General features: G+C 65.5%; 46 protein-coding genes and 2 riboswitches (2 of these 48 only partly in view). Of the genes, 28 read left to right on the forward strand and 18 right to left on the reverse strand.

Annotated features, from left to right (window positions below; all coding sequences use genetic code 11):
* The 3 genes from O6X71_RS03940 to O6X71_RS03950 all read right to left on the reverse strand — a co-directional run.
* Positions 1-268: the 5' portion of a DedA family protein gene (locus O6X71_RS03940; RefSeq protein WP_353464540.1), read on the reverse strand. Its footprint begins 317 nt before the window's first position; only the first 268 of its 585 coding nucleotides appear in the window; it begins with the start codon at positions 266-268; its stop codon lies off the left edge, out of view.
* Between the two features lie 86 nt (positions 269-354).
* The gene (locus tag O6X71_RS03945) at positions 355-855 is read right to left on the reverse strand and encodes a DUF1993 domain-containing protein (protein WP_353464541.1); all 501 of its coding nucleotides are present in this window, start codon (positions 853-855) and stop codon (positions 355-357) included.
* Between the two features lie 22 nt (positions 856-877).
* Positions 878-1381, reverse strand: coding sequence for a DNA-deoxyinosine glycosylase (locus O6X71_RS03950; RefSeq protein ID WP_353464542.1), 504 nt, complete (start codon positions 1379-1381; stop codon positions 878-880).
* Between the two features lie 111 nt (positions 1382-1492).
* On the opposite strand from O6X71_RS03950, the gene O6X71_RS03955 reads away from it, so the two are divergent.
* Together O6X71_RS03955 and O6X71_RS03960 are read left to right on the forward strand one after the other, a co-directional pair.
* Complete coding sequence (locus tag O6X71_RS03955; RefSeq protein ID WP_353464543.1) at positions 1493-3004, forward strand: ATPase domain-containing protein; 1512 nt, start codon at positions 1493-1495, stop codon at positions 3002-3004.
* Between the two features lies 1 nt (position 3005).
* Positions 3006-4985, forward strand: a complete 1980-nt coding sequence (locus O6X71_RS03960) for a PAS domain-containing hybrid sensor histidine kinase/response regulator (protein WP_353464544.1) — start codon at positions 3006-3008, stop codon at positions 4983-4985.
* 45 nt (positions 4986-5030) lie between these two features.
* Here O6X71_RS03960 and O6X71_RS03965 read toward each other — a convergent pair whose 3' ends face one another.
* The 7 genes from O6X71_RS03965 to O6X71_RS03995 all read right to left on the reverse strand — a co-directional run bounded on the left by O6X71_RS03965 (position 5031) and on the right by O6X71_RS03995 (position 14867).
* On the reverse strand, positions 5031-7439 hold the full coding sequence (locus tag O6X71_RS03965; protein WP_353464545.1) for a TonB-dependent receptor: 2409 nt from the start codon (positions 7437-7439) through the stop codon (positions 5031-5033).
* Between the two features lie 203 nt (positions 7440-7642).
* Positions 7643-9061 carry a coniferyl aldehyde dehydrogenase gene (locus O6X71_RS03970; protein ID WP_353464546.1) on the reverse strand — a complete coding sequence of 473 codons (1419 nt, stop codon included), beginning with the start codon at positions 9059-9061 and terminating at the stop codon, positions 7643-7645.
* Between the two features lie 42 nt (positions 9062-9103).
* Positions 9104-9667, reverse strand: a complete 564-nt coding sequence (locus tag O6X71_RS03975) for an NMCC_0638 family (lipo)protein (protein WP_353464547.1) — start codon at positions 9665-9667, stop codon at positions 9104-9106.
* 83 nt (positions 9668-9750) lie between these two features.
* Entirely contained in the window at positions 9751-10971 is a 1221-nt protein-coding gene (locus O6X71_RS03980; RefSeq protein WP_353464548.1) for an acyl-CoA dehydrogenase family protein, read from the reverse strand.
* Positions 10972-10981: 10 nt separating this feature from the next.
* Positions 10982-12079: an acyl-CoA dehydrogenase family protein gene (locus O6X71_RS03985; RefSeq protein ID WP_353464549.1), complete on the reverse strand. Its 1098-nt coding sequence runs from the start codon at positions 12077-12079 to the stop codon at positions 10982-10984.
* Positions 12076-13614, reverse strand: a complete 1539-nt coding sequence (locus tag O6X71_RS03990) for an acyl-CoA synthetase (RefSeq protein ID WP_353464550.1) — start codon at positions 13612-13614, stop codon at positions 12076-12078. Before O6X71_RS03990 ends, O6X71_RS03985 begins: the two co-directional genes overlap by 4 nt.
* On the reverse strand, positions 13614-14867 hold the full coding sequence (locus tag O6X71_RS03995) for an acetyl-CoA C-acetyltransferase (protein WP_132739425.1): 1254 nt from the start codon (positions 14865-14867) through the stop codon (positions 13614-13616). Before O6X71_RS03995 ends, O6X71_RS03990 begins: the two co-directional genes overlap by 1 nt.
* 96 nt (positions 14868-14963) lie before the next feature.
* Here O6X71_RS03995 and O6X71_RS04000 point away from each other — a divergent pair, with 96 nt between their 5' ends.
* Both O6X71_RS04000 and O6X71_RS04005 read left to right on the forward strand, forming a co-directional pair.
* A complete protein-coding gene (locus tag O6X71_RS04000) occupies positions 14964-15536 on the forward strand; it encodes a TetR/AcrR family transcriptional regulator (RefSeq protein ID WP_353464551.1) in 573 nt (190 codons plus the stop codon).
* A 57-nt stretch (positions 15537-15593) separates the two neighbouring features.
* On the forward strand, positions 15594-17213 hold the full coding sequence (locus tag O6X71_RS04005) for a choline dehydrogenase (protein ID WP_353464552.1): 1620 nt from the start codon (positions 15594-15596) through the stop codon (positions 17211-17213).
* Between the two features lie 259 nt (positions 17214-17472).
* On the opposite strand, the gene O6X71_RS04010 is transcribed toward O6X71_RS04005, so the two are convergent.
* Positions 17473-18252 carry an SDR family NAD(P)-dependent oxidoreductase gene (locus tag O6X71_RS04010; protein ID WP_333960034.1) on the reverse strand — a complete coding sequence of 260 codons (780 nt, stop codon included), beginning with the start codon at positions 18250-18252 and terminating at the stop codon, positions 17473-17475.
* Positions 18253-18356: 104 nt separating this feature from the next.
* On the opposite strand from O6X71_RS04010, the gene O6X71_RS04015 reads away from it, so the two are divergent.
* The 9 genes from O6X71_RS04015 (at position 18357) to cobJ (ending at position 31463) form a co-directional block, all read left to right on the forward strand.
* Positions 18357-19727, forward strand: a complete 1371-nt coding sequence (locus O6X71_RS04015) for a cytochrome P450 (RefSeq protein WP_353464553.1) — start codon at positions 18357-18359, stop codon at positions 19725-19727.
* 43 nt (positions 19728-19770) lie between these two features.
* Positions 19771-21879, forward strand: a complete 2109-nt coding sequence (locus O6X71_RS04020; protein WP_353464554.1) for a S9 family peptidase — start codon at positions 19771-19773, stop codon at positions 21877-21879.
* A gap of 61 nt (positions 21880-21940) precedes the next feature.
* Positions 21941-22157: riboswitch (cobalamin riboswitch) on the forward strand.
* A 181-nt stretch (positions 22158-22338) separates the two neighbouring features.
* Positions 22339-23388, forward strand: coding sequence for a HoxN/HupN/NixA family nickel/cobalt transporter (locus O6X71_RS04025; RefSeq protein WP_435368438.1), 1050 nt, complete (start codon positions 22339-22341; stop codon positions 23386-23388).
* A 208-nt stretch (positions 23389-23596) separates the two neighbouring features.
* A riboswitch (cobalamin riboswitch) is annotated at positions 23597-23807 on the forward strand.
* A 100-nt stretch (positions 23808-23907) separates the two neighbouring features.
* Positions 23908-24945: a cobalamin biosynthesis protein CobW gene (cobW, locus tag O6X71_RS04030; protein WP_353464555.1), complete on the forward strand. Its 1038-nt coding sequence runs from the start codon at positions 23908-23910 to the stop codon at positions 24943-24945.
* Between the two features lie 8 nt (positions 24946-24953).
* Positions 24954-28199 carry a cobaltochelatase subunit CobN gene (cobN, locus tag O6X71_RS04035; protein ID WP_353464556.1) on the forward strand — a complete coding sequence of 1082 codons (3246 nt, stop codon included), beginning with the start codon at positions 24954-24956 and terminating at the stop codon, positions 28197-28199.
* A complete protein-coding gene (locus O6X71_RS04040) occupies positions 28196-29353 on the forward strand; it encodes a cobalamin biosynthesis protein CobG (protein WP_353464557.1) in 1158 nt (385 codons plus the stop codon). Before cobN ends, O6X71_RS04040 begins: the two co-directional genes overlap by 4 nt.
* Positions 29354-29983 carry a precorrin-8X methylmutase gene (locus O6X71_RS04045; RefSeq protein WP_353464558.1) on the forward strand — a complete coding sequence of 210 codons (630 nt, stop codon included), beginning with the start codon at positions 29354-29356 and terminating at the stop codon, positions 29981-29983.
* Positions 29980-30717, forward strand: a complete 738-nt coding sequence (cobI, locus tag O6X71_RS04050; protein WP_353464560.1) for a precorrin-2 C(20)-methyltransferase — start codon at positions 29980-29982, stop codon at positions 30715-30717. Before O6X71_RS04045 ends, cobI begins: the two co-directional genes overlap by 4 nt.
* Positions 30714-31463 carry a precorrin-3B C(17)-methyltransferase gene (cobJ, locus tag O6X71_RS04055; RefSeq protein ID WP_353464561.1) on the forward strand — a complete coding sequence of 250 codons (750 nt, stop codon included), beginning with the start codon at positions 30714-30716 and terminating at the stop codon, positions 31461-31463. The genes cobI and cobJ overlap by 4 nt, the downstream gene beginning before the upstream one ends.
* Here cobJ and O6X71_RS04060 read toward each other — a convergent pair.
* Complete coding sequence (locus tag O6X71_RS04060) at positions 31439-32188, reverse strand: cobalt-precorrin-6A reductase (RefSeq protein ID WP_353464562.1); 750 nt, start codon at positions 32186-32188, stop codon at positions 31439-31441. The genes cobJ and O6X71_RS04060 overlap by 25 nt on opposite strands.
* On the opposite strand from O6X71_RS04060, the gene cbiE reads away from it, so the two are divergent.
* The 6 genes from cbiE to cobF are packed head-to-tail and all read left to right on the forward strand — an operon-like array spanning position 32187 to position 37314.
* Positions 32187-33386, forward strand: a complete 1200-nt coding sequence (gene cbiE, locus O6X71_RS04065; RefSeq protein WP_353464563.1) for a precorrin-6y C5,15-methyltransferase (decarboxylating) subunit CbiE — start codon at positions 32187-32189, stop codon at positions 33384-33386. The two genes, O6X71_RS04060 and cbiE, sit on opposite strands and share 2 nt — an antisense overlap.
* Positions 33368-33745, forward strand: coding sequence for a cobalamin biosynthesis protein (locus O6X71_RS04070; protein WP_353464564.1), 378 nt, complete (start codon positions 33368-33370; stop codon positions 33743-33745). The genes cbiE and O6X71_RS04070 overlap by 19 nt, the downstream gene beginning before the upstream one ends.
* Entirely contained in the window at positions 33742-34527 is a 786-nt protein-coding gene (cobM, locus tag O6X71_RS04075) for a precorrin-4 C(11)-methyltransferase (protein ID WP_353464565.1), read from the forward strand. The genes O6X71_RS04070 and cobM overlap by 4 nt, the downstream gene beginning before the upstream one ends.
* Positions 34524-35831, forward strand: a complete 1308-nt coding sequence (locus tag O6X71_RS04080) for a cobyrinate a,c-diamide synthase (protein WP_353464566.1) — start codon at positions 34524-34526, stop codon at positions 35829-35831. Before cobM ends, O6X71_RS04080 begins: the two co-directional genes overlap by 4 nt.
* A complete protein-coding gene (gene cobA / locus O6X71_RS04085; protein ID WP_353464567.1) occupies positions 35828-36556 on the forward strand; it encodes a uroporphyrinogen-III C-methyltransferase in 729 nt (242 codons plus the stop codon). The genes O6X71_RS04080 and cobA overlap by 4 nt, the downstream gene beginning before the upstream one ends.
* Entirely contained in the window at positions 36553-37314 is a 762-nt protein-coding gene (cobF, locus tag O6X71_RS04090) for a precorrin-6A synthase (deacetylating) (protein WP_353464568.1), read from the forward strand. Before cobA ends, cobF begins: the two co-directional genes overlap by 4 nt.
* Before the next feature lie 282 nt (positions 37315-37596).
* Here the strand turns inward: cobF and O6X71_RS04095 are convergent, their stop codons facing one another.
* Positions 37597-37866: a DUF1488 family protein gene (locus tag O6X71_RS04095; RefSeq protein ID WP_056058830.1), complete on the reverse strand. Its 270-nt coding sequence runs from the start codon at positions 37864-37866 to the stop codon at positions 37597-37599.
* Between the two features lie 144 nt (positions 37867-38010).
* Here O6X71_RS04095 and O6X71_RS04100 point away from each other — a divergent pair, with 144 nt between their 5' ends.
* Positions 38011-40146, forward strand: a complete 2136-nt coding sequence (locus tag O6X71_RS04100) for a M3 family metallopeptidase (protein WP_353464569.1) — start codon at positions 38011-38013, stop codon at positions 40144-40146.
* A gap of 145 nt (positions 40147-40291) precedes the next feature.
* Positions 40292-42721 carry a TonB-dependent receptor gene (locus O6X71_RS04105; protein ID WP_353464570.1) on the forward strand — a complete coding sequence of 810 codons (2430 nt, stop codon included), beginning with the start codon at positions 40292-40294 and terminating at the stop codon, positions 42719-42721.
* Between the two features lie 34 nt (positions 42722-42755).
* On the opposite strand, the gene O6X71_RS04110 is transcribed toward O6X71_RS04105, so the two are convergent.
* Together O6X71_RS04110 and O6X71_RS04115 are read right to left on the reverse strand one after the other, a co-directional pair.
* Positions 42756-43391, reverse strand: a complete 636-nt coding sequence (locus tag O6X71_RS04110) for a glutathione S-transferase (protein WP_353464571.1) — start codon at positions 43389-43391, stop codon at positions 42756-42758.
* A gap of 108 nt (positions 43392-43499) precedes the next feature.
* Positions 43500-45650: a TonB-dependent siderophore receptor gene (locus O6X71_RS04115; protein WP_353464572.1), complete on the reverse strand. Its 2151-nt coding sequence runs from the start codon at positions 45648-45650 to the stop codon at positions 43500-43502.
* Between the two features lie 147 nt (positions 45651-45797).
* Here O6X71_RS04115 and O6X71_RS04120 point away from each other — a divergent pair, with 147 nt between their 5' ends.
* Positions 45798-46139 (forward strand): hypothetical protein, encoded by a 342-nt coding sequence (locus O6X71_RS04120; protein WP_353464573.1) that lies wholly within the window; start codon positions 45798-45800, stop codon positions 46137-46139.
* A 314-nt stretch (positions 46140-46453) separates the two neighbouring features.
* Here O6X71_RS04120 and O6X71_RS04125 read toward each other — a convergent pair whose 3' ends face one another.
* The gene (locus tag O6X71_RS04125) at positions 46454-48106 is read right to left on the reverse strand and encodes a Na+/H+ antiporter (protein WP_353464574.1); all 1653 of its coding nucleotides are present in this window, start codon (positions 48104-48106) and stop codon (positions 46454-46456) included.
* A 339-nt stretch (positions 48107-48445) separates the two neighbouring features.
* Here O6X71_RS04125 and O6X71_RS04130 point away from each other — a divergent pair, with 339 nt between their 5' ends.
* Positions 48446-49453 carry a sugar kinase gene (locus O6X71_RS04130; RefSeq protein WP_353464575.1) on the forward strand — a complete coding sequence of 336 codons (1008 nt, stop codon included), beginning with the start codon at positions 48446-48448 and terminating at the stop codon, positions 49451-49453.
* 21 nt (positions 49454-49474) lie between these two features.
* Here the strand turns inward: O6X71_RS04130 and O6X71_RS04135 are convergent, their stop codons facing one another.
* Complete coding sequence (locus O6X71_RS04135) at positions 49475-50785, reverse strand: N-succinylarginine dihydrolase (RefSeq protein ID WP_353465059.1); 1311 nt, start codon at positions 50783-50785, stop codon at positions 49475-49477.
* Between the two features lie 147 nt (positions 50786-50932).
* On the opposite strand from O6X71_RS04135, the gene O6X71_RS04140 reads away from it, so the two are divergent.
* Positions 50933-53620 carry a M1 family metallopeptidase gene (locus O6X71_RS04140; protein ID WP_353464576.1) on the forward strand — a complete coding sequence of 896 codons (2688 nt, stop codon included), beginning with the start codon at positions 50933-50935 and terminating at the stop codon, positions 53618-53620.
* A 71-nt stretch (positions 53621-53691) separates the two neighbouring features.
* On the opposite strand, the gene O6X71_RS04145 is transcribed toward O6X71_RS04140, so the two are convergent.
* Positions 53692-54030, reverse strand: coding sequence for a hypothetical protein (locus O6X71_RS04145; RefSeq protein WP_353465060.1), 339 nt, complete (start codon positions 54028-54030; stop codon positions 53692-53694).
* A gap of 205 nt (positions 54031-54235) precedes the next feature.
* Between O6X71_RS04145 and O6X71_RS04150 the strand changes: the two genes are divergently transcribed.
* The 4 genes in view from O6X71_RS04150 to O6X71_RS04165 are tightly spaced (at most 28 nt apart) and all read left to right on the forward strand, a layout consistent with a single transcriptional unit that may run on beyond the window.
* Positions 54236-55300 (forward strand): lytic murein transglycosylase, encoded by a 1065-nt coding sequence (locus O6X71_RS04150; RefSeq protein ID WP_435368439.1) that lies wholly within the window; start codon positions 54236-54238, stop codon positions 55298-55300.
* A complete protein-coding gene (locus O6X71_RS04155) occupies positions 55284-56018 on the forward strand; it encodes a septal ring lytic transglycosylase RlpA family protein (protein WP_353464578.1) in 735 nt (244 codons plus the stop codon). Before O6X71_RS04150 ends, O6X71_RS04155 begins: the two co-directional genes overlap by 17 nt.
* Before the next feature lie 26 nt (positions 56019-56044).
* Positions 56045-57208, forward strand: a complete 1164-nt coding sequence (locus O6X71_RS04160; protein WP_353464579.1) for a D-alanyl-D-alanine carboxypeptidase family protein — start codon at positions 56045-56047, stop codon at positions 57206-57208.
* 28 nt (positions 57209-57236) lie between these two features.
* Positions 57237-57671 carry the beginning of an AAA family ATPase gene (locus tag O6X71_RS04165; protein ID WP_353464580.1) on the forward strand. It continues 543 nt past the right edge of the window, so 435 of the gene's 978 nt are visible here — the first part of the coding sequence; its start codon is at positions 57237-57239; its stop codon lies beyond the right edge, outside the window.

Consider the following 57671-nt stretch of genomic DNA (forward strand, 5'->3'; position numbering starts at 1 on the left):
GTTCCAGCGTGTCGAGTGCCTTGGCGAAGGCCGGCTTGGCGGCGATCTTGCGAACGCGAGCGGTGTCGCGGTAGCGGCGACCGGCGAGGAAGAAGAGCTGGTCCGCGGCGAACGATCCCGCGACTGCCGCAACTGCGCTGCCCCAGAGCGGTAGCAAATGCTGGTGCGCCAGCACGCCGCCCGTGACGACCGCGGTTTCGCCTTCGAGCCCCGCACCCAGGAATATCGCGGCGAGGCCGTATTGGGCGATGAGCGTTTCGATCGACATCGCCCGCCCTTGCCGCAGCACGGAGTTCTCCGCCAGTATCATTTACCCGCCTCGCTACAGGCGGTTATCGACGTCGATGCAGGCTTCTACCGGCCAAGATAGTCCATCTTGCCGATCGGTACGCCGCGCATCCGCAACAGCGCGTAGGCGGTCGTGACGTGGAAATAGAAATTAGGCAGCACGAACCCGAGCACGTAGCTCTGCCCCGTGAAGTCCAACGTCCGGCTGGGCGTGACGACCGTGACGACAGCGTCTTCCTTGCCGTCGATCGCCTCGCGCGGGACGCCATCCAGGAACGCGAGCGTTGCGGCGATGCGCTGCTGGAGCGCTGCGAAACTCGTCTCGTCGTCGGCCATCGCGACCGTCGGAACGCCACCAAGCCGGACCATTGCGCCCTTGGCCGTGTCACTGGCCCGCTGGACCTGTGCGGTCAGCGGCGCCATGTCGGCGATCAGTCGCGTGCCGAGCATGTCCGCCTCGGCGATGCCGTTCTCCTGCGCATAGGCTTCGCCCGTCTTGAGGATCGCCGAAAGACTGGCGAAACCGCGGCGAAACGCGGGGACGGTGAGGTCATTAAGCTGGGTCATGGACGCAGGCGTAGGCGCGCGATCACGTCCGGTCGAGGAGGAACACGGCAAGCTGATTCCAGGCGGGTTGCTTTGCCGTGACGCCGATCGTGTGCAGCGGACTGCTGGAGGGAAGCGCGACGATGGTCGGTCCAGCATAGTTTGGTCCGAGCAGCTTCAAACCCTGCTTGAGCGCGGTACCGCCGTTGAAGGCGACTGCACGAAGCTTCGGTAATTGGCCGATGAGTGCCACGATGTCGTTACCTTCGACGTCGACGATTGCCGCATCGCTGCTCCCCGCCCGCCGAGCCGAGCCTATTACGTCCCACAGTGCCACGCCGCATGCACGCAACGCCGCCAGCCGATCCTCATAGTCGAGCGTCGCGAGATCGCGTCCGACGACCGGTGACATCAGTTGCCAGAACTGGTTCTGCGGGTGCGCGTAATAGCGCTGGGCAGCCAGTGACCGGTCGCCCGGCAGGCTTCCCAGAACCAGAACCCGCGCTCCAGGATCGAAAATCGGCGGAAACGAGTGCTTGAGCGACATTAAGATCCCCGGACTGTCACGACCGCAAGACTATGCGATACGCCGGTTATAACCTAGGGTCGGCACATATGGTCGCACCACGCGCGGTACGATCACAGGAAGGACTGCCACTTGGCACTGAACGGACAACTACCGGCGCTCGCACGGACCGGTATCGACGGGCTCGACGACATTCTCAATGGGGGGCTGACACCGGACCGGATGTATCTGGTCGAGGGTACGCCTGGCACGGGCAAGACCACGCTCGGGCTTGGCTTCCTGCTCGCCGGCGCTTCGGTCGGCGAGGCGGGGCTGTACATCACGCTGGCCGAGACCGAAGTCGAGCTGCGCGCGGTGGCGCAGACGCACGGCTGGTCGCTGGACCCGCTGACCCTGTTCGAGATGGTGCCGGCCGACGGCCTCGGCGAAGATCACGAACAGACGTTGCTGCATCCAAGCGAGGTCGAGCTCGGCGAGACGATCCGCGACGTGATGGCGAAGGTCGACGAGCTTCGGCCGAAGCGCGTAGTGATCGACAGCCTGTCCGAACTGCGCCTGCTCGCGCAGAGCCCGATCCGCTATCGCCGCCAGATTCTCGCGCTCAAGCACTTCTTCTCGACACGCGCCTGCACCGTGCTGTTCCTCGACGACAAGAGCGGGTCGGGCAGCGATCTCCAGTTGCACAGCATCGCGCACGGCGTCGTCTCGCTCGAACAGACCTTGTCCGGGTTCGGCGCGCAACGTCGACGCCTGCACGTCGTCAAGATGCGCGGCGTTCGGTATCGCGGCGGCTATCACGATTTCGAGATCGAGCGCGGTGGGCTGTGCGTCTACCCACGCCTCGTCGCATCCGAACACGTCATGAAATATTCGGACGAGGCCGTTTCGACCGGCTCGACCGAACTCGATACGTTGCTGGGTGGTGGCTTGATTCCAGGCACCGCGACGTTGCTGACGGGGCCTGCCGGCGTCGGCAAGACGACCGCGTCGGTCCAGTCGGTGATCGCGGCGCTGGAGCGGGGCGAGCGCGCGGCGTACTTTCTGTTCGACGAGCGCTTGCCGACATTGCTGAAGCGCAGTGCATCGCTGGGCATGGACCTGATGCCGTTCGTCGAGAACGGGCAGCTCGAGCTGCGGGCGATCGATCCGGCCGAGATGTCACCGGGCGAGTTCTCCGGCGCGGTGCGGGCTGCGGTCGAACAACACGGCGCTAAGATCGTCGTGATCGACAGCCTCAACGCCTACCTCCAGGCGATGCCGAACGAGCAGTTCCTGATCCTGCAAATGCACGAGATGCTGACGTATCTCGGCCAGAAGGGGATCGTCAGCCTGCTGATCCTCGGCCTGCACGGGATCACCGGCGATGTTCGTTCGGACGTCGACCTGAGTTATCTGTCCGATACGATCGTCCAGCTCCGCTATTTCGAGGCACACGGCGAGGTGAGGCAGGCGATTTCGGTCATCAAGACGCGCACCGCACGGCACGAACGGACGATCCGGGAGTTTCAGATCGGTAGCAACGGATTGCTGGTCGGCGAGCCCCTTCGCGAATTCCAGGGCGTGCTGACGGGTGTTCCGACATTCTCGGGCGAAGGAAAGACGTTGATGGCCAGCCGGATGGGGATCCAGGATATTCGCAGCTGACATGGACGATCGCGTCCTGATCCTGGCGCCGCGTGGGCGTGATGCGGCGATCGCGTCCGACCTGCTTGGCCGCAACGACATCGTCGCCTTCGTCTGTCGCGACCAGGCTGAGTTGCTCGTCGAACTGGCAAAGGGGGCCGGGGCGGTCATGCTGACCGAGGAAGCCCTGATCACGGAGGAAGTCGCATCGCTCGCGGGATGGGTGGCGGCACAACCCAATTGGGCGGATATACAGTTCGTCGTACTTGCGAACGGCACCCGCACACCGCGCAGCGCGCGCGCCACGCAGCGGCTAGCCGATCTCGGCAACGTCCTCCTGCTCGAACGACCACTGCACGCCGAGGCGATGTTGGGCGCGATCCGGTCGGCACTGACGGCGCGACGGCGGCAATATGAATTGCGCGACGTCGCTGTGACGCTCGAACGCGCGGTGCTGGACCGGACCAGTGAGTTGCGATCGGCACGCGAAAGCCTGGAGATCGCGCTTGAGGCTGCGGGTATGGGCAGCTGGGACATCGATCTGACGACCGGGGAGTCGCGACGGACGCTTCGCCACGATGCGATCTACGGGTATCCGGAGGGGCGTGCGGACTGGAACCTGGAGACGTTCCTTAGCCACATCGACGTGAAGCAGCGCGGTATGGTGACGCGCGCGATGACCGACGCCACGCGGACTGGCGTGATCGATGTCGAATATCGCATCGATGCGGCGGACGGAGAGTCGCGCTGGCTCGTCGCCAAAGGGCGAGTCCAGTATGACGATGCCGGCAAGGCGGCGCGGATGACCGGCGTGGTCTCCGACGTCACCGACCGCAAGGAGGCTGACGCGCAACTCGCGCAGGCGCAAAAGATGGACGCGATCGGCCAGCTGACCGGTGGCGTCGCGCATGACTTCAACAACCTGCTGACGCCGATCGTCGGCAGTCTCGACCTGCTCCGCCGGCGGCACAAGGATGACGAGCGTACGCAGCGGATGATCGGCGGCGCGTTGCAGGCGGCGGAGCGGGCCGCGACGTTGACGCAGCGGTTGCTGGCGTTCGCGCGGCGGCAGGCGTTGCAACCGCGCGCCGTCGATATCGGCGCGCTGATCGACGGGTTGGTCGACCTGATGCGGCGCTCGCTCGGGCCGTCGATCGCAGTGACGCTTGAGATTCCGCGACATTTGTCATCGGCGCGCGTCGATCCCAATCAACTCGAACTCGCACTGCTCAACCTCGCGATCAATGCGCGCGATGCTATGCCCGGTGGCGGCAAGCTAACCCTGACGGTAAGCGAAGTCGTCGTCGACGATCGCAACATGGTCGGTCTTGCGCCGGACCGCTACGTACGGATCGCGGCGATCGATACCGGTGTCGGCATGGACCGCGCGACACTGGCCCGCGCGACAGAGCCGTTCTTCTCCACCAAGGGCGTCGGCAAGGGCACCGGGCTGGGGCTGTCGATGGTCCACGGGCTCGCCGCGCAGTCGGGCGGTACGCTTCGCCTGACGAGCGAACCTGGTTCCGGCACGACGGTCGAACTGTGGTTGCCGGCAACCGACGAAATCGCAACCGATGCCGTCGAGAACACCGCCGAGCCCGTCATCGCGAGGCGTGCGGCCAAGGTATTGCTGGTAGACGATGAGGATCTGGTGCGTGCGGCGACCGCCGACATGCTGCGCGACATCGGTTATGTCGTGGTCGAGATGTCCTCCGCCAGCCAAGCCTTGTCGGCGATCCGGTCGGGCGTCGATGCGGACATATTGGTCAGCGATTACCTAATGCCCGGCATGACCGGTGGGCAGCTCATCACCGAACTCTGGTCGTCGGGCAATCGTATCCCTGCTTTGCTCGTGACTGGCTATGCTGCCGCGGGCGAGGACGTTCCCGACGGTGTCACCCGTCTGTCGAAGCCGTTCCGCCAAACCGACCTTGCTGCACGGGTCGACGAGTTGTTGCGCCAGTCGCCTCCGGGTCGCCCCAAGCTGCGCGCGGTCGAGTGATATCGAACCGGGCGAATGCCGCCCGGTTCGATATCCTCCCGAGCTTTAAAAACCCTTCTTCAACGACACGAAGAACTGGCGTGGTGCGCCGGCAAGTAGCGTCTGGTTGTCTCCGCTGGCGGTAAAACCATTCGAGCCGATCGTCGAAATATACTTCTTGTTGGTCAGGTTGGTGACGTTGCCCTCGATCGCGACGCCGTGGAGCGCGCCGTCACCCTCGAAGCGGTAGCCGATGCTGGCATCGACCAGCACGCGGCTCGGCACCGACTGGTCGTTGAGATAGGTGAAGTAGCGCTTGCTCATGTAATCCGCGCCGACCCGGCCGGTGAAGCCCGACTGTTCGAGGACGATCTCGCCCTTGACCATGTGCTTGGGCGTATCGACGACGGTGTCGCCCTTGCGGACCTGGACCGAGCCGGAGGCGTCGGTGACCGTGTCCTGGTATTCCGCGTTGGTGTAGGAATAGCTCGCGAACAGCGAGAGCGGGCGGAACACGCGGTAGTTGGCGGAGACTTCCGCACCATAGGTCCGCACGCTGCCGGCGTTGTTGAGCGTCGGTGCGTTGCCGAGGATGCCGACCCCGTTGGCAAACGCGAGCAAGCGGTTCGAGAAGTCGACATAATAGCCGACCGCCGATGCCTGGAACGGGCCGCTATGCAGGCGGACGCCGCCTTCCGCCGTCTTCGACCGCTCGGGCTTGAGGCGCCCGCGGACGGCGTTGAAGCCGGCCTGCGTCGCCGCGAACGGCCCGGTGGTCGCCGACGAGACGAACGCCCGCATGTTCTCGGTATAATCCGCGAACACTTCCGCCGCCGGTGTCAGCTTGAACAGGATGCCGGCCTGTGGCTGGAACCAGTCCTTGGCCGAGATACGGCCGACCGAGAGCGGCGCGGTCGTATCGGGCAGCATCGTCGCGCTGTTGACGACATAGGCGCCCTTCCACCCGGCGTTGACGATCAGGCGGTCGTTGATAAGCTTCAGCGTGTCCTCGACATGATACTGCATCGTGTCGGTGCCGTATTTGCCGTCCCACTGCGTTGCGTACGAGTTCTTCTGGAACTTCAGCACGTCGCGGTTGGGCGTCGCACTGTCGGTCATGCCGTAGAAGCGCCGGGCCTGCGTGAACGTGTTGGTCTCCAGCCAGCCGCCGATCTCGAAGGTGTTCGCGCCCGTCTCATAGGCGATGTTGCTGAGCGCTCCGCCACGCTTGATGCTGTACTCCGTCGTGCGGAAGCCGAGCGGGCTGGGCGCGGTGATCGCGCTGCCGTCCTGGTTCAGCGCACCCGCCGGGGTCGGCGAATAGGGCGTGATCCACGATCCCTGACCCTTGTTGTTGTGATAATAGCCGGTGGTGGTCATCGTCAGTTCGGGCGTCAGGTTCGCGTCCAGCGTGACGCCGCCAAGGTAATCGCGCCGGACACCGCCGGCATCGAAATACGCATCATCGACAGTGCCGAACCCGGTAGGGAAGGTCGTGCCGACGCCGGCCCACGGCGCGACGAAGCCGACCGACGACCCGTTGTTCGCCTTCGTATACGTCGCGAGCGCACCCTGGTTCTGGTAGGTCTTCGCGATCTGGGGCGCGAGCGGATAGTTGTCGGCGATGTTGTCGTTGCGCAGGCCGCGACGACGGATGATGTCGTAGCTGAGATCCTGGTAATCCTGCTCGCGACGATCGGAGAAGTTCACGAACGCGGACAGGCTGCCGAAGCTGCCCAGATCCTTGACGATCTTGCCGTTCGCCTGATGCTGGCGCTGGACGCCGTCGCCCTTCCACTTGTCGGTCGTCAGGTAGCCGTAGCTCAGATAGCCCTTGAGACCGCCGCCGAGATCGCCGCTGTCGATACGCGCATAGCCACGGTACGTGTTGTCCGACCCATAGGTGCCGCCGCCGGTGACGTTGGCGGTATCGCGGGGCTTGTCGCTGAAGAACTGGATCGTGCCGCCGAGATTGCTGGTCGATGCGGTGCCGAGCGCGCCCGCGCCCTGCGCGACTTCGGTGCGGGCGACGTTCTCGGAAATGATCGCGCGGCTGATGTGCAGTCCGTTGACGTTGCCGTAGCTCATGTCGCCGAGCGGAACGCCGTCGAGCGTGAAGCCGAGCTGGTTCTGATTGAACCCGCGCAGCGAAATCCGGACCGCCCATTCATACGCGCCGAACGGATCGGACGCCTGGAAATTGACGCCGGGGAGCTTCTCGATCGCCTTCAACGGGCTCGAACCGGGGGTGAGGCGCGCGAGATCGACGGCGCTGACGCTCTGGACCTGGCGGCTCTGGCCGAAGCCGAGCACGACGATGTCGGGCGACGTCTCGGGTGCCGGATCAGCCTGAACTTCTGCCGGCGCAGCTACCGGGGTTTCCGGTGCGGACTCCGGGGCGGCCTGGGCAAACGCGGCAGGCGTGGCGAGCGCCGCGAGTGCGACACCGGCGAAAAGCGACGATATGGTCTGCATGATGTCCCCTGAAGCGCGACGGCGCTCAGCGGCCCTTTGCCGATCGACGTGACGCGTCGGCGACAGATCGAAGACGGTTTCAAGACGATCGGCGATATTGTTACGGTAGTGACCCGAATGCCTCGCCCAACGGGAGAGAGAAGGGGCCCGCGGCTACTTAGCCGTGGCAAAGGTGAGGGCACGTGTGCCAGTCACGATAGCCATCACCCCCGCATCATCCGCGCGATCGTCTTCGCCGCCGCCGCACCATAAGGCGGCTTGAGCCCGGCAAGCTTGGCAACGTCCAACTTCGACTGCTTGTAGACAGCCCGCGCATGGCTGAACGTGCGGAAGCCATCGATGCCGTGATACGCACCCATCCCCGACGGTCCGCTGCCGCCGAAGGGCAGGTCCTCCATCGAGACGTGGAAGATCACGTCGTCGAGCGTCACGCCGCCCGAAATCGTCCGGTCCATCACCCGCCGGCGCTCGGTGTCGTCGGTGCCGAAATAATAGAGCGCGAGCGGACGGTCGCGGCGGTTCACCTGCGCGATCGCGTCGTCGATCCCGTCGTAGCGGCGGATCGGCAGGACCGGGCCGAAGATCTCCTCCTGCATCACGATCATGTCGTCGGTCGCGTCGCGGACGATGTGCAGCGGCATCTTTCGCGAGTTGGCGGCGCCGAAATCCTCGTTGGTGGGGTTCACGACCTCGACGGTCGCGCCCTTCGCACGGGCGTCGGCGATCCAGTCGGTGAGGCGCTGGTGGTGGCGATCGTTGACTACCGAAGTGTAGTCGGCGTTGGCGAGCAGGGTGGGGTACATCGCGCTGGCGGCGGCCTTGATGCCGTCGACGACCTTGGCTTCGTCGGCCGAGGGGACGAGCATGTAATCGGGCGCGAGGCAGATTTGCCCGGCGTTCATCATCTTGCCGAGCGTCACGCGCTCGGTCGCGCGCGCGATATCCGCCGACGCCCCGAGGATGACGGGCGACTTGCCGCCCAGTTCGAGCGTGACGGGCGTCAGGTTATCGGCGGCGGCGTGAAGGATGTGGCGACCGATCGCCGTCGCGCCGGTGAAGATGAGATGGTCGAACGGCAGCGCGGCGAACGTCTTCCCGACGTCCGCACCGCCCGAGATGACGACAAATTCGTCCAGCGCGAAATACTTCGGCACGAGGTCCTCGAACAGCGCGGCAGTCGCGGGCGTATACTCACTCGTCTTCGCCATCGCGCGATTGCCCGCGGCCAACACGCCTGCGAGCGGCGCCATGAGCAGGTTCACGGGAAAATTCCACGGCGCGATGATGCCGATGACGCCCTTGGGCTGATATTCGAGCCACGCCCTCGCGCCGAGCAGCCCCAGTGGAAACTGAACCGCGCGCCGCTCCCGCCGCATCCACCGTTCGAGATGCTTCGCGGCGTGTGCGATCGGCGCGAGCGAAGCACCGATATCGGTGATCATCGTCTGCTCGCGGCTACGATGCCCGAAATCCTCCGATACCGCGTCGCAGAACGCCGCAGCATTGTCCCGCACCATCGCCGCCGCGCGCTTGAGCCGGTCGAGGCGCACCGCCTTGGCGACGGGAAGCTCGGCCATGAACGCATCACGCTGCGTGGTGAGGATGGTTTGCATGTCGGTCATCGAAGCGTCCTTTAGAGCTACGGGCTCGAATATATCAGGCTATCAGTTAACTGCTGGAGGTTCGGGCGGCGCATATTGGTGGACGAACCTTAGCGTGAAGCCTGTTTCGCTAGCTGCACGCCGCTTCAAATCGGTGATCCTTTGCTCGAAAAAGAGCAAGGACTCGGTCGTTTTGTCGGGAAGGGTACGCGTTTCGCCGACGGCGTGGATGTGAATGTCGCCCTGATCCCCGTCCATAGGACTGATCGGGACAAAGCCCCCAATCGCGTCTTCGTAGGTTTTGGCGATAGCCCGATACGCATCCATGTTGCCAATTTTTGGCGCGCTCCAGCGGACGGAGCAGGCATGGAAGGGCGGATACTCGATCCACAACGTTGCGCCCTCATCGTTCAGATCCCAAGCACGTGCAGGATCATCACGCATCGTAACCTTTACGTCGGACTTGGACAGTTCTCGTGCTCCTCGTGCTACCATCATGGCCTCGACACCCTTGTCGTCCGGAAAGCGATGGAGACAGAGATCCTCGTACAATTTGGTCAGTCGTAAAAGACGTTCCTCCGCCGCTGGAGTGGTAGTTATCGTCAACAAAGCCAGCAAGAGCGACATAGCTTTCCCCCGTTCACCCCGACAGCGTCCGCCGGGTAGGCCATAGTATCGCAGCTAACCTACACGTTCTCAGGCGCGAGACATCACGCCCCGACCGGGAGGTCCCGGAACGCCTGATCCTTGTCCACGCGGATTTCGCCGGGGAGGCCGAGGACGCGTTCGGCGATGATGTTCTTGAGGATCTCGTCGGTGCCGCCGGCGATGCGGAGGCCCGGCGCCCACATCGTCGCGGCGTGGAACGCACCTTTCAGCGGGGTGAGGGCGGGGTCGGCTATGATGCCGTATTGATCGCCCGCCTCGACCGCGGTGTTGCCGATCGCCTGGAGCTGGTTGGCGGCGACGATCTTGCCGATCGAGCTTTCGGGGCCGGGCACCTGTCCTTTCGACAACGCGGTGATCGTCCGCATCCGGGTGTTGCGCAGGCCCTCCGATTGCACCCACCAGTCGGCGAGCTTCTGGCGGAACGCGGCGTCCTTCAGCAGCGGGCCGTCTGCGCCGCTGGCCTGGGCGGCGAAGGCGAGGATGTCCTCGGGGCCGACCCCGCCGCTCGTACCGATCGCGAGACGCTCGTTCATCAGCGTGAACAGCGCGACCTTCCAGCCGCCATCGACCGGTCCAAGCCGCTGTGCGTCGGCAATCCGGACGTCCTCGAACCACACTTCGTTGAAGCTCGACCCGCCGGACATCTGGTGGATCGGACGGATTTCGATACCCGGCGCCTTCAGGTCGAGCCAGAACATCGTCAGGCCCTGGTGCTTGGGCACGTCGGGGTTGGTGCGGACCAGGACGATGCCGTAGTCGCTGTAGTGCGCGCCCGAGGTCCAGACCTTCTGCCCGTTGATGACCCAGTCGTCGCTGCCGTCCACATTTTTGGCACGCACCGCGCGCGTGCGGATTGCGGCGACGTCGGAGCCGCCGGCGGGTTCGGAGAAAAGCTGCGACCAAATCTCGTCGCCGCGCACCGCGGGGCCAACGAAGCGGTGCTTGGTCGCGTCGTCGGCATAGGCCATTACGGTCGGCACGCACATGCCAAGCCCGATCGTGAAATAGCTGCCGTCAACCGCGTGGCGCGCTTCTTCCTGCCCGAAGATGACGCTTTCGATCGGGGTGCCCCCGCCGCCACCCCATTCCTGCGGCCAGGTGATGCAGGCGTAGCCGCCCGCCGCCTTGCGTGCCTGCCATGCCTTCGCCTTGGCCATATCGTCGGGATAGTGGCCCGCGTCATGCTCGGCGATGTTCGCGTCGAGCCACGCGCGTGCGGCTGCGCGATACGTGGCTTCGGCGTCGCTGTCCTTGAAGTCCATGCTCGTCCTTTCAGGCGGCGTTGCGCATTTCGAGTTGGCCGACGAGACGTTCGCGCCACGCCGCGGGGCTGCCTGCGACGAGCGCGAGCTGGCGCGAGCGGCGGTAATAGAGATGGCAGTCGGACTCCCAGGTGAAGCCCATCCCGCCATGCGTCTGGATGTTTTCCTTCGACGCGAACCAATAGGCGTCGGAGGCGGCGACGCGCGCGGTGGCGGCGGCGAGCGGCAGTTCGGCCGCGCCCGCGTTCAGCGCCCACGCGCCGTAATAGGCGTTCGAGCGCGCGAGTTCGTTCTTCACGTACATGTCGGCGAGCTTGTGCTTGATCGCCTGGTAGCCGCCGATCTGCCGGCCGAAGGCGTAGCGATCGAGCGCGTAGCCCTTCGCCATGTCGAGACAGCGGTCCGCGCCGCCGAGTTGCTCGAACGCGAGGAGCACGGCGGCGCGGTCGAACACCGCCTGCATCGCGGCAATGCCGTCGTCGCTGCCAAGCTTTTCGCAAGGCGCGTCGGTGACGGAGAGGCGGGCGGCGCTGCGGGTTGGGTCGAGTGTTTCGAGGACTTCCGTGGAAACGCCTGCGCCCTTCTCGACGAGATAGAGGCCGTCGCGGGCTAGGACGACGATCAGGTCGGCGACGTCGCCATCGGTGACGGGGATCTTCTCGCCGGTGAGCTTGCCACCGGAAACGGTGGTGTGGATCGAGCGGGCGGTCACCGGGCCGGCGCCTTCCGAGGTAGCGAACGCGCCGATGACGTCGCCCGCCGCGATCCTCGGGAGCCAGCGGACTTTCTGGGTGTCGCTGCCGTACAGCATCAGCGCTTCGGCGACGAAATAGACGGTCGAGGCGAACGGGATCGGCGCGCAGGCTCGCCCGAGTTCCTCGGCGATCGCGCAAAGTTCGATATGGCCAAGGCCCAGTCCGCCAAATTCCTCGGGTATCGCCGCGCCGAGCCAGCCTTGCGCGCCGATCGCTTTCCATAAGTCCGCATCATACGCTTTGGCGGGATCGTCGAGCACCGCGCGGACGCGGTCGCTGCCGCAATGCGCAGCCAGGAACTTGCGCGCCTCGTCCTTGAGGAATTTCTGGTCGTCGGAATAATCGAAGTTCATGCGGACTCCTTAGGCTTCGCCCAATATTCGTCGCGGAGCAGGCGCTTGTAGAGCTTGCCCGTCTCGTGCCGCGGCAGCGTGTCGCGGAAGTCGATCCGGCGCGGCGCTTTCACATGGCTAAGGTTCGCACGGGCGAACGCGCTGAGTTCGGCCGCCAGTTGCGCGCGATCCTCGGTCGGGTCGGCGGGGCAGACGATCGCCACCACCTGTTCGCCCATCTCGTCGTCGGGCGCACCGATCACCGCGACGTCGGCGACCTTCGGATGGGTGACGAGAAGGTTCTCGATCTCGGCGGGATAGATGTTCACGCCGCCCGAGATGATCATGAAGCTCTTGCGGTCGGTGAGGTAGAGGTAGCCCTCCTCGTCGAGCCAGCCGACATCGCCGAGCGTCGTCCAGCCGTGCGCGTTGGCTGCCTCGGCGGTTTTTGCGGGATCGTTGTGATATTCGAACGCGCCGCCGCCCGCGAAATAGACGTCGCCTTCGGAGCGCGCAGGGAGCGCGTTGCCATCCTCGTCGCAGATCATCGTCTGCGCGGTGAGGTTGCGGCCGACCGAGCCCTTGTGCGTCAGCCACTCCGCGCTGGAGATCGCGCAGAAGCCGTTGCCTTCGGTGCCGGCGTAATATTCGCCGATGATCGGCCCCCACCAGTCGATCATCGCCTGCTTGACCGGGAGCGGGCAGGGGGCCGCGGCGTGCCATACCGCCTTCAACGACGACACATCGTAGCGCGCGCGGACGTCTGGCGGGAGTTTGAGCAGGCGGATAAAGTGCGTCGGCACCCATTGCGCGTGCGTGATCCGGTAGCGCTCGATCGCGGCGAGCGCGGCTTGCGGGTCGAAATGCTCCATGACGACGACGGTGCCGCCGACCTGATGCACTGCCATCGACCAGCGCAGCGGCGCCGCGTGGTAGAGCGGCGCGGGCGACAGATAGACCATCTCGGACGTGAACCCGTACAGCCCTTTGCCGAGCATCACGAGTGGCGAGACGTTGGTCCCGAACAGCTCGTCAGACAGCGCGTGTTTCACCCCCTTGGGCTTGCCCGTGGTGCCCGACGAATAGAGCAGGATCCCGCCGGGCGACGGATCAGCAATCGGCGTGGCGGGCTTTGCGTCGCGCGCCGCTTCGTACGCCGCGTACCTGTCGATCGCGCCGTCGACGACGTAGCGGCGCACGTCGTCGAGCATCGGAACCAAGGCCGCTGCCACCTCTGCGCAACCCTTGCTCGCAATCAGCACGCGGCAGTCGCCATCGCGGATGATGTACGCCGCCTCGCTCGCGGTCAGTTTCGACGAGAGACACGTGCAATAGACGCCGGTGCGTTCCGCCGCCCACATCACCTCCAGATAGCGCGGTGAGTTGTCCATCAGCACCGCGATCCCGTCGCCGCGCCTGAGCCCGAGCGACCGGAGCAGGTGCGCGCCCTGGTTCGCGCGTTCGTCGAGGTCGCGATACGTCACCGTCTCGCCCGTCGCCGCCATGATGTAGGCGGGTTTGTCGGGCGTCGTCAGCGCATGCGCGACGGGGTGCATCAGACGCGCTCGATGATGATCGCCGGGGCCATCCCGCCGCCCGCGCACATCGTCACCAGCCCGCGCTTCAGATCGCGGCGTTCGAGTTCGTCCAATATCGTGCCGATCAGGATCGCGCCGGTCGCGCCGATCGGATGGCCGAGCGCGATCGAGCCGCCGTTGACGTTCACCTTGTCGCGGTCGAGCTTCAGGTCGCGGATGAACTTCTCGGCGACCACCGCGAACGCCTCGTTGATCTCCCACAGATCGATGTCGTCGACCGTCAGTCCGGCCTTCGCCAGAACCTTCCGCGCGGCGGGGACGGGGGCGTTGAGCATCAGCGTCGGGTCGTCGCCCATGTTCGCCATCGCGACGATCCGCGCGCGCGGTTTCAGCCCATGCTTGGCGGCGTAATCGGCGCTCGCGAGCAGCACCGCGGCGGCGCCATCGACCACGCCCGACGAATTGCCGGCGTGATGGACGTGCTTGATATCCACGTCGGGATAACGCCGGTTGATCTGCTTGCGATACGTCGTGCCCTTGTCGTCGAGCGGAATGTCGGCAATCCCGGCGAACGACGGACGGAGCGCGGCGAGACCCTCGGCAGTGGTATCGGGCCGCGGATATTCGTCCTTTTCGAGCACCAGCGCACCAGTATCGTCGGTGACAGGCACGAGGCTGCGATCGAACCGCCCTTCGGCGATCGCTACCGCGGCACGGCGCTGGCTTTCCAGCCCAAGAGCTTCGAGCGTTTCGCGGTCGATCCCTTCGATACTGGCGATCGCGTCGGCGCAGATACCCTGGTTCGATTGCGGATGCGCGGCGTCGAGCCGTGCGTTGCCCGAGCCGATGCCGAGCGGCCGCTTGCCCGCCGCCATGTCGTCCTGCATCATCGTCGTAGTCAGCGACATCATCTCGGTGCCGCCGGCGATGACGAGGTCTTCCATCCCGCTCATGATCTGCGCCGCAGCGAAGTTTACCGCGGTAATCCCGCCGCCACAGAACCGGTCGAGCGTCGTCCCGCTCGCCTTGACATCATAGCCCGCGTCGAGCGCCGCCATCCGCCCGAGATCGCCGCTCTGCTCGCCGCGCTGCGTCGAGGTCGACCAGATGATGTCGTCGACATCGGCGGTATCTAGCTTGTTTCGCTCGGCAATCGCCTTCAGGACGGTCGCGGCGAGATGTTGGGGGTGCATGTGCGCAAGCGCGCCCTTGCCGGTCTTGCCGATACCGCGCGGGGTACGGACGGCGTCGATGATCAGTGCCTCGGCCACATCGCTCTCCTGTTGCACCCGCCGGTTCGGTCGTGGTGCCTGATGCCGGATTGCGTCCGGCTTCGGTACGACGTAACATTCGTTATGGGGAATGGCTTGTCAAGCAGGGTATTGTTGGAAGACGGGGCGGCACCACGCGCAGATCTGGCGCCGCGCGACTGGTTGGAAATCGGCTTGCAGTTGCTGAAGAATGGCGGGCTCCGCGCGCTGAAGCTTCGCGGGCTGGCGCAGGCGCTTGGTGCATCGACGGGAAGCTTCTACCATCATTTCAAGGACTTCGATGGGTATCATGCGGCGCTCGCGGGGTATTTCGTCGAAGCGCATATCGATCCGTTGATCGTCACGTTGTCCGCGTCGGGGCTTCCACCGGTAGAGCGCATTCGCGCATTCGCGGATCATGTTCGCGACCACGACATGGCGCAGCTGGCCTTGGCGATGCGCGCCTGGGCGAAAAGCGACGCGCGAGTGGCGGCGGCGATCCGCGAGCATGACGACACGGTGATGGCGTTCCTCGTCGAGCAACTCATGGCGCATGGGTTCGAGCCTGCCGAGGCGGGGATCCGCAGCTATGCGCTGTTGGCTATCGGCCTCAGCCAGGTCCATGCCGCCGAAGGGATTGAGCGCAGCGTCGTTCGCGAGGGATTGCTGACACTGCTGTGCGAGCGCTAGCGTAGTGGACTGACGCGACTCCGTAAAAAAGCGGAGCGCGAACAATAGGATGCGGGCATGCAGACGTATGACTACGTGATTATCGGCGCGGGCTCGGCCGGCTGTGTGCTCGCCGCGCGATTGACCGAGGACGCCGACGTGTCGGTGCTGCTGCTGGAGGCGGGCGGCCGCAACGACGGTGTGCTGGTGCGAATGCCCGCGGGTGTCGGGGAACTCATCAAGAGCAAGAATGCGAGCAACTGGGGCTTCTCGACCGAGCCCGAGCCGCATCTCGATAACCGTCGCCTGTGGTGGCCGCGCGGCAAGGGGCTGGGCGGGAGTTCGTCGATCAATGGCATGATCTACACGCGGGGGCATCCGCAGGATTATGACGAGTGGCGGCAGATGGGCTTGCCCGGTTGGTCGTTCGACGACGTGCTGCCGTATTTCAAGCGGCTCGAAGGGCATCATCGCGGCGAGTGCCCCTTGCACGGCGGTGGGGGGCCTCTGACGATCTCGGGCGGCGAGTCCGACAGTCCGTTCTACGACGCGCTGGTCGAGGCGGGGCGGCAGGCGGGGTACCCGGTAACCGAGGATTTCAACGGCGCGAGTCAAGAGGGCTTCGGGCGCTACGACCTGACCGTCGCGGACGGGAAGCGCTGGAGCACCGCGGCGGCGTATCTGCGGCCGGTGTTGTCGCGGCGTAACCTGACCTGCGTGACGGGCGCGCGGACGACGCGGATCCGGATCGACAAGGGGCGTGCGGTCGGTGTCGACTATGTGCTCGACAAGGGCGGGCGGAAGGAGAGCGTGACGGCGACGCGCGAGGTACTGCTATGCGCGGGGGCGGTGCAGTCGCCGCATATCCTTCAGCTATCGGGGATCGGCGATCCGGACCGGCTGACCGCGGCGGGTGTCGGCGTGGTGCACGCGCTGCCCGGCGTCGGCGAGAATTTGCAGGATCATCTCGACGTCGTGATGAACTGGAAATCGCGTGGGCTGCGAACCGGGTACGCGATGACCAAGGGCGTCGGGATGATCGGCGTCGGGCTCAATTACCTGTTGCGCGGCAAGGGCGCGGGGCGGCAGCAGTTCCTCGAGGCAGGCGCGTTCGTGTCGTCGCGCGAGGGTCTGTCGCGGCCCGACGTGCAGATCCACGCGGTGCTCGCGATCATGCAGGATCACGGCAAGGTCAAGGCGACCGAGGACGGCTTCACGCTGCACCTGTGCCAGTTGCGCCCCGAAAGCCGGGGACGGATCGGGCTGCGCTCTGCCGATCCGTTCGCCGATCCGGTGATAGCTGCGAATTATTTGGCGACCGCGGAAGATCGTCGGGTGATGCGCGCCTGCATCGGGATCGGGCGCGACGTGGCACGCCAAGCGGCGCTCGATCCGTACCGCGCTGGGGAACTGTCGCCGGGCGAGGATGTGCGGACTGACGACGAGATCGACGCCTGGGTGCGGCGGACGGCGGAGACGATCTACCATCCGGTCGGGACGTGCAAGATGGGCGCTGCAGACGACGCGCTGGCGGTGGTCGATGCGACCTTGGCCGTGCGCGGACTTCAGGGGTTGCGGGTGGTGGACGCCTCGGTGATGCCGACGCTGATCGGGTCCAACACCAACGCGCCGACGATCATGATCGCGGAGAAGGCGGCGGACATGATCAAGGGGCGGCAACTGGCGCGGGCGGCCTAAGGGTCCGCCCTCCACAATTCACCAACCTGGCTAACTAGACACCACCCCGGCGGAGGCCGGGGCCCAATTGGAAAGGTCGCAGTAACGAGGCGCTGCCCTTAGTTACTGGCGTTCCCCAATTGGGCCCCGGCCTTCGCCGGGGTGGAGGTTGGTACCAAGCGTACCCATCTTGCCCCGTCGCCGCCTCACCTTCCTCTAATTGAGAGAGGGAAGGGCCCCGCCCGGCGCTTTGCCGTGAGAGGAGCGGGGGCGGCTTACATCACCGCGGCGCCATCCGGATAGCGCCATCAAGCCGCACGTCCTCCCCATTGAAATACCCGCATTCGATCATCGTCAGCGCCAGCGCCGCAAACTCCTCCGGCCGACCCAGCCGCTTGGGAAACGGCACCGACGCCGCCAGCGCATCGCGCACCTGCTGCGGCGCGGCGGCCAGCAGCGGTGTATCGAAAATCCCCGGCAGGATCGTGTTCACCCGAATCCCCTCGCTCATAAGATCGCGCGCGATCGGCAGGGTCATGCCGACCACGCCTGCCTTCGACGCCGAATACGCGGCTTGCCCCATCTGGCCGTCCTCCGCCGCAGCACTGGCCGTGTTGACGATCGCCCCACGCTCGCCGTCCTCGCCAGGCTCCAGCGTCAGCATCCCCGCCGCCGACTTCGCAAGACAACGGAACGTGCCGACGAGGTTGATCTGGATGATCCGGTCGAACGCATCGAGCGGGAAATGCTTGATCGAGCCATCCTGCTTCGATCGCCCGGCAGTCTTCGCCGCGTTCCCCGTGCCTGCGCAATTGACGAGGATCCGCTCCTGGCCATGCGCCGCGCGCGCCGCCGCGAACCCAGCATCGACGCTGTCGTCGGACGTGACATCGACCTTGCAGAACACCCCGCCGATCTCGTCCGCGAGCGCTTCACCCTTGTCCGCCTGCAGGTCGAATATCGCCACCTTCACCCCCTTGGCGGCAAGCGCGCGCGCCGTGGCGGCGCCCAGGCCCGACGCGCCGCCGGTCACGACGGCAGCAGTGTTTGCGAGGTCCATGCATCTCTCCTGTTAAAGCCCCGAGGTCCGCGCCCCGGTTGCAGAACAATAGTTATGCCGGTATTCGAGGCTTGCCAAGCCGGCATGTCGCTGAGGATCCGACGATGAGCCACGCCATGTTGCAGAACGCCAGCCCGCACTGGCTTCCGCGCCAGCCCAAGGGCGCGCTCGATCATATTCCGGGGAGCAACGGCCTGCCGTTCGTCGGCAACACGTTCAAGTTGCTCGCTGATCCGATCGCGTTCTCGGAAGGAATGGCAGCGCGGTACGGCCCGATCTATCGCAACCGCGCGCTCGGCGGGACCGGCGTCAACCTGCTCGGTCCCGATGCGAACGAGCTGGTGCTGTTCGATCGCGACAAGATCTTCTCGTCCGAACAAGGCTGGGGCCCGCTCCTCAACATGCTGTTTCCGCGTGGCCTGATGCTGATGGATTTCGACAAGCATCGCGCCGACCGGAAGGCGCTGTCGGTCGCGTTCAAGCCCGAACCGATGCGGCACTGCGCGACTGAGCTAGATGCCGGGATCGAGGCCGCGATCGGCGGCTGGGCCGGGCAGACCTTGCGCTTCTACGATGTGGTGAAGAAGCTCACGCTCGATCTCGCCGCGACCAGCTTCCTCGGCGTGCCGCTCGGCGCGGAGGCGGACCGGATCAACCAGGCATTCGTCGACGAGGTGCAGGCGAGCGTGTCGCCGATCCGCAAACCCTGGCCCGGCACGCAGATGCGCAAAGGCGTGCGTGCCCGCGCGTATCTGGTCGATTTCTTCGAGCGCGAAATTCCCGCACGGCGGACCGGCGACGGCCAGGATTTCTTCTCGCAATTTTGCCGCGCGACCGATGACGACGGCGCACCGCTGTCCGCGCTGGCGATCGCCGACCACATGAACTTCCTGATGATGGCGGCGCACGACACGATCACCTCGTCCGCGACCAGCCTCGTGATGCTGCTCGCGCGCAACCCGGATTGGCAGGAGCGGCTACGCGAAGAGGTTGCGGCGCTCGACCCGGATGTGCCGCTGACCGAGCAGCTCGATCGCCTGATCCTCACCGAATACGCGTTCAAGGAATCGCTGCGGATGATGCCGCCGGTCCCGTCGATTCCGCGGCGTGCGCTCAAGGATTTCAGCTTCGGCGGGTTCGATATCCCGGTGGGCACGAGCGTCAACACCGCCATCACCTTCACGCACCGGATGGCCGAGCACTGGCCCGATCCCGACAAGTTCGACCCGTTCCGCTTCACGCCCGAAGCGTCGAAGGGCCGCCACCGGTTCGCGTGGGTGCCGTTCGGCGGCGGCGCGCACATGTGCATCGGCTTGCACTTCGCGACGATGCAGATGCGACTGCTGATCGCACATCTGCTCCTGCGCTACCGGATCGAGGCGGCGGCGGGCAGCGGCGAGGCGTGGCAGGTGTTCCCGATTCCGCGACCCAAGGATGGCTTGCCGGTGACGTTCGTACCACTTGCGTCCGCGTAACAATTCGTCATCGTCGCATCCGACGAACCAGGCGGGGCAAGACATGACGATACGGTACATGATGTTGGCGGGCGCAGCTTTGGTTTCCACCGCCGCGGCCGCGCAGGTCCAACCACCACGTGTCGCGAAGAAGCCGTTCCAGGTGACGTCGCCCAACGGCGCGCGCGAGGACCATTATTACTGGCTGCGCGACGACACGCGGAAGAACCCGGAGATGCTCGACTATCTCGCCGCGGAGAACGCCTACGCGGATGCGCAACTCGCTTCGCTGAAGCCACTCCAGGCCAAGCTCTACGAAGAGACCGTCTCGCGTATCAAGCAGGACGACAGCTCGGTGCCGTATGCGAAGAACGGCTATTATTACGGCTCGCGGTTCCAGACTGGCGCGAACTATCCGATCCTTGAGCGCCGCAAAGGGAGCAGCACCGCGCCCGCCGAGACGCTGTTCGACGAGCCCGCGATGGCGAAGGGCCACAGTTTCTTCGCGCTGAGCGACTGGGCAGTGAGCCCCGACAACCGCCGCGTCGCCTGGGCCGAAGACACCATCGGCCGTCGCCAGTATGTCCTCAAGGTGAAGGACCTCGCGACCGGCGCGACGATCGCCGACACGCTGTCGAACATCGAGCCGAACGTCGTCTGGGCGGACGACAACAAGACGTTGTTGTACGTCGAGAAGGACCCGGTCACCCTGCGCGGCTACCGCGTGAAGGCGCACGTCTTGGGTACGCCCGTCGCCAGCGACCGTCTGTTGTACGAGGAGAAGGACGACACATATTCGATGGAGGTGTCGCGGACGTCCGATGACAAGTTCGTCTGCATCGGCGTCGGCAGCACGGTCAGCGACGAGCAACGCTGCGCTCCCGCCGCCGCACCGACGAACTTCGCGATCGTCGCACCCCGCGCGCGCGAGTTCCGCTACAGCGCGGATCACATCGGCAATCGCTGGATCATCCGCACCAACAAGGCCGCGAAGAACTACGAGCTGGTGACCGTCGCCGACGCCGATCTGGCCAAGGGCACAGCCGCATGGCGCGATCTGACGCCGGCCAGCGCCACCGTGTTCATCGAGGGGTTCAAGCCGTTCGACGGGTTCGTCGCGATCGACCAGCGCGAGGGCGGCAACCGGATGATCCGCGTGCTGAACGATGCAGGCAAGTCGACGCCGGTGACGGCGGACGAACCTGCCTATCGCATGTCGCTCGACGTCAACGAGGAGACCGCGACGCCGTGGGTGCGCTACACCTATGGCTCGCTCGTGACGCCGACCACGACCTACGAGGTCAACGCGAAGACCGGCGAGCGCCGCGTGCTGAAGGTCGCGCCGGTGCCGGGCTACGATCCCGCGAAATACGTCACCGAACGCGTCTGGGCGCCCGCGCGTGACGGCACGCGGATCCCCGTGTCGCTGGTTTATGCCAAGGGCACCAAGCGAGACGGCACCGCACCGCTCTTCCAGTACGCCTATGGCAGCTATGGGATTTCCAGCGATCCGGGCGTCGATCCCGGCCGGATCGGCCTGCTCGATCGCGGCGTCGTGTATGCGATCGCGCATATTCGCGGCGGGCAGGAGATGGGGCGCGGCTGGTATGACGACGGGCATCTGCTCAACAAGAAGAACAGCTTCACCGACTTCATCGACGTCACCCGCTATCTCGTCGCACAGAAATACGCCGCCAAGGACCGCGTCGCGGCAATGGGCGGTAGTGCCGGCGGGCTACTGATGGGCGGCGTCGCGAACATGGCGCCGGCCGACTACAAGCTGATCATCGCGCAGGTGCCGTTCGTCGACGTGGTGACGACGATGCTCGACGCCTCGATCCCGCTGACGACGTTCGAGTATGACGAGTGGGGCAACCCCGCGCAGAAGGCATCGTACGACTACATGCTGAGCTATTCGCCGTACGACAACGTCAAGGCGAAGGCGTATCCGGCGCTGTATGTCGGCACCGGGCTATGGGACAGCCAAGTGCAATATTACGAGCCGACCAAGTGGGTCGCCAAGCTCCGCGAACTCAAGACCGACAAGAACCCACTGCTTTTCCGCGTCAATATGGAGGCCGGGCATGGTGGCAAGTCCGGCCGGTTCGAACGCTATCGCCAGAATTCGGAATGGCAGGCGTTCATGCTGCAACAGCTTGGCCTCGCGAAATAGCGCGACCGTTGGCACGCGACCCAAAGCAGGGTACCGATCGCGCAGGACGCGGCTTTCAGCCGTTTCCCGTGATCGCGTCGGTGCCCGGAAGGGCTTGATTGGGAATGCGGTGCGGACGGCTTGCCGTCCCATGCCGCGGCTGTCCCTGCAACTGTAAGCGGTGAGCGAGACGCACGAGCCCTTTTCGCGAGGGCAGCCACTGGGTCGACGACCTGGGAAGGCGTGGCGAGGAGCTTTGACCCGCGAGCCAGGAGACCTGCCGGCGTCTGGTCGCTCTTGTCCCGGTCCAGGGGGTGGCCGAGGCACGGTGAACGCCGCCTGCGTGACACTGGCTGAGCGACGACCATGTGGCGGGGGCCGCATCGGCGTCGTGCGTCGGCCGCTCATGGCGTCCGGTCGTCGCGTGACCCGGCCGTTCGCGGCAGGCCCCGGTCCTCGTCGGACGCTCGGGGTTTGTGCATGACGACTTTGACACTTGAAAGACCGACGCGGGTTTCGACCCGAAAGCGCATCGGCTGGATGTTCGCAGGCCTGGTCGCGGCCAACATCGCCGCATGGTGCTGGGCGTTCTCGCTGTTCCACGCACAACCACTGATGCTCGGCACGGCGCTGCTCGCTTGGGGCCTGGGCCTGCGCCACGCGGTCGACGCGGACCACATCGCCGCGATCGACAATGTGACGCGGAAACTCATGCAGGACGGCCAGCGCCCGATCGCGGTCGGTTTCTGGTTCGCGATCGGTCATTCCGGCATCGTGCTCATCGCGGCCGTCGCGATCGCACTGACCGCCAATGCGCTGTCGCAGTTCGAGGCATTCAAGCAGGTCGGCGGCGTGGTCGCGACCGTCATCTCCGCTGTGTTCCTGTTCACGATCGCCGCGATGAACCTGATCATCCTCCGCTCGGTCTGGCGTACTTTCGGCCATGTCCGCGCCGGCGGCACCTATGTCGAGAAGGACCTCGACCTGCTGCTCGGCAACCGCGGCCTGCTCGCGCGGCTGTTCCGGCCGATGTTCCGGCTGGTCACGCGGAGCTGGCACATGGCGCCACTCGGCTTCCTGTTCGGACTAGGCTTCGACACGGCGACGGAGGTCGCGATCCTCGGCCTCTCCGCAAGCCAAGCCGCCGACGGTCTCTCGATCGGTGTCGTCCTCGTCCTCCCCGTACTGTTCGCGACCGGCATGGCACTTGTCGACACCGCGGACGGCGTCGTCATGCTCGGCGCCTATGAATGGGCGTTCGTGAAGCCGATCCGCAAGCTCTACTATAACATCACCATCACGCTGATCTCGGCGATCGTCGCGATCGCGATCGGCGGGATCGAGACGCTGGCACTGCTGGGTGACAAGCTCGGCCTGACCGGCGGTATCTGGGACATGGCGCAGGCGCTCGGTGCAAACTTCAACGGCCTTGGCTTCGCGATCATCGGCCTGTTCGTGCTCTGCTGGGTGCTGAGCTTCGCGATCTACCGCTGGAAACGCTTCGACGAGATCGAGGTCGTGCACGGATAGCGCTCCCGCCGATTTCGATCCTCCCCCGCTAGGGGGAGGTGGCGCGAAGCGACGGAGGGGGAGGACGGCGATCACGTTTGTTCCGTGTCCGCCCCCTCCGTCACCTCCGGTGCCACCTCCCCCTGGCGGGGGAGGATCAAAAACTACCGATATGCGAATTGGCACGCCCCCGGAATTCCTCTAACCCACCCCCGAGGCTCGGTTTCACCGAACCTCAGATCGCGCCGGTGCCCTTCGGGGCTTGAATGGGAATGCGGTGCGGGAGTTCCTCCCAATGCCGCGGCTGTCCCTGCAACTGTAAGCGGTGAGCGAGACGCACACGCCTTTCACGAGAAGGGCAGCCACTGGGGAAACCTGGGAAGGCGTACGTCGAGCCTCGACCCGCGAGCCAGGAGACCTGCCAGCGCAACGGTCGCTCTTGCTACGATCCAGGGGATGGTCGCGGCACGGTACTCCGTCTGAGCGACGAACGCGTGCGGCCCCATGGTCGTGCGTGCGTGTGCTCGCAGGAGAATACCAATGCCCGATCTTTCAAAGGTCCCCGTCACGATCGTCACCGGCTTTCTCGGAGCCGGCAAGACGACCCTCATCAGCCACCTGATCCACAACGCGAACGGCCGCCGTCTCGCCGTCGTCGTCAACGAATTCGGCACGCTCGGTATCGACGGGGATATCCTGAAGGGCTGTGCGATCCCCGATTGCCCGGCGGAGAACGTGATCGAGCTGGCGAACGGCTGCATCTGCTGCACGGTGGCGGACGATTTCATCCCGACCGTGGAGGCGCTCCTCGCGCTCGACCCGCGCCCCGATCACATCCTTATCGAGACGTCTGGCCTCGCGCTTCCCAAGCCGCTGCTGAAGGCGTTCGACTGGCCCGCAATCCGCTCGCGCATCACCGTCGACGGCGTCATCGCGCTCGCCGATGCGGAAGCCGTCGCCGCGGGCCGCTTCGCCCCTGATGTGGCCGCGCTCGAAGCCCAGCGCGCCGCCGACCCCAGCGTCGATCACGAGACGCCGCTATCTGAAGTATTCGAGGATCAGCTCGCCTGCGCCGATCTGGTGCTCCTGACCAAGGTCGATCTCGCCGGCCCGGAAGGCGTCGCCAAGGCACGCGCCGTCATCGCCGCGGAGTCCGCACGGCCGCTCCCGGTGATCGACCTAACCGACGGCATCATCGATCCCCGCGTGATCCTCGGCCTCAACGCCGCGGCCGAGGACGACATCGCCAGCCGCCCCTCGCACCACGACGGCGAGGATGATCACGAGCATGACGACTTCGACAGCGTCGTCGTCGAGCTTGGCGAAATCGCCGACCCCGCCGACCTGACCGCGAAGATCGAGGCGCTCGCCCGCAGCGCCGACATCCTCCGCGTGAAGGGCTACGCCGCCGTCACCGGCAAGCCGATGCGCCTGCTCGTCCAGGCGGTCGGCGCCCGCGTCCGTACGCAATACGACCGCCCGTGGCGCGCTGACGAGCCACGCCGCACGCAATTGGTGGTCATCGCCGAGCACGACCGGATCGACGAGGCCCGCATCAAGGCCGCGCTGGACGGCTGAGGCCCACGATGCACGTCGTCTTCCGCGAGACCCACGGGCTGGAGGAAAGCGCGGTCCCGCAGGACCTCGCCCAATCCCCCGCGGATCTCGTCGTCCTGTCCTTCTCCGACGGTGACCTCGGCGCGTTCGCCGCGGGCTGGAAACGTGCGGATGCCGCCGGAAGCCGGCTGCCGTCGCTGCGCCTTGCCAACCTGGCCGCGCTCCAGCACCCGCTTTCGGTCGACACCTATGTCGAGCAGACGCTGGCCAGCGCGAAGGGCATCCTCATCCGGCTGATCGGCGGGCGGTCGTATTGGAGCTACGGCCTGCAACAGGTCGAGAACCTCGCGCGGGAGCAGGGCATCGCGCTGGCTGTCCTCGCAGCAGACGGGCGTATCGACACGCGCCTCGACGCCAGCTCGACGATTCCGCTCTCGACGCTCCGCCGCCTGGCCCATCTCTGCGACACCGGCGGCGCGGTCGCCGCGCAGGCGGCACTGGCCCAGTTCGCGCTCGCTGCGGGCATTTACGCCGGCCCGGTCACCGGCGTCCGCGCGATCGCCGACGTCGGCGGCTGGCAGCCGTATGACGGCGTGTCGTGCCCAGCTGCCTTTCACCTGAACGCGGCACGCCCCCGCATCCTGATCGTCTTCTACCGCTCGTACCTGACCGCCGCGGACCTCGACCCGATTGAAGCGCTCCACGCCGAGCTGACCGCGCGAGGCTTCGACGTCATCGGCCTCTTCGCGCCCTCGCTGAAAGCGCCCGACGCAGCCGGCTGGCTGAGCCGCTGGGCCACAGCGTTAAGGCCTGCCGCGATCGTCAACGCCACCGCCTTTTCCGCCCGCGGAGCGACCGACACCACGCCATTGGATGGCGCCAACGTCCCCGTATTCCAGATCGCGCTAGCCACCTCCGACCGCGCCGCCTGGGCCAGCGCCACCCGCGGCCTGTCGCCCGCCGACCTCGCGATGCACGTCGTCCTCCCCGAAGTGGACGGCCGCCTCTTCGCCGGCGTCGCCAGCTTCAAGGAAGCCGCCGCCCGCGATGGTGACCTGGAATACACCCGCCGCGAACACCGCGCCGACCGGGCCCGCATCACCGCCATCGCCGCGCGTATCGAAGCCTGGACGACCCTCGCCAGCAAGCCCGTCGCCGACCAGCGCATCGCAATCATCCTCTCGACCTACCCCGGCAAGGCATACCAGATGGCGCACGCCGTCGGCCTCGACGCACTCGCCTCCACGCAAGCGATCCTCGCCGACCTCGCCGAAGCGGGCTACGCGATCACCCCCGACGCAACTGATCTCGCTACCTCACGCATTCACTGGCCGCTCGCCGAGTACCGCAAAGCCCTCGCGCACCTTCCGGAAACCCTGCGGAAAGACCTCCAGGATAGCTGGGGCGAACCAACGGAAGACTTCACGTTCACCGCGATCGACCAAGGCGGCGCGCTCGTCGCCCTCCAACCCGAACGCGGCCGAACCGAGCAACGCGCGGAAGAATATCACGACCTCTCGCGCTGCCCGTCCCACGCCTACGTCGCCTTCTACCTGTGGCTCCGGACACGAGGCACCGACGCACTGGTGCATGTCGGCGCGCACGGCACGCTCGAATGGCTGCCCGGCAAGTCGGTCGCGCTGTCCGATGCCTGCTGGCCCGAGGCCCTGACCGGCGCGATGCCCGTCATCTACCCCTTCATCGTCAACGACCCCGGCGAAGCGGCCCAAGCCAAGCGTCGCATCGGTGCGGTCACGCTCGGCCACGTCCCGCCACCGCTGGAGCGCACGCGCACCGGTGCTGGTCTCGGTCGCCTCGAAGCGCTGCTCGACGAATTCTCCAATGCAGACGGCCTCGATCCAGCCCGCCGGGATCGCCTGCAACGCGACATCCGCGACGAAGCCACCGCCACCGGCCTCGCCGCCACGCTGGGCCTAGACGACGCGCAGTCCCCAGCCGACGCGATCACCCGCATCGACACGTTCGTCTGCGACGTGAAGGAGAGCCAGTATGGCGACGGCCTCCACATCTACGGCCGCGGCGAACACGGCGCCGGCGAACGCGCCGGTCTCCTGTCGGCCCTCCAAGGCAAACGCGTCGCGTCCGGCCCCTCCGGCTCCCCGTGGCGAGGCCGCGCCGACGTCCTCCCGACCGGCCGCAACCTCTACACCACAGATCCCCGCGCAGTCCCCTCGCGCGCCGCCCATACCCAAGGCGTGAAGCTCGCCGACGAACTCGTCCGCCGTCACCTGCAGGATCACGGCGACTACCCGCGCAACCTCGTCGTCGACCTATGGGCCTCCGCCACGATGCGCACGGCCGGCGAAGAGTTCGCGATGGCGCTCCACCTGCTCGGCGCGGAACCGGTGTGGGACATGCAGTCCGACCGCGTGACGGGCGTCGAAATCCTCCCGCTGGCGAAATTCGACCGCCCCCGCATTGACGTCACCCTGCGCGTATCCGGCCTGTTCCGCGACGCCTTCCCGACGCTCTGCACGATGTTCGGCCAGACTGTTCGAGCCCTAGGCGCACGCGACGAACCGGCCGACTGGAACCCCTTCGTCGGCAAGCCAGTCACCGCGCGCGTCTACGGCCCCGAACCCGGCCGCTACGGCCTCAGCATGGGCGACGCGGCCGAGACCTATACGCCGGAAGCGCGCCTGACCGCCGGCCAAGCGTGGCTCTCCGCCTCCAGCCACGCGCTCGACGCCGATGGGGAAGGGGGCCAGGACAGCTTCGACCCCGCCGGCATCCGCGACCGCGTTGCCGCCGCTGACGCCTTCGTCCACGTCCAGGACCTGCCCGAGACCGACCTGCTCCTTGCCGCGGATTATGCCGCGCACGAAGCCGGTTTCGCCGCCGCGCAATCGGTCGCCGGAGGCAGCGCCACGCTCTACCATCTTGACGCACGCGATCCGAACCAGGCCAAGGCCCGCCCCCTCAACGAGGAGATCGCCCGCGTCGTCCACGCCCGCGCGGCAAATCCGGCCTGGGTCGACGGCATGATGCGCCACGGTTTTCGCGGTGGCGCGGAGATCGCCGCAACCCTCGATCACCTCGGCGCGTTCGCGCAACTCGCCAGCGCAGTCCGCCCCGAACTGATCGACCTCTATTACGACGCGACGCTGGGCCGCGACGAGGTCCACGCCTTCCTCGCCGAAGCCAACCCCGGCGCGCTCGCGGCGATGCAGGCGCGCTTCGCCGCGCTCCACGCAGCCGACCTCTGGCCGACCCGCCGCAACTCGATCCTCGCAGCGCTGGACCTGTCGGCATGAGCGCGCCTGTCAAAAATGGCGTCGTCAAAGGCTGGTGCCCCGACGCATGGCGCCCGATGCTGGCCGGCGATGGCCTGTTGGTCCGCATCCGCCCACCGCTCGGTCGCGTGACGCGCGAGCAAACACTCAGCCTGTGCGACGCGGCAATGGCGCACGGCAACGGCCTGATCGACCTGACCAGCCGCGCGAACCTCCAGATTCGCGGCGTCCGCGAGGATAGCTGGCGTCCGTTGATCGACGGGCTGCTCGACCTCGGCCTCATCAATCCCGATCCGATCCGGGAAGCGCGCGCGAACATCCTCGTCGCGCCGGAATGGCGGGCAGGCGACGACACCCACCGCATCGCCGAACACTTGCGCGCGCGTCTGGCGGACTTGCCCGAACTTCCCGGCAAGGTCGGCTTCGCGATCGACGCGGGCGCAGCACCGGTGCTGCAAGACGCCCCCGCCGACTTCCGCATCGAGCGCGCTGCATCTGGAAAGATTATCCTCCGCGCCGACGGCCGACCCCTTGGCACCCCAGTATCGGAAGGCACCGAAGTCGACCGGTTGATCGCACTCGCGCACTGGTTCGTCGACAGCGGCGGCACCGCCAGTGGCCGCATGGTACGCCACAGCGCGCTTCTCCCGGACTGGGGAGCCGCGACAACGCCTCCTGCCACAAGCGCGCCACCACTTCGCGTCGGGCAGCATTCCCTAGGACTCGCGCTAGGCCTGCCCTTCGGTCGGATCGCAGCGCGCGCGCTGGCACACTACGTCGACACCGAACGAGCAATCCACGCGATCCGCACCACGCCTTGGCATGTCGCAATCTGCGAAGCCGACGCGGCGCTTCTCATTGAGCCCGACCCGGTCGACTTCATCACCGACCCCGCCTCGCCAACGCTTCATGTCGACGCCTGCGTCGGCGCGCCAGCCTGTCCGCAGGGCAATGTCGAGACGCGAGCGCTCGCCCTAAGCTTGGCGCCGCACATCGCCGGACGCCTTCACGTCTCCGGGTGCGCCAAGGGATGCGCCCGCGCCGCCCCCGCCGACGTCACGCTCACCGGCCGCGAAGGCCGCTACGACCTCGCGTTCGACGCGCGTGCCGGCGCACCACCCTCCCGCGCGGGCCTCGACGTCGCGCAGATCCTCGCCCAGTTCGGAGCCGCCTGAATGCCGTACGCCTATGAAACCGACGGCGCAGCGATCTACCGCCAGTCCTTCGCGATGATCCGCCAAGAAGCCGATCTCGCCCGCTTCTCGCCCGAAGAGGAGCCCGTCGCGGTCCGCATGATCCACGCCGCCGGACTCGTCGGCCTAGCCCAGCACATCCGCTTCACGCCGACGTTCGCCATCGAGGCGCGTCGCGCGCTTCAAGCCGGCGCCCCGATCCTGTGCGACGCCCGCATGGTCACCGAAGGCATTACGAAGGCCAGATTGCCCGCCGACAACCGCATCGTCTGCACGCTCCACGCCCCCGAAACGCCCGAACTCGCGCGGACGATGGGCAATACCCGATCCGCCGCCGCACTCGAACTCTGGCGCCCGCATCTTGCCGGTGCCGTCGTCGCGATCGGCAATGCGCCGACCGCGTTGTTCCACCTGCTCAACATGCTCGAAGACCCGGACTGCCCGCGTCCCGCGGCGATCATCGGTTGCCCGGTCGGCTTCGTCGGTGCGGTCGAATCCAAGGTGGCGCTGTGGGCCGACCAGCCCGTGCCTTGCGTCGTCGTCGAGGGTCGGATGGGCGGCAGCGCGATCACCGTCGCCGCGATCAACGCGCTTGCGAGCGGCACCGAATGACACCCGTACGCACTGGGGGCACGATCCACGGCGTAGGCTTGGGCCCCGGCGCGCAGGACCTGATGAGCGTCCGCTCGGACCGTCTCGTCCGCGGCGCGCGCTACATCGCCTATTTCCGCAAGGCCGGTCGCCCCGGCCAGGCGCGAAAGATCGTCGACGGCATGCTCCGCGACGACGTGATCGAATTCCCGATGGAATACCCCGTCACGACCGAGATCCAGGTCTCGGACCCGCGCTACAACGACTGCCTGTCCGCCTTCTACGCCACCTGCATCGACCGCCTCGCAACGCTGGCAAACGCAGGCGAGGATGTCGTGGTCCTCTGCGAAGGCGACCCGTTCTTCTACGGTTCGTTCATGCACCTCTACACCCGCCTCCAGACGATCGCGCCGGTGAAGGTCGTGCCCGGCATCACGGGCATGTCCGGCGCGTGGACGGCCAGCGGTGCGCCGATCACCTGGGGCGACGACGTCCTGACGGTCCTGATGGGCACGCTCCCCGAAGACGACCTCGTCCGCCGCATCCGCGACACCGACGCGCTGGTGGTGATGAAGATCGGCCGCCACCTCGCCAAGCTCCGCCGTGCCGTCGCCGCTGCCGGACGCGAGGCCGAGGCTTGGCTGGTCGAATACGCCGCGATGGCCGACCAGCGCGTCACGCGGCTGTGCGACGCGGAGGCGATCACGCCGTATTTCTCGATCCTGCTGATCCACGGGCAGGGGCGGCGGCCATGACCGGCTGGCTTGCCATCGCCGGCCTCGGCCCCGGCGACGAAGCGCTCGTGACGCCCGAAGTCACCGCCGCGCTCGCGGACGCGACCGATGTCATCGGCTACATCCCCTATGTCGCGCGCGTCGCCCCGCGCGAGGGCCTTATGCTCCATCCCACAGACAACCGCGTCGAACTCGATCGCGCCACGCATGCGCTTCAACTCGCGGCCCAAGGCCACCGCGTGGTCGTGGTATCCTCTGGCGACCCCGGCGTGTTCGCGATGGCGGCGGCGGTGTTCGAAGCCCTCGAAGCCGGTCCCCCAGAATGGCGCGACATCGATATCCGCGTCCTCCCCGGCATCACCGCGATGCTCGCCGCCAGTGCACGTGCCGGCGCACCGCTCGGCCATGATTTCTGCGCGATCAACTTGTCGGACAATCTGAAGCCGTGGGGCGTGATCGAACGCCGCGTGCGCCTCGCCGCCGAAGCCGACTTCGCGATAGCCTTCTACAATCCGCGATCGAAGGCGCGCCCCGACGGCCTGATCCGCATCTTCGAAATCCTCCGCGAAACCTGCGCCGACGACCGCCCCGTCCTGTTCGCCCGCGCGGTCTCCACACCCGAGGAAACGCTCCGCATCGTACCTCTGACCGAAGCCCGCGCGGACATGGCGGACATGCGGACGATGATCATCATCGGCTCCAGCCTGACGCGCGTTATCGATCGCCCGTCGGGACCGATCCTCTACACCCCCCGGTCGGCGCCATGATCGAGCCAGCGCATCACATCCGCCACCGCGTGCACCTCGCGTCGAGCGGGCAGGGCAGGCCGATCGATCATGATCACCGGGAGCCCAAGCGCGCGCGCCGCATGCAGTTTGGCCGACGCCCCCGTGCCGCCGGCGTTCTTGCAGACCACGACTTCGATGCCGCGCGACGCCATCAACTGCCGATCGCCCTCGACATCGAACGGCCCACGGTCGACCACGAGATGATGACGCGGCAACCCCGGCGGCTGGTCGGGCACGTCGACGAACCGCAGCAGATAGTCGTGCTGTGGCTGTTCGGCGAACGCATCGACATGCATCCGCCCCAGCGCCAGCATCACGCGCCGCGACGGCCCGTCCAGCGCCGCAACAGCAGCGTCGATATCGGCCACGCGCGTCCACCGATCGCCCGCGACCGGCAACCACGCCGGCCGCGTCAGCGCAATATGTGCGACACCGGCGCGCTCCGCCGCGACGACCGCGTTCGCGCTCATCCGGGCCGCGAACGGGTGCGTCGCGTCGATCATATGCGTCACGCGGTGTTCGCTCAGATAGCGGACGAGCCCGTCGACGCCGCCAAAGCCGCCGATGCGCACCGGGATCGGTTGCGCTTTCGGTTCGGCGACGCGTCCGGCATAGCTCAGCACCGCATCGTTGCCTCGCGCAGCCAGCGCCGCGGCAAGTGCGCTGGCCTCGGTCGTGCCGCCCAGCACCAGGATGTTCGACATGGCTGACACTTCCTGGCTGACGATCATCGGTATCGGCGAAGACGGCGTGGATGGCCTGTCCGCGTCCGCGAAGGCCGCATTGGCACAAGCCGAGCTCGTGACCGGCGCCACCCGCCACCTCGCGTTGCTCCCGGACCTTAAGAGCGCGGTCGAACCCTGGCCAGTCCCGTTCGGCGACGGGATACCACACCTGCTCGCACACCGTGGCAAGCGCGTCGCGGTGCTCGTGTCCGGCGATCCGTTCTGGTTCGGCGCGGGTACGTCGATCACGCGCCACCTCGATCCCGGCGAATGGGTAGCGCACCCCGCGCCCTCGACCTTTGGTCTCGCCGCCTCGCGCCTTGGCTGGCCTATCGAAGAGACCAGTTGCCTGGGTCTCCACGCCGCACCTTTTGCCCGAATTCGTAAGCATACCGTACCGGGTCGCCGCATGATCGTACTGGTCCGTGACGGCGCAGCGGTTGCCGGATTGGCACGGTATCTCTCCGACCTCGGCTTCGGGCAATCGCGCCTGCACATTCTCGAAGCGCTCGGCGGGCCCCGCGAGCGTGTTCGCGACATCGCAGCAGCCGAAGTCGAATATGACGACATCGCGCATCCCGTCGCGGTGGGGATCGTCTTCGCGGGGCAGGGCATGGTCGTGCCTCGCACATCCGGCCTGCCGGACACTTGGTTCGATCATGACGGCCAGCTTACCAAGCGCCCGGTTCGCGCGCTGACATTGTCCGCGCTCGCCCCAAGGCCCGGCGAGACGCTGTGGGACATCGGCGCGGGCTCTGGCTCGATCGGCATCGAATGGTTGCTGGCTCATCCGTCAACGCACGCCACCGCATTCGAAGCCGACCCCATCCGCGCCAGCCGAGCCAAGAGCAACGCCGCAGCCCTGGGCGTCGACCAACTTCGTGTGGTCCTGGGCCGTGCACCGGAAGCACTCGAAGGTCACGCGGCACCAGATGCGGTCTTCGTTGGCGGCGGCCTCTCCGAAGCCTTGCTCGAAACATTGTGGGCCAGGCTGCCGATTGGCCCACGCCTGGTCGCCAACGCAGTGACGCTCGAATCCGAGGCGTTGTTGTCGCGCTGGCACGGACTGAAGGGCGGCACGCTGCTGCGCGTAGAACTGTCGGAAGCCACCCCGCTCGGCACGCGACGCGGCTGGCGTGCGAGCTATCCGGTCGTTCAATGGAGCGTCACGCTGTGATCGTGGCTGGCTTCGGGTTCCGCGCGGAGGCCACGCTGGCATCGCTGCAAGATGCGCTTGCCAGCGCGCAGCACGGCCAGGCGCAAGTCACGCGGCTGGCCACCCCCCGCGACAAGGCTCCGCTGGTCGAACGGCTCGCCGAGGCGATGGATCTGCTCCTGGTCGCTATCGACCCAGATGCGTTACGCGCTGCACAAACGGCCACGAAGTCCGCTTTTAGCCTGAAGATACGCCAGACTGGCAGCGTCGCCGAAGCTTGCGCACTCGCTGCGGCAGGACCCGGCGCGCGGTTGCTGACACCGCGCCACATTTCCCACGACCGCATGGCGACGTGCGCCATCGCAGAAGGATTCGCATGACCGTCCACTTCATCGGCGCAGGCCCAGGCGCGCCCGACCTGCTTACCCTCCGCGGGCGCGACCGGATCGCCGGATCGCCCGTATGTCTCTATGCGGGCTCGCTGATTCCCGCGGCGATGCTCGATCATTGTCCGCCGGGCGCGCGGATCGTGAACACCGCGCCCTTGTCCCTCGACGAGATCATCGCCGAGATTCAGACCGCGCACGACGCAGGCCAGGACGTCGCCCGGCTCCACTCCGGCGACCTGTCGATCTGGTCGGCGATGGGCGAGCAACTCCGCCGTCTCCGCGCGCTCAACATCACGTTCACGATCACCCCCGGCGTACCAGCCTTCGCCGCCGCCGCCGCCGCGCTGGAGGTCGAACTGACGCTGCCCGAACTCGCGCAGTCTGTGGTGCTAACGCGCACGCCGGGCCGCGCCAGCACGATGCCGCCCGCCGAAACGTTGACCGCGTTCGCTGCGACCGGCGCGACGCTCGCGATCCATCTCTCGGTCCACAATCTCGCGCAGGTGATCGCCGACCTAACGCCGTCCTACGGCTCGGAATGCCCCGTCGCGATCGTCTGGCGCGCGAGTTGGCCCGATCAGCAAATCGCACGCGCCACGCTGGCAACGATCGCCGACGTCGTGGCGGGCAAACCCGACCGGACCGCTCTGATTCTCGTCGGCCAAGCCCTCGCCGCGCAGGATTTCGCCGAAAGCAGCCTCTACGCGCAAGGCTATGACCGCCGCTTCCGCCCACAATCGGCGGCCTCGAAGTTCGCAGGGGGCGAGGCATGACCCCCGGCCTCCTCGTCGCCGCGCCCGCATCCGGCACCGGAAAAACCACCGTCATGCTCGGCCTCCTTCGCGCGCTCCGCGACGACGGCCTCGCGGTCCAGCCGTTCAAGAGCGGCCCCGACTATATCGACCCAGCCTTCCATCGCGCTGCCAGCGGTCGCGCGTCATTCAACCTTGATAGCTGGTCGATGCCCTCGACGATGCTCGACACCCTCGTCGCCAAAGCCGACGACGCGGATTTCGCGCTAGCGGAGGGCTCGATGGGCCTGTTCGACGGCGTCGCGAAACCTGGCGCGACCGGCAACGGTGCCAGTGCCGATATCGCTCGCAGGATGGGCTGGCCGGTCGTGCTGGTGATCGACGTATCGGGGCAAGCGCAGTCTGCAGCCGCCACCGCGCTTGGCTTCAGCCGCTACGATCCGAGTGTACGGATCGCCGGCGTGATTCTCAACCGCGTCGCCAGCCCCCGCCACGAGCGCCTCGCTCGCAGCGGGATGGACGCGGTCGGGATCCGCGTGTTCGGGGCATTGCCACGGCGCGGCGACCTGAAGCTGCCCGAACGCCATCTCGGGCTGGTGCAGGCGGTCGAACATCCCGATCTCGACGCGTGTATCGCCGAATATGCGGACTTCCTCCGCGTGCATGTCGACATCCCCGCGCTTCGCCACGCCGCGACCGCCAGCACCAGGCCTGCAAGCACGGTTAACTGGATACGCCCCCCGGCTCAGCGCATCGCGCTGGCACAAGACGCCGCCTTCTCGTTCACCTACGCGCACGTCCTCGAAGGCTGGTGGCGCGCGGGGGCGGAAATCCTGCCCTTCTCCCCGCTCGCCGACGAACCTCCCGCTGCGGATGCCGATCTCGTATGGCTTCCCGGCGGCTATCCCGAACTCCACGCCGGCAAGCTCGCTGAAGCGCACCGGTTCCACGCAGGCCTCACAGAGTTCGCGAAGACCCGTCCGGTCCACGGCGAGTGCGGCGGCTATATGGCGCTAGGCGAGGCGCTGATGGACGCGGACGGCGTCCGCCACCGGATGGCAGGCCTCCTCGGCCTCGTCACCAGCTACGCCCAGCGGAAGATGCACCTCGGCTATCGTCGCGCGACTCTTCTCGCACCGATGGGCGGCGTCGAAGCGGGAGCCGCGCTCACCGGCCATGAATTCCACTATTCCACGATCCTCGACCAGCCCGACGCTCCGCTTGCGAACGTCACCGATGCCGAGGGCATCGCTGTCCCCGAAACCGGCTCGTACCGCGGCCGCGTCTCGGGCAGTTTCTTCCACATGATCGCTGCTACCCCATGACCGGTTTCGTCTCCTTCGTCGGATCTGGTCCTGGCGACCCTGAACTCTTGACCCTGAAGGCGGTCGCGCGATTGCAGGCCGCCGACGCGGTGCTGTTCGACGACTTGTCCTCGACCGTTCTCGACCATGCTCGCCCAGGTGCCGACCTCGTCGCTGTCGGTAAACGCGCCGGTCGCCCATCGCCTAGTCAGGCGCACGTCTCGCAACTCCTGGTCGAGTACGCACAAACCGGCATCCGCGTCGTCCGCCTGAAATCCGGCGATGCGGGCATGTTCGGCCGCCTTGAGGAGGAGATCGTCGCGCTCCGGGCAGCGGGCATCACCTTCGAAATCATCCCCGGCATTAGCGCGGCCAGCGCCGCCGCCGCCGCCGCGCAGATCCCGCTCACACGCCGGCTCAACGCGCGCCGCGTTCAGTTCGTCACCGGCCATGACGTTACCGGCGACCTCCCCGAACAGCGCAACATGCCAGCACTCGCCGATGCCGAAGCAACAACCGTAGTGTTTATGCCCAAGCGGACCTTCCCAGCACTGGCGAAATCGCTGATCGAGCACGGGCTTTCACCGAATACGCCGGCGCTGATCGCGGAGAATGTCGGCCACCCTGACCAATCCTTGACGCGGATGACGATCGCAGACGTGGCCGCGCAGCTGGAGGCAGGCTTCTCCAACAAGCCCGCACTCATCCTCTACGGCCCGCTAATGGATGCCGAGGCCGGGAAGTGATCGACCTTCACCTCATCGGGATCGGCACCGGCAACCCCGATCACCTCACGCGCGCCGCGATCGCGGCGATGAACGCCGCCGACCTCATCCTCCTCCCGCGCAAGGGCGATGCTAAGTCCGACCTGATCGACCTGCGCCGCACCATCTGCGGAGACGTTTTGACCGGCGCCACCCGTGTCGTCGAGTTCGTTCTGCCCGAACGCGACACCGACGCACCCTATCTGAGCGCGGTCGACCAATGGCACGACGCGATCGCGCTCGCCTGGCGGGACGAGATTACACAGCATTTGCCGAAGGGCGGCCGCTTGGCGTTGCTCGTATGGGGCGATCCCTCGCTCTACGACAGCACGCTCCGCATTGCAGACCGGCTATGCGCGGAAGGTCTGGCGATCACCGTGACGGTCGAACCCGGTATCACCAGCCTCCAAGCGTTGACAGCTGCGCATGCCATCCCGTTGAACACAGTCGGCGCGCCTGTGCTCATCACGACGGGACGCAGGTTGAGGGCAGGGGGGTGGCCAGCGGGCGTCGATACGATCGCTGTCATGCTCGACGGCGACTGTGCGTTCCAGACGCTGGATTCACGCGGTATCGAAATCTGGTGGGGTGCATATCTGGGCATGGCGCAGCAGATGCTGATCACCGGCTGCCTGGATGAGGTTGCCAACGGGATTATCCAGTCTCGCGCCATACTCCGCGAGCGGCATGGCTGGATCATGGACATCTATCTTTTGCGCCGGGCGGATCACGTCGGCTAGCTCAGGTAACCCTGAACCTCCGATTGCTACCACGTTCAGCCAGTATCCGGATTGTGCGGCGTAAGCGCCGCGCAGCGAAACTGGTTCGGAGCCCGACCATGATGAAGATCGTCATAATCGCCTTCGCGGCGATATGGGGAGCGTCGATGCTGTTCGGCGTGACGCTGCTGATCGGCAGTCGCTACTCGACCCGTATCCGCCGGTTCGTGACCGGAGACTGAGTACGCTCGAAAGAAGCGATCGGCGCGTTCGAGACGGCGCCGATCGCTGCTTGGATACTGATTATTCGAGGTCGTCTTCGTCGACGATGATCGTCGATGCATTCGGCTTGCGCTCGATGGCTGCCAGGCACGCATCGACGATGTCGTCGTTGAAGCGATTGAACAGCTCGATGCCGTCGTCCTCCGGTTCGTCGCCGCTCAGTTCCTTCAGAACCGCGTACTTGACCGCGAACTCATATTCGTCGCCGTCGAACTCGCCGGAAAATTCGATCTGCTTCTGGATGTCGTTGTCGACGACGCTCGCCTGATCGATTTCGAGGGTATTTGCCATGTCGGAACTCCTGGGGTTTGACCGCCTACTGCCTGCGAGCGGGCGGCAGCGCAAGCGCTCAACCCGGTGGTTTGCTAACCGATTGTAACAAGGGCTGCGGCAGGGCAAGGATAGGGGCATCACTCCTGCCATTGTGAGTCGTCAATGTCGCGTTCCAGCCTGCTTCGTTCCGCCGCCATCCTGTGCTGCATCGCCAGCGCCGCCTCTGCGCAAACCCCCGCTAAACCGTCGCGCGTCAATCCGCTGACCGTGCCCAGCACGCTGCCGTTCCAGGCGCCGCGCTTCGACCAGATCAAGGACACCGATTACCAGCCCGCGCTCGAGCAGGGCATGGCGGAACAGATCGCCGAGATGAAGGCGATCGCGAACAACCCGGCCGCACCGACCTTCGCCAACACGATCGAGGCGATGGAGCGCTCGGGGCGCACGCTCGACCGCGCAAGCCAGGCGTTCTTCGGCGTGTCGCAGGCGAACACCAACGACGCGCTCGACGCGGTACGGTCCGCCGAGGCGCCCAAGCTCGCGCAGCACAGCGACGCGATCTATCTCGATCCGACGCTCTTCGCGCGCGTCCAGGCGCTCTACGCAAAGAAGGACTCGCTAGGTCTCGATGCCGAGCAGAAGCAGGTCCTTGAGATCTATCACAGCGACTTCCTCCACGCCGGCGCACAGCTGAACGACGCCGACAAGGCTAAGCTGCGCCTGCTCAACACGCAGATCTCGACCGCGACGACCGACTTCCAGCAGAAGCTGCTCGCCGGCACCAAGGCGGGCGCGCTGGTGGTCGACGACAAGGCCAAGCTCGCTGGGCTGAGCGAAGCCGAGATCGCCGCCGCTGCCGAGGGCGCGAAGGAGCGGGGCATGCCCGGCAAATACGTGCTGTCGCTCCAGAACACGACGCAGCAGCCGGCGCTCGCCTCGCTCTCCGATCGTGCGACCCGCGCGGCGCTGTTCGAGAAGAGCTGGAACCGGTCGCAGCGCGGCGACGCTAACGATACGCGCGCGCTGATCCAGAAGATCGCACAGTTGCGCGCGCAGAAGGCGCAGTTGCTCGGCTATCCGAACTACGCCGCCTATTCGCTGTACGATCAGATGGCGAAGACCCCCGCCGCGGCGAAGGGCTTCATGACGCAGCTCGTCCCCGCGACCGCCGCGGAGCAGCGTCGCGAGGCGGCCGAGTTGCAGAAGACGATCAACGCGACCGGCGCCTCGTTCCCGCTCACGCCGTCCGACTGGGATTTCTATTCGGACAAGGTGCGCAAGGCGAAGTACGACCTCGACCAGAACGAGCTGAAGCCGTATTTCGAGATCAGCCGCGTGCTGACCGACGGTGTGTTTTTCGCAGCGAACCAGCTCTACGGCGTCACCTTCAAGGAACGCCGCGACATCCCGACCTACCAGCCGGACATCCGCGTCTTCACGGTGTTCGACAAGGACGGCTCCGAACTGGGCCTGATGTATTTCGATTACTGGAAGCGTGACAACAAGGCGGGCGGCGCGTGGATGTCGAACTTCGTCGGCCAGTCGAAGCTGCTGAAGACGAAACCCGTCGTGTATAACGTCGGCAACTTCACCAAGCCCGCGCCGGGCCAGCCTGCGCTGATCACGTTCGACGACGTCACGACGATGTTCCACGAATTCGGCCATGCGCTGCACGGGTTGTTCGCGAACCAGACCTATCCGCTGGTGTCGGGCACCAACACCGCACGCGACTGGGTCGAGTTCCCGTCGCAGTTCAACGAGCATTGGGCGCTCGATCCCAAGGTCTTCGCGAACTATGCCAAGGATTACCGCACCGGTGCGGTGATGCCGCAGGCGCTCGTCACGAAGATCAAGAACGCGGCGAAGTTCAACCAAGGCTATGAGCTTGGCGAACTGGTTGCCGCTGCGACGCTCGATCAGGACTGGCATTCGCTGCCAGCGTCGGCCGGGCCGCAGGACGTCGATGCGTTCGAGACCAAGGCGCTGAACTCGATGGGCCTCGACACGAAGGACGTCCCGCCGCGCTATCGCACGAGCTATTTCGCGCACATCTGGGCGGGTGGTTATGCGGCTGGCTACTACGCGTATCTGTGGACGCAGATGCTCGATAACGATGCGTATGCGTGGTTCATGGCGCATGGCGGGCTGACGCGCGCGAACGGCCAGCGCTTCCGCGACATGATCCTGTCGAAGGGCCATACCGAGGATTACGGTCCGATGTTCAAGGCGTTCTACGGCAAGGATCCGGATATCGGCCCGATGCTGGAAGACCGCGGCCTGACGGCGACGACGAAATAAGGCGGACAGCGGTGCGGCGGTCTTTCGGAACGCTGCACCGCACCATATTAAATCTGTAGCGTAACGGTCATCCGACTGTCTCGCCGTGCCAATAGGCGCAGCCCCGGGAGTGACGATCGATCGATCTCGCTAGGGGTTTTCAAGAATGACGAAGTTTTCTCGTACGGCGTTTTCTCGTACGGCCGCGCGGCTGTTGTGCGGCGCTATCGGTTTTGTCGTGGTTGGCGTGCCAATAACTGCAACGGCGCAGACGCTGGTCGCTACGGACGCGGAGCCGGGTTCGACCGCTCCGGTGGCCGATCCCGCCGATCCAGCAACCCCGCCCGCCGGGCAGGATGATACGATCGTCGTCACCGGCGCGAACACGCGATCGGTGACGCAGGTCAGCGGCGTCGACATGCAGAAGATCCTTCCCGGCGTCAGTCCGTTGAAGGCGCTCCAGACGCTGCCGGGCGTCACCTTCCTGACCGCTGATCCATGGGGCAACAACGAGCAGAACATCTCGCTGTTCGTACACGGCTTCAACGCACAGCAGCTCGGCTACACGCTCGACGGCCTGCCGCTCGGCGATCAGAATTACGGCAACTACAACGGCTTGTCGCCGCAACGTGCGATCATCTCGGAAAACGTCTCGCGCGTGACGCTGGCCAGCGGCGCGGGCGATCTTGGCACTGCCTCGACCAGCAACCTCGGCGGTACGATCGATACCTTCTCGAGCGATCCGCGCAAGGAGATGGGCGTCCAGGTCGACCAGACGCTCGGCAGCCATTCGACCTCCCGACTGTTCGCGCGGATCGACAGCGGCGATCTGGGCAACGGCAACGCGTTCTATATCTCGGGCTCGCGGCAGAAGGCTAAGGCGTGGGATTTCAACGGTATCCAAGGCGGCTATCAGGCTAATGCCAAGTTCGTCCACGATGACTCGAACGGCAAGCTGACGCTCTACGGCGCGTATTCGGACAAGACCGAGCCGAACGAGGATGCGACCGTCGTCACGACGGCGACGCAAGGCACCGCGCCGTATGTCCGCCCGTTCGTCTATCCCAATTTCAACGCAATGCTGACCTATCTCAACTCCGGCGCGTACAAGGCGGACGGGTCGAACTACCGCAATTACTACGGCGTCGCGGCGCGCACCGACTATCTCGGCTACGTGAAATACGACTGGAACGTCAGCGACCGCGTGACCTTCTCGAACCAGGCCTATTATCATCACAATGACGGTGTCGGTGTCATCGGCGGGCCGATCGACGTTGCCGGCCTCCCCAAATTGTTCTCGTTCTACTATCCGGGCCAGAACCTCACCCAGGTGTTCGGCGGCTCGGGCCTCGCGACGCGTACCACCGAATACCGCATCGACCGCGGTGGCCTCGTCTCCACCGTCGCGCTCGATCTCGGCGCGCATCATGTCGAGTTCGGCGCCTGGTACGAACATCAGAGCTCGTCCGCCTATCGCCGCTGGTATCCGTTTCCGGTCAACGATCCGAGCACGCCGTACCAGCGCCCGCGTGAGGAACTGACACCGCTGATCACGCAATATCACAGCGAAGTCCGCGTCGACGAATACCAGGCGCATATCCAGGACAGCTGGAAGGTCCTGCCGACGCTGACGATCCAGGGCGGGGTGAAGAGCACGTTCCAGAATGCGTCGCAGCGCGTGCCGACGCAGCCGATCCCGGGCTCGTTCACCGGCTCGGTCGCGCTGCCGGTCGGCAAGATCGACACGCACAAATACTTCCTGCCTCAGCTTGGTGCGCTGTGGGATACGACCGACAACGAACAGGTGTTCGTCAACGTCCAGAAGAACATCCGCCAGTTCCAGACGAGTGCCGCCGCCGGATTGTCGCCGTTCGCACTCGGCAGCCAGGCGGCGTTCGACCTGTTCAAGCAGGACGTCGAGCCCGAGACGAGCTGGACCTATGAGGCGGGCTTGCGCTCGCATCATGCGCTGAACCTTGGCCCGTTGACCGGCTTCGATGGCCAGATCAGCGTCTATCACGTCGACTTCAGCAATCGCCTGCTCGGGATCAGCCCGAACCCGGTTGTGACTGCGGTCGTCAGCGGCGCGGCGATCCTGCAGAACGTCGGTGCGGTGAAAACCGACGGGTTCGACATCGCCGGTACGTTCCGGTTCGGCTCGCACTTCTCGTTCTACGATGCGCTGTCGTACAACAACTCGCGGTACGAGGAGAACTACATCAGCGGGACGAGCACGGTCGCAACCGCGGGCAAGAAGGTGCCGGGCAGCCCCGACTGGCTCAACAAGTTCACCGCCTCGGCCAATTACGACATCTTCGACGCGCAACTCGTCGGCGACTATATCGGCAAGCGGTTCGCGACCTACACTAACGACCTGTCGGTGCCGTCCTACTTCACGCTGTCGGGCCGCATCGCCGCGCACGTACCGCTGTCGGAAGGGGAGATCGTCAAGACGGCGACGGTCAGCCTGAACGTCACCAACATCACGAACAAGCGCGCCGCCTCGACGCTCAGCATCGGCGCGGCGAGCGGGACGTTCAACCAGTTCCCGGTCGCACCCCGCCAGGTGTTCGGGACCATCAGCGTCGGCTTCTGAAGCGCGAAGGGGGCCTCGGGCTTGCCGGGGTCTCCTACTGTGCGTCCGTCGTCGGGAATACCATCGGAGGATCGCCCGGCTGCCAGGGCGCCGGGCGTATCATGACCCGAGCGAACAACGCCGATGCGAGGTGCCCCGCTAGCCATGCGTGCAGTCGCTCAAACGGCAGGCCGTCGAAATAAGATCGATCGGTTAGCGCGAACTGGCGGACGAACGGCATGATCGCGAGATCGGTCATCGACTGGGGACTGCTGCCGAGACTGCCGGTAGCACGCAGCCGCTCGTCCAGATCGCGAAGCAAAACGGTCGCTGCATCACGGTGCCCGACCGGATCGACATCGTAGCGATCAGCATATTTGTAGCGGTCGAGATGGTATTTGAACTCGCCGTCGTTCGTTGCGATCAACCCGGTGTCGCTACAGGTCGGCCACTCGGCATCGCCTGTGTTCGTACTAGCCCAGCGCATGATGTCGAGGCTCTGGTCGATCACCGTACCGTCCGGCAGCACGAGCACCGGCACGGTTCCCTTGGGCGACGCGTCGAGCATTGCCACTGGCTTGTCTCGCAAGACGATCTCGCGCAGTTCGACCTGGCGATCGTTCGCCGCGATCGCGAGACGCGCGCGCATCGCGTAGGGGCACCGTCGGAAACTGTAGAGGATCGGCATCATCGGACCTGCATAATGCGAGCGGGCGTCCAGGTCGCCTGATCCTCAAGACAGTCGGGGCTACCGCGATCGATACCGTGGAACGGCATCGATCGCGGCAAGGCCATCAACTCAGAAACGATAGCCGATCGTCGCCTGAGCGGTCCGCCGATTACCGTACCAGCACCAACCGTAATCGAGGTAACACGTGCTGATATACTTCTTGTCGAACAGGTTCGTGACGTTCGCGGAGACGGTCAATCCCTTCAACCGCGACGAAAGCGCGCCGATGTCGTAGCGGATGAGTGCGTCGGCCAGCGTGTAGGACGGCGTGTTGGTCGGTGCGCCGGGCGTGGCACCATAGGGATAGGTGCCGGCATACACCTTGTCGACGTGACGCACCGCGCCACCGATCGCGAAGCCCTGCAATGCGCCGTCGTTGGGAGCCCATTCGAGGTTTGCCGAGATCCCGCCGCGGCCGACGCCTAGAATACCCTTGCCGATATTCGCGGGGTTCGTATCCTCGATCGTCTTGAGACGCTGGCGGCTGAAAGCGAGTTTGGCATTGAAGCCGTAGGGCAGGGGGGCGGTCGCCTCGACCTCAACGCCTCGTGACCGGACTTTGCCCGCCTGTGTCACCAGGTTTGTCAGCGGGTTCGACGTCACAAGGTTGGTCTGGTCGATCTTGAACCAAGCGGCCGTGAGAAGGATCGGGGTGCCGGGCACAGTATATTTAACGCCCGCCTCGATCTGCTTGCCGGAAGACGGCTTGGCAACTTCACCCAGCGCGTCCGGCGTACCAAGGCGCGAGGTTTGCGGCTCGAACGACGTGGAGTAGCTGACGTAGGGGGCAAGGCCGATCGACGTCGTGTAGAGTGCACCTGCACGCCACGTGAACTTTTCCGACTTGCTGGTTTGGCCGTAAGCGTCGATCCGCGCCCAGTCCTGGCGTCCGCTCAGTACTACCCGCAAGCCGCCCACCGACATCTGGTCCTGCGCGTACACCCCCTGCTGGCGAAGATTGACTTGGTTTCGTTGTGGCGTGCTGTCCGGAACGGTCAGCGGCGTTCGCGGTACGGGCATCGTTCCGTAGACCGGATTGAAGGCGTCGATGTCGGTGGCAGAGCCAAAGGCGACGAACTGCTTGGCGTGCGAAACCTGGCGATCGGTGCCGAACAGGATGTCATGCTTTACAGGACCCGTAATGACCGTTCCATGCAGTTGGTTGTCGAACGTCCAGGCATTCAACTGTTCATCGGATGCGTAGGAGTACCGGTCGTAGAGGCGTTGCGCCGGATCGTTACTGTCGAGCGAGCCGCCCGGATAGACGATCCCCAGCTTCGAACTGACATACTGGTAGCGACCCGACGATCGAAGGCTCCAGCCGCTGCCGAAATCATGATTGAAGATGTAGGTGAGCGCAGCCTGTTCACGCGAAAAGAAATTGTCGGGTTCGCCGCCGTCCCATTTAGTCGACAGCTTGCCGTTGGGATTTTCGAGGAAAGTCCCAGATGCCGGAAACACGCTGTACGTACCGTTCTTCGGGTCATGCGAATATGCGCCGAGCAACGTGAAGCTGCTCGAGCTGCCTGATCCCACGGTCACGGCGGCGGACACCGTCTGGCGCTCGCGCTCGCCGAAGCGCTGCTGTGTAGACGCGCCATTCGCACTGCCGTTGATGCGCCACAGCACGCCTTCGCCGGCGCGACCGCCAATATCGGCATCGACGCGGTACAGGTCGTAGTTGCCGTACGATCCGCTAATCGCGCCGTACAAGTTCCGATCGAGCGGCATCTTACTCGACAAAGCTACAAGGCCGCCCGGTCCCGATTGGCCGTAAAGCACGGAAGCCGGGCCCTTGACGACTTCGATCCGATCGAGACGCGACACGTCGATCTGCGGTGACAGATAGCCGACGCCACCCTGAAGCTTCAGCCCATCGAGGAATTGCGGTGCGTCGAAACCACGGAGCTTAAACTGGTCGTAGACTTCCGCACTCGATCCGCGTTGCTCCGGCGTCACGCCGGCCACGAAACGCAGCGCTTGGTTAAGGTTCTGCAGGCCAAGACCTGCGATGTCGTCGGCGGTGATGACTGTGATCGACTGTGGCGTCTCGGCGAGCGGCGTATCGGTTTTCGTTCCGGACGATGCCTGGTCTCGCGGATGCTGTCCGGTTACGACGATCACCTCTGACGCGTCTTCACGCAAGGTTTGCGCATAGCCTGGCGCGGCGGCGAAGGCGGCGGAGCCCAGCAGGATGGCGATGCCAAGGCGACGTGTCATATGATTCCCTTTACGTTATGACGCCCGGCTAATGTTTTTGATAACTATTATCAATAGCTGCTGATCCTCGAAACCACATAGCGCTTGCTTCTGCGGTAATACGGCAACACCTGACCCCCAACGGTATGAGTGGAATGGGCGACCGAGATGAGCGGCAAGATACTGGCGGTCGAAATTGCGATGGCGGGGGATGCATCCTGGTTCGGCAAGCACCCCGATCGCAGGCTGCGGATCCGCAACATGGTGGTGGGCGAATTCAGCGACGTGGGCGGCCAGCCCCCAGTCGGCATGGCATGGCGGACGATCATTCTGGAAGCTCAGCCCGGCGCGCGAAGTCGGCAGGCAATCGCGCTTCCGATCGGCATGGATGTTGACGCGTTCGACGACGACGATCTGTTCGATCTGTTCCTTCGCCTCGCTCCACCCGGCGCCCGAACGATGATTGCCGCATTGCGCCAGGTTAAGTTGCCTGCAGCCCCGGAATATTGAGTCCTTCGTCGGGACTTCGCCTCACGCGATCATAAATGGGGATATAGGACAAGATGAGGTTTTCGCGTGACGGACTGCGCTTCTAAACGCTCAGGCTCCTGCTAGCTTGGTCCACAGTGATGCGCTGCCGAAGGGCGCTGCATCCTCGGTGCCCTGCCCGGATACGAGAGTGTCGCACGGACGGGCGGGGCACCTCGTTCATTTCAAATTCACCTGCGAAGGGCATAGCGCGGCGTAGAGGCTTCGCCCAAGTAACGCGTACCTTCAGCGCCCCGTCGGTTTCAGTCACACGGACGGGCGGGGCGCTATCTCGTTCAGGCCAAGCCCTGTCGCAACAGTCGCGCATCGATCAGGTCGAGTTCGCGGCCGAGTTGCTCCGCCAGTTCGACACCGATCTCCCGGCGCCGTGCTAGGTCGAAGATCGCGTTACGCTCGGCACGCACTGCGGCGAGTCGCATGTCGCGTTCGATCTTCACATCGCCCTGTCGCATGCGGTCTTCGGGCAGCGACGAGAGGCTGTCGATGCGTTCTCGGTACTGGTCCATCAAGCGCGCGGCGACGTCGGTGAAGCGGTCGGGATCGTCGCGCCCTTCGGCCATCCGATGCTGGACGCGGTCGAGTTCGGCGATTGCCGCGTTGGCCGCGACCAGCCGCGCCTGATCGCGTGCGGCGCCGATCCCGGTTTCAGGCGGCAGGCTGAGGCCGCGCAGCAGCAACGGCAGCGCGACTGCAGCAATCACGAGCGAGGACAGGATCACGCCCGACGCCAAGAAGATCACAAGGTCGCGGGCCGGGAACGGGGTACCGTCGGCAAGGCTCAACGGGAGCGTGAGCGCGCCAGCCAACGTGATCGCCCCGCGTGCGCCTGCGCACGACATTGCCGCGATGATGCGCCGTGGCGGGCTCTCACCGGCGGTCGTATCGTTGCGCCGCCGCGCGCGCAGCATCGTGAACTGCAGCGAAACCCAGACCCAGCCGTAGCGAAGAATCGCCAGACCGGCGACCACCGCGACGACATACACGGCCAACCACCACGGGCTGACATGGCCGGTCGACGTGACGGTATCGCGTGCGCGCACGAACACCTCGGGTAATTGCTCGCCCAGCAGCACGAAGATCACGCCGTTCAACGTGAATTGCAGCATGTCCCACACCGCGCGCCTGCGGATGCGGGTTCCTGCGGCGACGGCGGTGGTCGCGTCGGTAAAGGTCATCGCGATGCCAGCGGCGGCGGCCGCGAGAACTCCGGACGCGTGGATGTGTTCGGCCAGCAGATAGGCGGCGAACGGGATCAACAGGCTGACGAGGATGTTCGAGCCGGCCTCGTCGCCGAACCGGCGTGCAAAGGCGCTCTTCGTCGCGACGATACCCAGCGCGACGCCGACGCCGATCGCAACCCCGGCGATCGCCATCCACGCGAACGTCGCGGCGGCATCGGCGAACGAGAAGGTGCCGGTCAGCACGGCGGCTATCGCAAAGCGGACACAGACCAGACCGGACGCGTCGTTCAGCAACGCCTCGCCCTCAAGGATATGCATCATTCGCTTCGGAATCGGCGCGTTCTGGGCGACCGCGGAGACGGCAATTGGATCGGTCGGCGACACTACCGCTGCGAGTGCGAACGCGACGCCGAGCGGCATCGCCGGGATCAGCCAGTGAACGAACAAGCCCATGCCGAGCACCGTGAGGAAGACGAGCCCCAACGCCAGCCCCAGCACGGCACCGCGATCGCGGAAGAGTTCGTCCTTGGGGATCCGCCAGCCATCGAGGAACAATAGTGGCGGCACGAGCAGCAGGAAGAAGAGTTCGGGATCGAGTTCTACCCGAACATGCGCCACCATGCCGATCAGTGCGCCGAGCGCGATCTGGACGAGCGGCCGGGGTAGCGCCGATGGCAGCATGCGCGAGGCGATGCCGCTTACCACGACGGCGAGCAACAGGAACAGGCACAAGGTCACAATCTGCAAACCGGACTCCTCGAAATGTTAAAGGCGCGGCAGGCGCGCATAACGGTCGTCGGGACCGCGAGGTATTCCACAAGGATAGCAGAGAACCCAAAATGTCGGAAGCGCACACTGGTTTTTTAGAAACGCAGCAATACCGGGCGTGCCGTACGACGTTCCGATCAAACCGCCCCGCGATCGATACGGAGCATATGATCCCCCCGAAAGCTTGGCCAAGGTCGCTCAAAAATTGTCGCGGGGGTTGGAAGAGGACGCCTGTGTACGGTACGCGGGCGGAATACGCCTCACCAGCTTGGCTGGTCCCCTTCACCATGTCCGCAACGGACGTACGAAAGTGATCGCATGACTAAATTCCTGGCGTTCGGCGAGATCATGCTGCGACTTTCCCCGCCAGGCCGTGAGTTACTGATGCAGACGCCAAGGTTCGACGTGTGGATCGCCGGCGCGGAAGCCAATGTCGTTACGCAGCTTGCCCGGCTTGGACATGATGTCGGGATGGCGACCATGGTTCCGGACAATGATCTAGGGCGTGCGGCGATAACGACGTTGCGTGGATACGGTGTCGACACGTCGACCATCATACGTGACGGCGAGCGGATGGGACTGTATTTCGTGACGTCCGGCGCGGGGCTGCGTGCAACCGAAGTAATCTACGATCGCGCCTGGTCGTCGTTCGCGGAGGCGCCCGCGGACAGCTGGGACTGGAGTTCGCTGCTTGCGGGCGTCGATCGGTTCCATTTGTCCGGCATTACCCCTGCCTTGGGTCCGGTTCCGGCGAAGGCGGCGCTCACGGCGGTTCGCGCAGCGACGGAACGCGGCATCCCGGTCTCGTTCGACGGCAATTGGCGTGGCAAGCTCTGGGAGCGGTGGGACTCGGATCCACGGACCATATTGACGGAACTTGTCGAGCATGCCGACCTGATGTTCGGCAATCACCGCGACATCGCCTTGCTACTCGACCGCGCGTTCTCCGGCGATGCGGACGACCGTCGGCGCGAGGCGGCCGAGGCAGCGTTCGCGGCATTCCCTCGCCTGCAGACGATCGCCTCAACCGCGCGGCACGTCGAGCACGTCGACCTTCACCGTCTCTCAGCACGGATCGACACGCGCCAGGAGCACGTCCAAACCGCCGAGGTCGTGCTGGCCGGGATCGTCGATCGGATCGGCGGCGGCGACGCGTTCGCGGCCGGCGTGTTGCACGGGCTTCGCTCGGGTCAGGATATCGCAACGACCGCACGTATCGGTCTTGCGCTCGCCGCCCTGAAACATTCGCTGCCGGGCGACGCAAGCTTGTTCCTTCAGACGGATATCGATGCCTATCTCGCCGGCGGGCTCGATGTCCGCCGTTAATTGGGGAGCGGGTCCAGCCCGTTAGATTTCGTCAGGGCCGAATCCCAACGCGGCCGTCAACGACGTCCGCGCACGCTTGCACCGCTCCCAGAGATCCGGATCGCCGAGATCGTCGGGCGCAATCGCTTCGGGCCATTCGCGCGCGATGACAGCCTCGATCCGGTTGCAAGCGGCGTCGTCCAGCAGGAACCGGGGATCAATTGCTGCGTAGGCGTCGGCATCGACCTGAACGCGAAACCTGAGGCATGCTGGGCCGCCGCCGTTTCGCATGGATTCGCGAACGTCGACCACCTCCAGACGTGTAATCGGACTTTCAGCCGCCATCAGCTCTGATAGCCATGCCCAGACGTCGGTATTCTCCCGCGCTTCTGCGGGTAAGACGAGGGTCATGCCGCCGTCCGGCATCGTGACGAGCTGCGAGTTGAACAGATAGGTCTTGATCGCGGAGTCCAGGCTGACGCGGTCCGCCGGAACCTCGACGATCACTGCACCTGGAACACGTGCCGTGACGGCATCATACAGCGCGGCAGGGTCTGCAAACGCCTGGGCATGCGCGAACAGTACATGACCGTTCGCCACGGCCACCACGTCATTGTGAAACGCGCCGGCCGCGATCGCGGCGTCGCTCTGCCGCACCATCAGCGTACACGACGGATCGGTTCCATGACGTCTTGCAACCGCCTCGCTTGCGGTTCGATGCTGGCGTGAGGGAAAGCCCCCCGCATGGCCTTCACCGTGAACGAATATCTCGACCGCGGCGCCACCGTCGGAAGGCACTAGCCGCATGAAATTCGCCGCGCCCTCGTCACCGAAGGCGGAGGGCAGGGGCCCATGGACGCGGAAATACCGAGGGTCTGCAAAAGCTAGGCGAAGTTGGCGCTCGGTCTGCGCTGCCTCGCTGGCGCGATGAGGCATCGTCGAAAGGTTCGCCACCGAAATATGGCACAGTCCATCGGACGTATCCGATGCGGGCGAAACGGTGCCCGCATTCGCTGTCCACATCGCCGAGGCCGACATTGCGTTGGCTACCAGTGCACGGTCGGCAGTCCACGCCGACGCAAGGACTTCCGGATCGCTGCCCACGAAGCCCAGAGCTCGCAGCCACCCCATGTTCGGGCGGTCATGCGGAAGGAAGATGCCTTGCCTAAGTTCCATCGCCATCATTCGCCGCATCTTCGCGATGCCCTGAAGCGCGGCGATACGAGGCGCCGATACCCCGCCCGCGTTGGCAGACGACGCGCGATTACCGACCGAGAGGCCGGCATAATTGTGGGAAGGACCGACGATCCCGTCGAAATTGATCTCGATCACGGCGTCACTCCTTCGTCCCATCGGCAGGGGCTCCAACACGGCAGTATCCGCATCGAGCGGAACGGATAGCCGAAATAGGTAACGGCGTAAAAGGTCGTTGGCGCTGCTTGGGCTTGCTCACCGTTCGTAGCTGAGTTACGTTACTACTACACCATTGCAGGAATTTTGATGCGCGCCTCATATTTCGCCGGTTTCACCGCCCTATTGCTGTCGACGACGGCTCAGGCGAATTCTGCACCCGCACCCGCACCCGCACCCGCACCCGAGGCGCCGGCCAAGGCGATCGTGACCGCTGACGCGAATGCGCCGAAGGGCCGGCTGTCCGATGCGGCGATACCCAATGCCTATCGCCTCGATTTCACGATCCTGCCGGAAAAGGACAGCTTCTCCGGGCGTAACGAGATCGACGTCACGCTGAAGGCGCCGACGAAGTCACTGTACATGCACGGCCGCGACCTCAAGATCACCAAGGCGGTCGCCCTGATCGGCGGGAAGGCGACGTCTGCGGTCTTCACGCAGGTCGACCAGACCGGCACCGCGCGGCTGGACTTTGCGAAGACGCTTCCCGCCGGCCCGGCGACGCTGGCGTTCGAGTATACCGGCAGCTTGGGCGACAGCGCGTCGGGGCTGTTTCACGTCAAGGTCGGCGACGCCTGGTATAGCTGGACCCAGTTCGAGAGCATCGACGCGCGAGCCGCCTTCCCAAGCTTCGACGAGCCTGGCTTCAAGACGCCGTTCACCGTCTCGGTCACGACGCATCCGGGCTTCGTCGCCGTCAGCAACGCGCCGCAGGTTGCGGTCACCAAGGTGACGGGCGGGCTGGAAAAGCACCAGTTCGCCCCGACCAAGCCGCTCCCGACCTACCTCGTCGCGTTCGATACGGGGCCGTTCGTCCACCAGACCGGAATGATCCCGCCGACGCCCGAACGGCCCGCGCCGATGCCCTATGGCGCGGTTGCCACCACGGCACAGAAGGACAAGATGGGCTATGTGATGGCAGAGACGCCGCGCATCGTCTCGTTGCTTGAAAACTACTTCGGTGAGCCGTTCCCCTTCCCCAAGCTGGATCAGATCGGTACGCCGATCATGGCCGGCGCGATGGAGAATGCAGGCGCCGATACGTATGGCGACGGCATCATCTTCCTGGCGCCAGGCGCCACGACCCGCGACAAGCAGTCGTTTGGGATGATCGTCGCGCACGAACTGTCGCACCAATGGTTCGGCGATCTCGTGACCCCGGCCTGGTGGGATGACATCTGGCTGAACGAAAGCTTCGCCAACTGGATGGGCTATCGGATCGGCAACGAGTGGCGCCCGGAACTCAAGATCGGTGTCGGCGCGCTGGCCGAGGGCTTCGGTACGATGAATACCGATGCACTGGAGGTCGGGCGCCCGATCCACCAGCCGATCACCGAGAATGGCCAGATCGACTCCGCATTCGACAACATCACCTACGGCAAGGGCGGGCAGGTCGTGGCCATGATCGCCGCCTATCTCGGCGACGAGAAGTTCAAGGCCGGCGTCCGCCTCCATCTCAAGCGCCACGCTTACGGCAATGCGACATCGGAGCAATTCTTCGAATCGATCTCCGACGCGGCAAAGGATCCGCGCGTGCTCGCCGCGCTGAAGTCTTTCGTCGATCAGCAGGGTGTGCCGGTGGTCGACGTCCGCCGACAGGGCAGCGGTATCGTCGCGACCCAATCACGTTACGTGTTTCTAGGCTCGTCCCCGCCGCCACTGAGTTGGACTATCCCGTTCTGCGTGCGTGTCGGCGCATCGAAGCAGTGCGCGCTGCTCGACAAGCCGGCGACATCTCTAGCCGCGCCGGGTTCAGGCGTGATCATGCCCAATGTCGGCGGCGCAGGCTATTACCGCTTCAATCTCGCTCCTGCCGACTGGCAGTCGCTGATCGCAGCTTCGGGGACATTGTCGCCAGGCGAAGCGCTTGCCACCACCGACAGCCTGTGGGCGGCGTTCCGGGCGGGCAAGGCACCGGCGGCGTGGCTGTTCGCGGAAGCGCGTGCGGTCGCGGCTAACCCGGACGCGACCGCCAGCATGGACGGCGGGCGGCGGATCACAGGGTTGCGCGCTCGCGGTCTAATTCCCGCGGCTTCGCTGCCCGGTTATCGTGCAGTGCTGGCGTCGATCTACACGCCGCGCCTTGCTGCGCTCGGGTTCGATCCCGCCGCTGGCGCCTATGCCAAGGACGACCCCGACCAGCAGAGCCTGCGCCACGACCTGGTCGAACTGGTCTCGGACGAGGCCGGCGACACCGCAGTGCGGAACACGCTCAAAACCGCCGGCGAAAAATACCTCGCCGGCAATTCGGGCGCGTTGGATACCGGGTTCCTCGGCAGCGCGCTGACCGTGGTGGCACAGGAGGGCGGATTGCCGGTGGTCAAATCGCTGATCGATAAAGCGTTGGCGAGCGAAGATCCGACCTTCCGCCAGACGGCGATCGGCGCGGCGGCATCCAGTGGCCATGCCGATGCGGCCGCGTATCTACTCGGCCTCGATGACAAGCGGATGCGGAGCTACGACAGGATCGGCCTGATCTTCGGCGTCGTCGGTAATCCGGACACCCGAGACCTCGGTACCGACTGGATCCTTACCAATTACGACAAGCTCCTCGCCGGCGGCAACGGCATCTTCCTCACCAGCCGCCTTCCTCAGGCCCTTGCCACGCAGTGCGGTGCCGATCGGGCCGACCGGATCGATGCAAAGGTGGGCGCGCTGATCCGCAAGGCCGATGTCGGCGTCCTAGGGTATGAGCGTACACTGGAGAGCATTCGACATTGCGGCGTTCTGCGGCAGGCCAAGTCGGCGGAAATTGCGGCTGCGCTCGCCGTCAAATAAGTTTGGGCACCCCGCGGCGTTTCGCGTCGATGCCGCGGGGTGCGTTCCGGCTATCAGCATAGGCGCGCGTCTTACCGCTGTTTCTTCGTGACGCTGGCGGTGAAGTCGGGATCCTTGTTCGCCACCCAGTCAACGAACTTCCGCACGGCGGGGTTGGCCAGAAGGGCGTCCACATCCAGCGCATGACGTTGAAGTTCGGAGTTGGTGAAGTTGGCCGTCAGATTTTGCTGGCAGATCGGGTGCATCGGTACGACGTCCCGCCCGCCGCGGCTTTTTGGCACCGGATGATGCCAGACGACGACCTTGCCGGTGGGCCGGCCACAGAGCCAGCACGTTAGAATCTCTGCGGGCGCCTCTTCCTCGTTTCGTACGTCGTCGCTGAAACCGTGTTTCGAATGCTTTCGCGCCATATGGCTACCGGGTCCCTGATGCGCCGCTTCCTGCGGTATGGTTGATCTCCCCACCTTTGCCGAAATCGTCGACCTAAGCGACTGGCCAATTCGCCAGCTCGAGACCACGCCGACCGGTACGTCATCGTAAACGTCCGTCAGGACATCGTTCGCGCGGCTGTGCGTGCCAACCGTGCGATGACGCGAGGTTCCGATCGGCCGGTGCATGTGGCACATCCGGGGCATGGGTGGGGTATCACGAGTAGCAGTTTGGCTGCGCAACGGCGTATTCGGCACGATCGCCGTGCTGTGCATCAGTGCACCGGCGGCGGCGCAGGACGACGCAGGGTTTCAATCGTATATGAGCCAACTGCGTCAGCAGGCGCTCGCGGAAGGCGTAAGCACGCGCACGGCAAACGCGGTTTTCCCGACGCTCACGCTTAACACCCGAGTGATCGAGCTCGACCGGGCCCAGCCGGGGTCGACCAATCCAAGCGCGATTCCTGCGTTCGCGCCCTACAAGGCGCAGCATGTCGATACGGCGCGGATCGCACGTGGTCGGCAAACCTATCTGGCGCAGCGCTCCAGGCTGCAGCGGATCGAACAGCAGACCGGCGTTCCCGAATCGATCATGGTCGCGATCTGGGGGCATGAAACGAATTACGGCAGCTATACCGGCGATTTCGATCTGCTCCGCTCGCTCGCCAGCCTTGCTTACGAGGGACGGCGCCGGTCGCTGTTTGCCGGCGAGTTCATCGCAGGGCTCAAGATGCTCGATCGCGGCGTCACCCGCTCGCAGTTGAAGGGCAGCTGGGCAGGTGCAACGGGCAATCCGCAGTTCCTGCCGTCGATCTATCTCCGCCTTGCGCGCGACGGCGACGGCGATGGTCGCGCGGACATCTGGAACAGCCCGGCCGACACGCTGGCATCGATCGGCAATTACTTCACCGACGCCGGCTGGCGCGCCGGCCAGCCTTGGGGCGTCGCGGTCAACGTGCCTGCAGGCCTCGACCGGTCGCAGGTCCGCAACCGGCTGGTGTCGCCGCGCTGCCCTCGCGTGTTCGAGCGACATAGCGGCTGGCGGACGATTGCCGAATGGCGTGCGCTTGGCGTGACGCCGCAGGGCCGCAGCCTGCCCGCCGATAGCGTGATGGCTACGTTGCTCGAGCCGGACGGGCAGGGCGCTACCGCCTATCTACTCACCAGCAACTACCGCGTGATCCTGGATTATAACTGTTCGAACTTCTACGCGCTCTCGGTCGGATTGCTGGCCGATGCGGTCGAGCGCTAGGGTCCTCTGCCTGGCGTTCGCGCTGGGGGCGTGCAGCAACGCACACGATAGCGTCGGTGCGACCTTTCCCGCAGGCGGGGGACTTTACGGCAGCTATCATGATACCGGACTCGCGAGTTGGTATGGCGAGGAATTGTCGGGTAACCGCACGGCATCGGGCGAGGCGTTCGATCCGGGCGCGATGACCGCCGCTCACCGAACCTTGCCACTGGGCTCGTTCGTCGAGGTGACGTCGGTCGAAACTGGACGGTCCATCCTGGTGCGGATCAACGACCGCGGGCCCGGCCGCAAAGACCGGATGATCGATCTGTCGCGCGCCGCGGCGCATTTGCTCGGTACCGATCGACGGCAAGTTGCCGCGGTAAGTATCCGAGCGATCGTACTCACCATGCAGGATGCGTCGCTGTTGCGCGCCGGTAAAGCCGCTGCGGCGCGGATGCCGGTGTTCACGCAGGCCGCCAGTTTAGATGCACTGCCCGTGCGCAAGCCGCTCCCCACCTTGATCGCGGGACGGCGATACGTGTTGCAGGTCGCGACCTTCTCGAACGAAGACCGTGCAACCGCATTGGCGAAGCGCCTCGATGCCGATGTCGTCGAACGCGGCGGGCTGTACCGCGTCCGCGTCGGACCGTTCAAAGATGCCGCAAGCCTGCAACGCGCGCGTGACGCGGTCGCCGAGCGCGGCTATGGCGATGCCCAAGTCCTGCCTACGGATTGAGTTCCCTTTTGCTCACGGAATACCGCATGAAGAAGCTGATCGTCGCACCGCTCGTTGCCATCGCACTGGCGCATCCGTCCATCGCCGCTGCGCCGCAGTTCCAGACCGCCGCGCCGATCGCCTATATGGAAGACCTGTCGTCGGGCGCAGTCCTGTTCGCGCGTGACGCCGACCGCCGCATGCCGCCGGCGTCGCTCGCCAAGATGATGACCGTCTATGTCGCGTTCGACATGGTCAAGAAGGGCGAGCTGAAGCTCGATCAGATGATGCCGGTGCGGCCCGAGACCTGGGCGAAATGGCATGGTCCGTCCGCGGGTTCGACGATGTTCCTATCGTCGGGTGAGAACGTCAGCGTCGCCAATCTGCTGTACGGGATCGTCACGCTGTCGGGCAACGACGCGTGCATCGTGCTGGCCGAGGGTATCTCCGGGTCGGAGCAGGCGTTCACCGAGCGGATGAACCGCAAGGCCGCCGAACTGGGCCTCAAGGACAGCCATTTCGGCACCGCCAACGGCTGGCCCGACAACGGCGTCACCTACGTCACCGCGCACGATCTCGCCAAGCTCGCCGCGGCGACGATCACCAACTATCCCGATCTCTACAAGCAATTCTATTCGAAGCGCGATTTCACCTGGGGCAAGACGATGGGCGGCAGCGCCATCACCCAGGCGAACCGCGATCCGATCCTCGGCCGCGTAGCCGGCGCCGATGGCCTGAAGACCGGCCACACCGAGGAAGCCGGCTATGGCTTCACCGGGTCTGCGATCCAGAACGGCCGCCGCTTGGTGATGGTCGTCGCCGGCCTGACCAGCGCCGGCCAGCGCGCGGAAGAGTCTGTCCGCTTCATGGAATGGGGCTTCCGTGCATGGCAGTCGAAGCCTATCGTCGCGAAGGGCAAGAAGATCGAGACCGCCGCGGTCCAGCTGGGCGACGCATCGTCGGTCGGGCTCGTCGCCCCCAAGGCGCTGACGGTAACGCTGCCAGCCGGAACCTCGCCGACCATGACCGCCAAAGTGGTCTATGAAGGTCCGATCAAGGCGCCGATCAAGGCTGGCCAGCATATCGCCGATCTCGTCGTGACGACGTCCGACGGTCTCCAGCAGACGATGCCGCTGGTCGCCGAGAAGGACGTCGCGGTCGCGGGCTTCTTCGGTCGCGCATGGGCAGGACTGACCGGCTTCTTCGGCTGATGACCCCGGCGCCGACGGCGTTGCCGGCATGACGCCGATCATCGGCAATACCGCCGCGCAGGCTGCCTTCGTGGCGGCGATGCGCGGCGGTTCGCTGCATCACGCGTGGCTGATCGCCGGACCGCAGGGCGTCGGCAAGGCGAGTTTCGCACGCGCCGCAGCCATGCGGATGCTGGCGGACGCAGCCGAGCCCGATGGCGGCTCGACCGACCTTGCGGTTCCCGAGGGAAACCGGACGCGGTCGCTGATGGAGGCCGGGTCGCATCCCGACTTCCGCGTCCTGGCGCGCCTGCCGAAGGATCCCGAGAAGCCCGACCAGGATCTCGCCCGCAGCATCACGATCGCGCAGGTCCGCACGCTGCAACCGTTGTTCGCGACGACGCCGTCGATGAGCCCCCGCCGCGTGGTCGTGATCGATGCGATCGACGATCTGGAGCGGGGCGGGGCGAATGCGTTGCTCAAG

This window comes from Sphingomonas faeni (assembly GCF_040407505.1).
Taxonomy (GTDB): domain Bacteria; phylum Pseudomonadota; class Alphaproteobacteria; order Sphingomonadales; family Sphingomonadaceae; genus Sphingomonas; species Sphingomonas faeni_E.

Coding starts and splice junctions, on each gene's coding strand:
- O6X71_RS04040 (WP_353464557.1), top strand. CDS start 28,196: ATGAGCGCGCCTGTCAAAAATGGCGTCGTCAAAGGCTGGTGCCCCGAC.
- O6X71_RS04115 (WP_353464572.1), bottom strand. CDS start 45,650: ATGACACGTCGCCTTGGCATCGCCATCCTGCTGGGCTCCGCCGCCTTC.
- O6X71_RS04045 (WP_353464558.1), top strand. CDS start 29,354: ATGCCGTACGCCTATGAAACCGACGGCGCAGCGATCTACCGCCAGTCC.
- cobJ (WP_353464561.1), top strand. CDS start 30,714: ATGACCGGCTGGCTTGCCATCGCCGGCCTCGGCCCCGGCGACGAAGCG.
- O6X71_RS03945 (WP_353464541.1), bottom strand. CDS start 855: ATGACCCAGCTTAATGACCTCACCGTCCCCGCGTTTCGCCGCGGTTTC.
- O6X71_RS04110 (WP_353464571.1), bottom strand. CDS start 43,391: ATGATGCCGATCCTCTACAGTTTCCGACGGTGCCCCTACGCGATGCGC.
- O6X71_RS03965 (WP_353464545.1), bottom strand. CDS start 7,439: ATGCAGACCATATCGTCGCTTTTCGCCGGTGTCGCACTCGCGGCGCTC.
- cobW (WP_353464555.1), top strand. CDS start 23,908: ATGCCCGATCTTTCAAAGGTCCCCGTCACGATCGTCACCGGCTTTCTC.
- O6X71_RS04025 (WP_435368438.1), top strand. CDS start 22,339: ATGACGACTTTGACACTTGAAAGACCGACGCGGGTTTCGACCCGAAAG.
- O6X71_RS03985 (WP_353464549.1), bottom strand. CDS start 12,079: ATGAACTTCGATTATTCCGACGACCAGAAATTCCTCAAGGACGAGGCG.
- cobI (WP_353464560.1), top strand. CDS start 29,980: ATGACACCCGTACGCACTGGGGGCACGATCCACGGCGTAGGCTTGGGC.
- O6X71_RS03960 (WP_353464544.1), top strand. CDS start 3,006: ATGGACGATCGCGTCCTGATCCTGGCGCCGCGTGGGCGTGATGCGGCG.
- O6X71_RS03980 (WP_353464548.1), bottom strand. CDS start 10,971: ATGGACTTCAAGGACAGCGACGCCGAAGCCACGTATCGCGCAGCCGCA.
- O6X71_RS03970 (WP_353464546.1), bottom strand. CDS start 9,061: ATGACCGACATGCAAACCATCCTCACCACGCAGCGTGATGCGTTCATG.
- O6X71_RS03950 (WP_353464542.1), bottom strand. CDS start 1,381: ATGTCGCTCAAGCACTCGTTTCCGCCGATTTTCGATCCTGGAGCGCGG.
- cobN (WP_353464556.1), top strand. CDS start 24,954: ATGCACGTCGTCTTCCGCGAGACCCACGGGCTGGAGGAAAGCGCGGTC.
- O6X71_RS04135 (WP_353465059.1), bottom strand. CDS start 50,785: ATGGGACGAAGGAGTGACGCCGTGATCGAGATCAATTTCGACGGGATC.
- O6X71_RS04150 (WP_435368439.1), top strand. CDS start 54,236: ATGTGGCACATCCGGGGCATGGGTGGGGTATCACGAGTAGCAGTTTGG.
- O6X71_RS04130 (WP_353464575.1), top strand. CDS start 48,446: ATGACTAAATTCCTGGCGTTCGGCGAGATCATGCTGCGACTTTCCCCG.
- O6X71_RS04005 (WP_353464552.1), top strand. CDS start 15,594: ATGCAGACGTATGACTACGTGATTATCGGCGCGGGCTCGGCCGGCTGT.
- cobA (WP_353464567.1), top strand. CDS start 35,828: ATGACCGGTTTCGTCTCCTTCGTCGGATCTGGTCCTGGCGACCCTGAA.
- O6X71_RS04020 (WP_353464554.1), top strand. CDS start 19,771: ATGACGATACGGTACATGATGTTGGCGGGCGCAGCTTTGGTTTCCACC.
- O6X71_RS04105 (WP_353464570.1), top strand. CDS start 40,292: ATGACGAAGTTTTCTCGTACGGCGTTTTCTCGTACGGCCGCGCGGCTG.
- O6X71_RS04100 (WP_353464569.1), top strand. CDS start 38,011: ATGTCGCGTTCCAGCCTGCTTCGTTCCGCCGCCATCCTGTGCTGCATC.
- O6X71_RS04060 (WP_353464562.1), bottom strand. CDS start 32,188: ATGTCGAACATCCTGGTGCTGGGCGGCACGACCGAGGCCAGCGCACTT.
- O6X71_RS04120 (WP_353464573.1), top strand. CDS start 45,798: ATGAGCGGCAAGATACTGGCGGTCGAAATTGCGATGGCGGGGGATGCA.
- cobM (WP_353464565.1), top strand. CDS start 33,742: ATGACCGTCCACTTCATCGGCGCAGGCCCAGGCGCGCCCGACCTGCTT.
- O6X71_RS04070 (WP_353464564.1), top strand. CDS start 33,368: ATGGAGCGTCACGCTGTGATCGTGGCTGGCTTCGGGTTCCGCGCGGAG.
- O6X71_RS04015 (WP_353464553.1), top strand. CDS start 18,357: ATGAGCCACGCCATGTTGCAGAACGCCAGCCCGCACTGGCTTCCGCGC.
- cbiE (WP_353464563.1), top strand. CDS start 32,187: ATGGCTGACACTTCCTGGCTGACGATCATCGGTATCGGCGAAGACGGC.
- O6X71_RS04160 (WP_353464579.1), top strand. CDS start 56,045: ATGAAGAAGCTGATCGTCGCACCGCTCGTTGCCATCGCACTGGCGCAT.
- O6X71_RS04145 (WP_353465060.1), bottom strand. CDS start 54,030: ATGGCGCGAAAGCATTCGAAACACGGTTTCAGCGACGACGTACGAAAC.
- O6X71_RS04010 (WP_333960034.1), bottom strand. CDS start 18,252: ATGGACCTCGCAAACACTGCTGCCGTCGTGACCGGCGGCGCGTCGGGC.
- O6X71_RS04155 (WP_353464578.1), top strand. CDS start 55,284: ATGCGGTCGAGCGCTAGGGTCCTCTGCCTGGCGTTCGCGCTGGGGGCG.
- O6X71_RS03990 (WP_353464550.1), bottom strand. CDS start 13,614: ATGCACCCCGTCGCGCATGCGCTGACGACGCCCGACAAACCCGCCTAC.
- O6X71_RS04080 (WP_353464566.1), top strand. CDS start 34,524: ATGACCCCCGGCCTCCTCGTCGCCGCGCCCGCATCCGGCACCGGAAAA.
- O6X71_RS03975 (WP_353464547.1), bottom strand. CDS start 9,667: ATGTCGCTCTTGCTGGCTTTGTTGACGATAACTACCACTCCAGCGGCG.
- O6X71_RS04095 (WP_056058830.1), bottom strand. CDS start 37,866: ATGGCAAATACCCTCGAAATCGATCAGGCGAGCGTCGTCGACAACGAC.
- O6X71_RS04140 (WP_353464576.1), top strand. CDS start 50,933: ATGCGCGCCTCATATTTCGCCGGTTTCACCGCCCTATTGCTGTCGACG.